Source organism: Bacteroides caecimuris, assembly GCF_001688725.2.
Lineage (GTDB): Bacteria > Bacteroidota > Bacteroidia > Bacteroidales > Bacteroidaceae > Bacteroides > Bacteroides caecimuris.
Window position 1 is genome coordinate 4,133,728 of sequence record NZ_CP015401.2, and the last position, 57,671, is coordinate 4,191,398.

Annotated in this window: 41 protein-coding genes, 1 tRNA gene and 4 pseudogenes (2 of these 46 only partly in view); 28 read left to right on the forward strand and 18 right to left on the reverse strand. The window is 43.4% G+C overall.

Going from position 1 to position 57,671, the window contains the following annotated elements; genetic code table 11:
• The 8 genes from A4V03_RS18010 to A4V03_RS18040 all read right to left on the reverse strand — a co-directional run.
• Positions 1-1,131 carry the 5' portion of a Gfo/Idh/MocA family oxidoreductase gene (locus A4V03_RS18010; protein ID WP_065539809.1) on the reverse strand. The gene continues 165 nt to the left of window position 1, outside the view, so 1,131 of the gene's 1,296 nt are visible here — the first part of the coding sequence; it begins with the start codon at positions 1,129-1,131; the stop codon falls past the left edge of the window.
• Between the two features lie 40 nt (positions 1,132-1,171).
• Positions 1,172-2,179 (reverse strand): family 43 glycosylhydrolase, encoded by a 1,008-nt coding sequence (locus A4V03_RS18015; RefSeq protein ID WP_065539810.1) that lies wholly within the window; start codon positions 2,177-2,179, stop codon positions 1,172-1,174.
• A 56-nt stretch (positions 2,180-2,235) separates the two neighbouring features.
• Positions 2,236-6,252 carry a hybrid sensor histidine kinase/response regulator transcription factor gene (locus A4V03_RS18020; protein WP_065540497.1) on the reverse strand — a complete coding sequence of 1,339 codons (4,017 nt, stop codon included), beginning with the start codon at positions 6,250-6,252 and terminating at the stop codon, positions 2,236-2,238.
• Between the two features lie 99 nt (positions 6,253-6,351).
• Positions 6,352-8,412 carry an acetate--CoA ligase family protein gene (locus tag A4V03_RS18025; protein WP_065539811.1) on the reverse strand — a complete coding sequence of 687 codons (2,061 nt, stop codon included), beginning with the start codon at positions 8,410-8,412 and terminating at the stop codon, positions 6,352-6,354.
• Positions 8,413-8,687: 275 nt separating this feature from the next.
• A complete protein-coding gene (locus tag A4V03_RS18030) occupies positions 8,688-8,915 on the reverse strand; it encodes a hypothetical protein (protein WP_135999309.1) in 228 nt (75 codons plus the stop codon).
• A gap of 7 nt (positions 8,916-8,922) precedes the next feature.
• Positions 8,923-10,956, reverse strand: a complete 2,034-nt coding sequence (locus A4V03_RS21585) for an RHS repeat domain-containing protein (protein WP_065539813.1) — start codon at positions 10,954-10,956, stop codon at positions 8,923-8,925.
• Between the two features lie 174 nt (positions 10,957-11,130).
• Positions 11,131-11,481 (reverse strand): DUF6443 domain-containing protein, encoded by a 351-nt coding sequence (locus A4V03_RS21590; RefSeq protein ID WP_306821706.1) that lies wholly within the window; start codon positions 11,479-11,481, stop codon positions 11,131-11,133.
• 18 nt (positions 11,482-11,499) lie between these two features.
• Positions 11,500-11,766, reverse strand: a complete 267-nt coding sequence (locus tag A4V03_RS18040; protein WP_065539816.1) for a hypothetical protein — start codon at positions 11,764-11,766, stop codon at positions 11,500-11,502.
• Between the two features lie 1,180 nt (positions 11,767-12,946).
• Between A4V03_RS18040 and metG the strand changes: the two genes are divergently transcribed.
• From metG to A4V03_RS18085, 9 genes and pseudogenes are all read left to right on the forward strand, one after another.
• Complete coding sequence (metG, locus tag A4V03_RS18045) at positions 12,947-14,986, forward strand: methionine--tRNA ligase (RefSeq protein ID WP_065539817.1); 2,040 nt, start codon at positions 12,947-12,949, stop codon at positions 14,984-14,986.
• 173 nt (positions 14,987-15,159) lie between these two features.
• Complete coding sequence (locus A4V03_RS18050) at positions 15,160-16,614, forward strand: lipopolysaccharide biosynthesis protein (RefSeq protein WP_065539818.1); 1,455 nt, start codon at positions 15,160-15,162, stop codon at positions 16,612-16,614.
• Positions 16,604-17,656: a hypothetical protein gene (locus A4V03_RS18055; protein ID WP_065539819.1), complete on the forward strand. Its 1,053-nt coding sequence runs from the start codon at positions 16,604-16,606 to the stop codon at positions 17,654-17,656. Before A4V03_RS18050 ends, A4V03_RS18055 begins: the two co-directional genes overlap by 11 nt.
• A 55-nt stretch (positions 17,657-17,711) precedes the next feature.
• Complete coding sequence (locus A4V03_RS18060) at positions 17,712-18,575, forward strand: LicD family protein (protein ID WP_065539820.1); 864 nt, start codon at positions 17,712-17,714, stop codon at positions 18,573-18,575.
• Positions 18,572-19,594, forward strand: a complete 1,023-nt coding sequence (locus tag A4V03_RS18065; RefSeq protein WP_180323284.1) for a hemolysin activation protein — start codon at positions 18,572-18,574, stop codon at positions 19,592-19,594. Before A4V03_RS18060 ends, A4V03_RS18065 begins: the two co-directional genes overlap by 4 nt.
• Entirely contained in the window at positions 19,567-20,685 is a 1,119-nt protein-coding gene (locus A4V03_RS18070) for a glycosyltransferase family 4 protein (protein WP_065539821.1), read from the forward strand. Before A4V03_RS18065 ends, A4V03_RS18070 begins: the two co-directional genes overlap by 28 nt.
• Positions 20,686-20,695: 10 nt before the next feature.
• On the forward strand, positions 20,696-21,961 hold the full coding sequence (locus A4V03_RS18075) for a glycosyltransferase family 4 protein (protein ID WP_065539822.1): 1,266 nt from the start codon (positions 20,696-20,698) through the stop codon (positions 21,959-21,961).
• On the forward strand, positions 21,954-22,703 hold the full coding sequence (locus A4V03_RS18080; RefSeq protein ID WP_065539823.1) for a glycosyltransferase family 2 protein: 750 nt from the start codon (positions 21,954-21,956) through the stop codon (positions 22,701-22,703). The genes A4V03_RS18075 and A4V03_RS18080 overlap by 8 nt, the downstream gene beginning before the upstream one ends.
• Positions 22,704-22,759: 56 nt before the next feature.
• Positions 22,760-22,996, forward strand: a pseudogene (locus tag A4V03_RS18085) (SAM-dependent methyltransferase); the annotation flags it as partial.
• A 26-nt stretch (positions 22,997-23,022) separates the two neighbouring features.
• On the opposite strand, the gene A4V03_RS18090 reads toward A4V03_RS18085, so the two are convergent.
• Entirely contained in the window at positions 23,023-23,721 is a 699-nt protein-coding gene (locus A4V03_RS18090) for an SIR2 family NAD-dependent protein deacylase (protein WP_065540499.1), read from the reverse strand.
• Positions 23,722-23,973: 252 nt separating this feature from the next.
• Here A4V03_RS18090 and A4V03_RS18095 point away from each other — a divergent pair, with 252 nt between their 5' ends.
• The 5 genes from A4V03_RS18095 to A4V03_RS18115 all read left to right on the forward strand — a co-directional run bounded on the left by A4V03_RS18095 (position 23,974) and on the right by A4V03_RS18115 (position 26,563).
• On the forward strand, positions 23,974-24,558 hold the full coding sequence (locus tag A4V03_RS18095) for an FKBP-type peptidyl-prolyl cis-trans isomerase (RefSeq protein WP_065539825.1): 585 nt from the start codon (positions 23,974-23,976) through the stop codon (positions 24,556-24,558).
• 20 nt (positions 24,559-24,578) lie between these two features.
• A complete protein-coding gene (locus tag A4V03_RS18100; RefSeq protein ID WP_065539826.1) occupies positions 24,579-25,457 on the forward strand; it encodes an FKBP-type peptidyl-prolyl cis-trans isomerase in 879 nt (292 codons plus the stop codon).
• A gap of 159 nt (positions 25,458-25,616) precedes the next feature.
• Complete coding sequence (locus A4V03_RS18105; protein WP_004302580.1) at positions 25,617-26,081, forward strand: Lrp/AsnC family transcriptional regulator; 465 nt, start codon at positions 25,617-25,619, stop codon at positions 26,079-26,081.
• Between the two features lie 5 nt (positions 26,082-26,086).
• Entirely contained in the window at positions 26,087-26,398 is a 312-nt protein-coding gene (locus A4V03_RS18110; protein WP_004296605.1) for a DUF4491 family protein, read from the forward strand.
• A gap of 91 nt (positions 26,399-26,489) precedes the next feature.
• Positions 26,490-26,563, forward strand: a tRNA-Ile gene (locus A4V03_RS18115).
• A 112-nt stretch (positions 26,564-26,675) separates the two neighbouring features.
• Here the strand turns inward: A4V03_RS18115 and A4V03_RS18120 are convergent.
• Together A4V03_RS18120 and A4V03_RS18125 are read right to left on the reverse strand one after the other, a co-directional pair.
• A complete protein-coding gene (locus A4V03_RS18120) occupies positions 26,676-27,452 on the reverse strand; it encodes a Cof-type HAD-IIB family hydrolase (RefSeq protein WP_065539827.1) in 777 nt (258 codons plus the stop codon).
• Positions 27,453-27,616: 164 nt separating this feature from the next.
• Entirely contained in the window at positions 27,617-28,120 is a 504-nt protein-coding gene (locus tag A4V03_RS18125; protein WP_065539828.1) for an RNA polymerase sigma factor, read from the reverse strand.
• Positions 28,121-28,791: 671 nt separating this feature from the next.
• Between A4V03_RS18125 and A4V03_RS18130 the strand changes: the two are divergent.
• The 5 genes and pseudogenes from A4V03_RS18130 to A4V03_RS18145 form a co-directional block, all read left to right on the forward strand.
• Positions 28,792-29,658: pseudogene (locus tag A4V03_RS18130) on the forward strand (SWIM zinc finger family protein); the annotation flags it as partial.
• Between the two features lie 49 nt (positions 29,659-29,707).
• Positions 29,708-29,941, forward strand: coding sequence for a hypothetical protein (locus A4V03_RS20895; RefSeq protein WP_136000349.1), 234 nt, complete (start codon positions 29,708-29,710; stop codon positions 29,939-29,941).
• A pseudogene (locus A4V03_RS18135) lies at positions 29,898-30,494 on the forward strand (DUF7825 domain-containing protein); the annotation flags it as partial. The gene A4V03_RS20895 and the pseudogene A4V03_RS18135, both read left to right, overlap by 44 nt.
• Positions 30,495-30,704: 210 nt before the next feature.
• Positions 30,705-31,490 carry a M15 family metallopeptidase gene (locus tag A4V03_RS18140; protein ID WP_065539830.1) on the forward strand — a complete coding sequence of 262 codons (786 nt, stop codon included), beginning with the start codon at positions 30,705-30,707 and terminating at the stop codon, positions 31,488-31,490.
• Positions 31,491-31,559: 69 nt separating this feature from the next.
• Complete coding sequence (locus A4V03_RS18145; RefSeq protein ID WP_065539831.1) at positions 31,560-32,768, forward strand: class I SAM-dependent methyltransferase; 1,209 nt, start codon at positions 31,560-31,562, stop codon at positions 32,766-32,768.
• Here A4V03_RS18145 and A4V03_RS21780 read toward each other — a convergent pair.
• Positions 32,746-32,880, reverse strand: a pseudogene (locus tag A4V03_RS21780) (ISAon1 family transposase); the annotation flags it as partial. The gene A4V03_RS18145 and the pseudogene A4V03_RS21780 overlap by 23 nt on opposite strands.
• Before the next feature lie 885 nt (positions 32,881-33,765).
• Between A4V03_RS21780 and A4V03_RS18155 the strand changes: the two are divergent.
• From A4V03_RS18155 to A4V03_RS18180, 6 genes are all read left to right on the forward strand, one after another.
• Positions 33,766-34,758 carry a calcium/sodium antiporter gene (locus A4V03_RS18155; protein ID WP_065539833.1) on the forward strand — a complete coding sequence of 331 codons (993 nt, stop codon included), beginning with the start codon at positions 33,766-33,768 and terminating at the stop codon, positions 34,756-34,758.
• A 358-nt stretch (positions 34,759-35,116) separates the two neighbouring features.
• Complete coding sequence (locus A4V03_RS18160; RefSeq protein ID WP_065539834.1) at positions 35,117-36,253, forward strand: GNAT family N-acetyltransferase; 1,137 nt, start codon at positions 35,117-35,119, stop codon at positions 36,251-36,253.
• A 10-nt stretch (positions 36,254-36,263) separates the two neighbouring features.
• The gene (locus tag A4V03_RS18165; RefSeq protein WP_065539835.1) at positions 36,264-38,141 is read left to right on the forward strand and encodes a DNA topoisomerase IV subunit B; all 1,878 of its coding nucleotides are present in this window, start codon (positions 36,264-36,266) and stop codon (positions 38,139-38,141) included.
• Complete coding sequence (gene coaD / locus A4V03_RS18170; protein ID WP_065539836.1) at positions 38,138-38,593, forward strand: pantetheine-phosphate adenylyltransferase; 456 nt, start codon at positions 38,138-38,140, stop codon at positions 38,591-38,593. Before A4V03_RS18165 ends, coaD begins: the two co-directional genes overlap by 4 nt.
• A 229-nt stretch (positions 38,594-38,822) precedes the next feature.
• Positions 38,823-40,406: a S41 family peptidase gene (locus tag A4V03_RS18175; RefSeq protein WP_065539837.1), complete on the forward strand. Its 1,584-nt coding sequence runs from the start codon at positions 38,823-38,825 to the stop codon at positions 40,404-40,406.
• A 690-nt stretch (positions 40,407-41,096) separates the two neighbouring features.
• Complete coding sequence (locus A4V03_RS18180) at positions 41,097-41,735, forward strand: HU family DNA-binding protein (RefSeq protein ID WP_009038861.1); 639 nt, start codon at positions 41,097-41,099, stop codon at positions 41,733-41,735.
• A 171-nt stretch (positions 41,736-41,906) separates the two neighbouring features.
• Here A4V03_RS18180 and A4V03_RS18185 read toward each other — a convergent pair whose 3' ends face one another.
• The 5 genes from A4V03_RS18185 to A4V03_RS18205 form a co-directional block, all read right to left on the reverse strand.
• Positions 41,907-43,493: a glycoside hydrolase gene (locus A4V03_RS18185; protein ID WP_009038860.1), complete on the reverse strand. Its 1,587-nt coding sequence runs from the start codon at positions 43,491-43,493 to the stop codon at positions 41,907-41,909.
• Between the two features lie 89 nt (positions 43,494-43,582).
• Complete coding sequence (locus A4V03_RS18190; RefSeq protein ID WP_008646688.1) at positions 43,583-44,590, reverse strand: family 43 glycosylhydrolase; 1,008 nt, start codon at positions 44,588-44,590, stop codon at positions 43,583-43,585.
• Positions 44,591-44,658: 68 nt separating this feature from the next.
• Positions 44,659-45,333, reverse strand: coding sequence for a DUF3823 domain-containing protein (locus tag A4V03_RS18195; protein WP_008642297.1), 675 nt, complete (start codon positions 45,331-45,333; stop codon positions 44,659-44,661).
• Between the two features lie 13 nt (positions 45,334-45,346).
• Positions 45,347-47,197 carry a RagB/SusD family nutrient uptake outer membrane protein gene (locus tag A4V03_RS18200; protein WP_065539838.1) on the reverse strand — a complete coding sequence of 617 codons (1,851 nt, stop codon included), beginning with the start codon at positions 47,195-47,197 and terminating at the stop codon, positions 45,347-45,349.
• A gap of 14 nt (positions 47,198-47,211) precedes the next feature.
• On the reverse strand, positions 47,212-50,343 hold the full coding sequence (locus tag A4V03_RS18205) for a SusC/RagA family TonB-linked outer membrane protein (RefSeq protein ID WP_008775264.1): 3,132 nt from the start codon (positions 50,341-50,343) through the stop codon (positions 47,212-47,214).
• Positions 50,344-50,533: 190 nt separating this feature from the next.
• On the opposite strand from A4V03_RS18205, the gene A4V03_RS18210 reads away from it, so the two are divergent.
• Entirely contained in the window at positions 50,534-54,652 is a 4,119-nt protein-coding gene (locus A4V03_RS18210; protein ID WP_065539839.1) for a hybrid sensor histidine kinase/response regulator transcription factor, read from the forward strand.
• Positions 54,653-54,737: 85 nt separating this feature from the next.
• Here the strand turns inward: A4V03_RS18210 and A4V03_RS18215 are convergent, their stop codons facing one another.
• Positions 54,738-55,703 carry a glycoside hydrolase family 18 protein gene (locus tag A4V03_RS18215; RefSeq protein WP_065539840.1) on the reverse strand — a complete coding sequence of 322 codons (966 nt, stop codon included), beginning with the start codon at positions 55,701-55,703 and terminating at the stop codon, positions 54,738-54,740.
• A gap of 273 nt (positions 55,704-55,976) precedes the next feature.
• Between A4V03_RS18215 and A4V03_RS18225 the strand changes: the two genes are divergently transcribed.
• Both A4V03_RS18225 and A4V03_RS18230 read left to right on the forward strand, forming a co-directional pair.
• A complete protein-coding gene (locus A4V03_RS18225) occupies positions 55,977-56,846 on the forward strand; it encodes a helix-turn-helix domain-containing protein (RefSeq protein ID WP_065539841.1) in 870 nt (289 codons plus the stop codon).
• Between the two features lie 211 nt (positions 56,847-57,057).
• Positions 57,058-57,671, forward strand: partial view of a succinate dehydrogenase/fumarate reductase cytochrome b subunit gene (locus A4V03_RS18230; protein ID WP_004311073.1) — the 5' portion only. 91 nt of this gene lie beyond the right edge of the window; 614 of the gene's 705 nt are visible here — the first part of the coding sequence; its start codon is at positions 57,058-57,060; its stop codon lies off the right edge, out of view.

Consider the following 57,671-nt stretch of genomic DNA (forward strand, 5'->3'; position numbering starts at 1 on the left):
TATGACGGCTTCAACGAAAGCTTCCAACAACAATGACGTACCGTCGCTCTTGGGACGTTCTCCGATAATAAATTCTCCTTTGTTTTCGTTTGCAGTTTCCGGTGCCCAGCTTGTTCCGGCAAAAGGCAGAGAGTCAAACACCTTGTTTTCCCAGTCATTCACCATTTGCAGGAAGGCCGGTGCAGGAGCTACACTTTCAAAGTAATATTTTCCCTTTTCCGGTTCTACCGTTCCGAGATTACCCATGATCTGTTCTTCCAGTCCATAGAATTTATTGGAAATGACAGAGTCAAATGTCATTTTCACACCATCATCAAACACATATACACAGCTCACATTGTCATACACCTCTCTGCCGTCTTTCCAATAAGTGATGGCACCGTGTCCCATCACCTTTTCGGGTATCTTACGCAAAGCCCAGCTTCCGATCTGAAGCTGATGGCAAGCAAGTTCCGTCATCAGTCCTTTTGAGAATTCCTTGTAGAGACGCCAATTTATCAGGCGTTCCAAATTGGGTGAAGGTACCGAACGTCTCCAGTCCCCGTTCCGGTTCCAGAAAGTACGGATGGCATTTATTTCGCCAAAGGTACCGGCATGAATCATCTCCATTGCTTTGATGTAACGAGGATCGAACAGGCGCTGTTGCCCTGTAAAGAAGATCTTTCCCGTACTACGATGCTTCTGATACATACGGTAACACTCTTCCATCGTGAAACCTATTGACTTTTCACAGAACACATGCTTTCCTGCGTCGAAGGCATCCAATACAATTTTACAATGCGAGCTAAGAGGGGTAGCTACGAGTATAGCATCTATCGACTTATCCTCCAGCACTTCCCGGTAGTCACCATACACTTTGGCATTAGGTGCAAGTTTCAATGCGCTCTCGATAGACGGTTTATAAATGTCGCACAATGCTACAATATCGACTTTGGGGTTCTTAGCCAAAAATCCCATTAAAAACTGTCCCCGGGAACCGGGTCCGATAATTGCCAGACGACACTTCTCGTTTGAGGTGTTCATCACCTCCGAAAAAGCAGAAAGCCAAGGGCTTGCTGCAAGAAGGGTACCTGCCCCGGCTATGCCTAAATTCTTTAGAAAATCCCGCCTGCTAATAGGGGTATGTTTCATGCTTGTGGTATTTAAGATTATAATTAGTTTATTTGAAAAATCAGTTATTAAATACAGGTGCTTTTTGTGTTTCGTAAGAAGGAGATCCTCCTTCTACATAAGGCCATCCTTCTTTATCCCATTTGATTTGGTCCAGCAACAGAATACGTCCGTTCTCCGGGGCCGATCTTGAAAAACCATGATACAGAAGCCAGTCTTGTCCGGCATCATCCCGGATAATCTGCGAGCCGTGCCCATTGCCTACAAAATGATCATTCGCACCTATCACCAAAGAATAACCATTTTTCAACATCGGTTTGCCAGTCTTGTCTTTGTACGGTCCCCACACTTTTTTAGAGCGTCCCACTACGACTTTATATGTACTCTTGACTCCTTCGCAACAAGTTCCTACGGAGGCGAACATATAATAATAACCGTCGTGCTTATGAACATAGGCAGCCTCAAAAGCAGTTCCTGCTATTTTCTTCTTTTTCGCTCCAGGCATGATCGACAGTCCATCCGCAGTCAGTTCAATAACATATATTCCCCGGAAGCTGCCCCATACCAAATAGTTTCTCCCCTTATACTGCAGGAGGCTGGGATCGATCGAATTCTGCACACCAATCTCATTGCTACGGAACATCTTACCATGATCCGTAAAAGGTCCCTGCGGAGAGTCGGCAGTAGCCACCCCAATGCCGCACGTTTGTTCTCCTCCCCACACTGACATTGCATAATAAAGCACATATTTACCGTTCATATAATGAATATCAGGTGCCCAAATTCCAGCTTTAGGTTCAAACCTGGGACGAGTTTTATTCGTGAATGCTGTGTTGCAATACGTCCATTCCACCAAATCTTTCGACTTCATGATCGGAACGTTTCTGGTAGACTCGGTAGCATACACATAAAAATACCCATCTGCCGCCTTAATCACCGTAGGGTCGGGCATATCAATATCTACAACCGGATTCTTATAACTGACTGCAGACTTTGTCTGTGCTTTCACCTGCGAAAAGCAAACACCTATCATAAAAACGAAGACAAACAAATTTACATACTTTTTCATTCCATCATTCTTTTAAAAGATACTTTTTACCTAATCTTTATAGCTATAAATTAATATTAACTCATGAAATTCTTTGGCAATACTCCAAATTGTTTTTGGAAACACTTAGCAAAATAAGATGGAGAACTAAAACCTACCATATAACAAATCTCATTTACCTGTTTTTCTCCCTCTTTCAATAATTGAGCAGCTTTCTTCAAACGCTCCAGACGAAGATACTCATTCGGACTCAAATCCAAGACGCCCTTCATCTTCCGATAGAAATTGGAACGACTCATATTCAAACTATCCGCCATATCATCCATGCTAAACTCCGGATTGCTATAATTCGTCAGAATTACCTCATTCAGTTTCTTTATAAAATCTTCGTCAGCTTTTGTCAGCGCCATCGTATTGGCGGCCACAAAAGGAGACTGCGCAAAAGCCTTACGTAGTTTCTCTCTATTCTGAATAAGGTTGGAAACACAAGCCTGCAAATATTCCACAGAGAAAGGTTTCTCCAGATAAGCATCTGCTCCCAATTCCATTCCCTCTATCTTAGACTGGATATTCGTCTTCGCAGTCAACAGTATAACAGGAATATGGCTATAATTCAAATCAGACTTGATCGTCTTACACAATTCAAAACCATCCATCACAGGCATCACGACATCACTAACCACCAAGTTCACATAATTACCATCCAACACTTGCAACGCTTCCGCACCATTAGTGGCAGTCAATACAGTATATTCTCTCGACAGCTGACGCACCACAAAGGCAAGCATATCCGGATTATCTTCTACAATCAGCACTGTAGACCGATTGTCCTTATTTTCCGTCTCTCCAACAGGAACTTCATTCATCGTGTCTATTTCAACTACCGGTTCCGGTGTTAAGGTTATTGTCATATCCTGAACGATCGGCAAAGTCAGACAGAAGGTGTTATTCTCTTCTCCTTTTCCCATGGCCAGAGTCCCCTGATGCAGTTCGGCCAATGAACGGGAAAGAGCTAAGCCAATCCCTGTTCCGGTAGTCACTTTTCCGTCTTCTTTCTCATTAAAACGAACGAAAGGTTTGAAAATTTCCTCTTTCATCTCATTAGGGATAATCACTCCATCATTCTCTGTACGAATACGGAATGAATTATTATTATCCGCTTCCGGCACCTCCAAAGATATATGTACGTAGCTTTCAGCATACTTCACCCCATTGTTCAACAGATTACTGATAATCTTCGTAAACGCCTCCCGGTTCACATGTGCATAGAAGTCCTTTTCAGGCACTTGCAAGGTGAACTCCAAACCTTTTTGTTTGGCAAGGGAAGTGAAACGTACATGAGTCTCCTTCAAGACCTCCGTTACATTACATTTCGCAAAATTCAAACGGAATCCCTGACTTTCCGTTTTACGGAAGTCAAGCAACTGATTAGTCAGGTTCAACAATCGTTCCGTATTCTGTTTCATTACATTCAGGTCTTCCCGCGTTTCCGCATCGACCCGTTTCTTTAATATAATGTTCTCCAACGGACCTTTAATCAATGTTAGCGGTGTACGTATCTCATGGGCCACATTCGTAAAGAAATCAATCTTTGCATAGTAAACTTCACGCTCCTTCTCCTGCTCGAATTTCTCCATCTGCCGGCGATGTTTCCTATTACTGCGTCTCTTGAAATACACAACAATTTGTAAAGAACAGCCGATAATCAGCAAAGCATACGCACAGTACGCCCACATAGAAAGATAGAAAGGAGGAAGAATATGTACTTCCAATACCACCTCATCGTCACTCCATACTCCATCACTATTGGAAACCTTCACCCGGAAGGTATAATCACCATATCGAAGATTAGAATAGGTAACAATAGGACTTTCTCCAATGGTCAGCCAGTCCGTATCAAAGCCTTCCAGCTTATACATAATCCGACTTGTCTTAGGAGCCTGAAAATCCAATGCTGCCACCCGGAAAGAAAAAGAGTTCTGATTAGACTGGAGAACAAGCTGATCAGAGAAAGTAATACTCTTTTCTAGCGGGGAACCCGGTTCACCGGCATATACTTCCTTTCCAAACAAGAAGAAATCAGTAATTACAATAGACGGAAGAGACTTGTTCTCGGAGAAATTCTTGGGATTAAAGGCTATAAAACCATCGATGCTACCCAAATAAATCGTACCATCCTCGGTTTCCAAGCTTGAACGATAATTAAACTGGTCGCCCAACAAGCCATTGGAGGTGGTATATACCTTCTTCATTCCGGTAGTAGGTTGAAAGCAGACCAAACCGTTGTTAGTTGTCAACCACAAAAAACCTTCTTTGTCCTCCACAATCTGGTATACAACATCGTTCGGCAGTCCCTCCGACAAAGTATAATTGGCAAATGTGTCCGTATCCGGCTGAAAACGACAAAAGCCTCCTCCTTGAGTGGTCAGCCAAATTTGCCGGTGAGAGTCTTCAAAGATACTTAATACCTTATCATACGGGAGACTCTTCGGATTATTTTCATCATGCAAATAGTTTTTCCATTTCTTTTCGCTCACATTGTAACAATAAGCCCCATTTGCATAGGTTGCCAGCCATAGATTGCCTCCGGAATCTTCCTTTATATCATATACAAACTTGCCGTTCAGTTCCGATATCCGGTCAAAATCATCAGACTGTTTATTATATCTTAGCAAACCGAACAAAGTTCCCAAGTAAATATCACCGGTCGTTGTACAGTAAATAGAGAAAACACTATTATCCATCAATGAACGGGGAGAATCTGTTTTCTGATAGGTTTTCACAATAGCTCCCGTACGTGTATCCACTACTTTCACTCCTTTTGAGAAGGTTCCCACCCAAAGATAATCGCCAACCAAGCACAAACCATGCACATTGGTAAAAGCACTGCTGGGCGTAAAGAAGGAGAAAGTTTTGGTCTTAGGGTTGAAACGGTTCAAGCCACCATCTTCCGTACCAATCCACAGAATACCCTGATTATCCTGGCAAAACTCACGTACTCGTTTGCCATGCAAACCATTATCAGTTCCTTTGGGATAATATTTCTCGAAATACGTATAAAAACGAGGATAGTAGTTCACACCTCCAAAATAAGAACCGATCCAAATGCCACCCTCGCGATCCTTACATAAGGAATAAATAGCATTGTCGGACAAGGAATAAGGATCATTGATCGAACTGCGCAAATGAACGTATTTACCCGTTCGGAGATTATAAATATAAAGTCCCGATTCTGTGCCAATCCACAATTCGTTATCAGAAGCGACCAACAACTCACGACAAAAAACAGACTCTCCATTTTCATCTTCTGAAAGCAAGTCATGCAATTTGTTAGAAGTCAGGTTCAGTTCTTTTACTCCTCCCTTTAAAGAGCCTATATATAAACAATTATATGCTCCTTTCACCAAGCCTATCACAACATCATTTTCATAAGTTTTTTGATTGTCTACAGGTGAAACATAAGGATGAAGGGTTTTCAGACGGTCTTTCGAATAGAAAAGCCCGTCACCATAGCATGCAATCCAAAGGGTTCCGCTATTATCGAAAACAAAAGACTGCACATTGGTGGAGATAAAAGAAAAGTTCTTCAATGTATGGTTCCGGAGTTTTCCTTCCTCCAGATCATAACAAAATAGTCCCTGCGACTCTACCGCTACCCAAATACACCCTTTGTTGTCTCCGGAGATTGCAGTTACAGTACGTTCTATTTTCGTGTTTTCTGCGCTCAAATCAGCAAAATACCGAAAAGAATCTTTTTCCGGGTTATAAATATAAAGTCCTACGTCCGTACCTACCCAGATATTTCCTTTCGCATCCTCATATAGAGCTGTAATAAAATTATTACCAATGCTCCGCTGTGTACGGTCATCATGTTTGAATTTGCGGAATGACAAACCGTCATATCTATTCAAACCATCTTTTGTGCCGAACCACATAAAGCCTTGCCTATCCTGCAAAATCGCATTGACCGTATTTTGAGATAATCCGTTCTGTACACTAAGATTTTTGAAATAATAATGCTCGTCCGCCATTTGCGCATGGCAGCCGATCTGATAGCCGATTAAACAGATTAAAAATATGAGAACTTTCTTCATAAATATACGTATTTTCCATCCTTCCGTTAGCGCTACCAAATGTAGGCAAAATCACATCGGAAAGATAATAAATATGTCTCAATGAATGAAAAAATAGTCCTATTTTTCTATTCGAATACGCGCGTCAACTGCTACAACGGTCTTTTGCGTTGCCAGAAGCGGATTTATATCCATTTCTTTGATCTCTGTAGCGAAACGTAGCAAAGTGGACAAACGGACAATAATTTCGGCAAATTTGTCTTCATTGACTCCCTTTTGTCCACGTGTTCCCTGAATGATTTTATAAGCACGCAAAGAATGAATCATTGAATAAGCTTCTTCGTAAGAAAGCGGAGCGAGACCGGAAGATACGTCTTTCAGCACCTCTACAAAAATACCTCCCAAACCACAAAGTACCACATGTCCGAATTTCTCTTCATATTTTGCACCAATAAACAGTTCCGTACCTTTCAGCATCGGCTGTACCATAATTGCTCTTGCATCAGGTATCTGCATCATACGATCAAATTCCAGTGCCAGATGTTGCTCACTTTTAATGTTCAGAACGACACCGCCGACATCCGATTTGTGCACAGGACCAACCACTTTGGCAACTACCGGAAATCCGCACCGACGGGCAAAAGCTACTATCTCCTCTTTATTATCGGAAACAAATTCATCTACCAACGGAATACCGGCAGCGTGCAACAATGCTTGTACATAATTAGGAGCGATATAACCATCTTCCTGAATGGAATCAATAATACGACGAATCCTCGGAACGTCCACTCCGAACAGTTCTATCTCAGGAGCTGCCGGCTTAGGAGCATTGACGATACGTGAAAGGGCAGTACCCAAGGTCACTTCGTCTGCAAAGTTCACATGTCCTTTTGCCAGAAAGGCGGAAACCTCCGCTCCGGCTGTATTAATGGAAGGAAGAATGGGGAAAATCGGCTTCTTGCAAGTCTGCATCTTTTCGTGAAGCACGTCGTACATTTCAAACATAGTAACCAATCCCGGAGTTCCGAAGATGGCCATCATGGCGTCTATATTGTCAAGTTTCTCTTCACAATAGTCGATGCAAAGGCGCAGATGCTCCGGTGTTCCGGTAGCCAGAATATCAATAGGATTCCCGACGGCAGCACCGGGGAATAGTTGGGCTTTTAATTCCTCGGTCACTTTTCCTTCCAGTTTAGGCACATTCAGTCCGCCTTTACTCAAGGCATCTGTCAGCATCACTCCCGGTCCTCCGGCATGAGTGATAATGGCAAAATTCTTTCCTTTCAATTCGGGTAAAGTAAACACGCAACCTACAGTAGTCAATTCTTCACGAGAGAAGCAACGCACAATCCCCGCCTTACGGAACAACGCCTCCACTGCCGAATCGGAACTGGCAATTGCACCTGTATGGGAAGATGCCGCCCGGCTTCCGCTCTCAGAGCTTCCGGCTTTGATTGCCGCAATCTTACAGCCTTTTCTTATTAATGAAGAGGCATGGAAGAGCAATCTGTCCGGGTTCTGAATACTTTCAATATAGAGTAGTTTCAGATGAGAATCTTTTTCGGGATCGAAGTTCTCATCCATAAATTGCAGCACATCTTCTACGCCGATCTGCTTGGCGTTTCCCACCGACCAGACTGAGTTGAACTGCAAACCTTTTGTTACGGCACTTTCGAGAATAAATACCGCCGTAGCACCGGAACTGGAAATCAAGTCCACCCCTTTGGGGTTTAAGTTAGGAATCGGTTGGCTGAACACGCTATGATGCCATGTATTCATCAATCCGATGCAGTTCGGACCAATCAACGAAGCCCCGTATTTATTGACTGTTTCCAAAATACGTTCTTCCAACAGTGCTCCTTCGTGAGTTTCTTCACCAAAACCAGCCGAAAGTATGATAAATGCCCTGGTTTGTTTCTTGCTGGCCAATGTTTCCACCATATCAGGACACATCGAGGCAGGCACAGCCAACACCGCCAGATCTGTGTCCGGCAGATCATCCACATCCGCAAAGGCGGGAACTCCTTGCACTTCTGTCTCCTTCGGGTTCACCGCCCGAAGTTCTCCCTGATAACCTCCGTTTATCAAATTCTTTAATATTGCGCCACCCGGCTTATGCACATTATTCGATGCCCCTACTACGACAATGCTTTCAGGACGAAGCAACTGGGTTGTTATCATATCATGCTTTGGTTTTCGTTTAAACTAGGATACAAATATATTCTTTCTTATGAGAAAAAAGAAAGAAAAAGGGGAGAAATATAAGAGAAAACATAGGATAATGGGAAGAAAGATGAAGAAATCAGGTGGATGATGCTGACTTATTGATTAGTTTAAAAGATTATCCTGATATAAACTGTTTTTAGCCAACTTATGTCAGGGAAATACAGATTCAAGACATTACCTTAATACAAGAAAGACTCTGGCATAAGTTGAAATCTTATGCCAGAGAAAAGTTACTTTAACAAGGAATGTACCCATTCACGAGGAATACCGATATAATGATCATAGCCAACAATATGATTGTTCAAGGCAATAGATAATATAACAATTATTGCTGTAGCCACACCTATAATTGCTAAAATTATTGTGTATGGCGTATTTTTATATTCAATAATCTCTTTTTTCCTTTTTCTTTCTATATGGGTATTCTTAGTTGTCCACTTCTTTCTTCTCTTTTTCATAAACATATTAGTGTTGAATCAATTCAGGCAGGATTCTTCTTGTTGATGTTCCAAATCGGAACCTTTCAGGGTGAAGAAACAATTCTGTCTGTATAACCTCTTTCGGAGATATACCTATTTTGTCTTGTATAACTTTTTTGCGTTCTGCAAGCATTTCAAGACTTTCTACCAATGATTTTCCAGTAAAGTCGACTTCTCCCAATCCCTTTTCTATCTCCCTTGCTTTCATTTCGTAATCAAGTTGTTGCATAGCCAATTGAGGATCATCTATCACTATTTCCGTGCTATTTTGAACATTGCCATCTTCTCCATAACGCACAGTGCTAACAAGACTTATCAATTTTTCTCTGAATTCAATATGATTGCTTGTCAAATCACCAAAACCTGACAGCCACATTCCGAGTTCATTATTATTACTCATCTGCACCTCATTACCACCCGGAGTATTAACCGTATTTAAAATAGTCTGAGGTCCCATTCCTACCATCTGCCTTGTGCCATTCCCCCGATAAGTCATAGAAGTTTTTTGTACATAAGACTGCGGTCTCATACCTCTTGGATAGAAAGCATAAGGATTGGGTCTTCCTCCATTCCGATATCCTCTTCTTACAGGTGGGCGTGTGGGTCTACCTTGTTTTCCATCAGGGTCTATATATTTAACAGGATTATCGAAACAATAGTTATATGGACTGAACGGATAGAATTTCTCCGCCAACGGATCCACTGAATGCCAACGTCCTAACGCTGCATCATACTGTCTCGCCCCATAATCATACCAATCCAGTCCGCCTTTCCGATCCAATTCCTTGCCGTTATATTTATAAGGCTGAACAGAACCGACAGAAGAAGCCATCAACCCGCCGAACGGATAATAATCATTCACCTCCTCCACGATACCGTCCTCATCGGCAACCACACGGTTGTTGCCCTGATAATCCTGAATGAAGTAATGATACTTATCATCGTTCAAAGAAACATAGCCAGTCTCAGTCAACAACAATCTGAGAACACCATTTTCATAGACCACATTGCCGCAATAGTCCGTAACAGTTGTATCATCTCCTATCACATGTGTGGCGCGAAGTTTCGTTCCGTTTGCATCATACAAGTAAACAATACTATCTCCGTTTTCAAATTCTATACGACTTGGCAAATTTAAATAATTATATTGGATATCAACAATCTTCTTATTCAAATCTTTTATCAGATTACCACTGGCGTCGTAAAAATATTCGGTCGCTTCATCTGCACCGTCTACAAATTCAAAGGCATTGGAATACACCGACTGTCCGGCTTTATCCTTTACTGCAAGCAAACGATTACCATCATAAGCCATCAACAGATTATCTATCAGACCATAACTATGCTCAGACAACTTGCCTGAACGCTTTATTCCCAACATATTTCCATTCTTATCGTAGCCGGCCACTTGCTCATTGAAATAACCAGGATTGACATCAAGGGAACTCCCTTCGCCATACATTGCATCCTTCATCCGGTTCAAACCGTCATAGCTGAACTTATATCCCGACAGTTTGCCCGACAGAGCCGATTGCCACGTAACACTACTGATATTCCCATTGTAACAAGGAATACCTGCACCATCCACATAATACATCTTTTGTTTGAAAAGCGGGCTTTCAATACTTGTCAGCCAATTACGAATATTGTAATCATAGCCCAATGTCATTGTCCCATTGTTCAGCTTCACTTTTTTCAACCGGCACAAATCATCATATTCATTCTCCGACAATACACTTTCCTGCCCACCATTCAAGGTATGTTTTACTTGTTTCAAACGTTCGCCATTGTCATATATAAAATTACAATACTCTGCAATTACCACATTCCGTCCAGAATCGAGCTGTAAATGAACGCATCCTTTGGTCAACCCCGTAAACGTGTACGAATAAAAATAGATATCATATCCTCCCAAATGGTTCGTGCCCCGTTGCTGGATGATACGCCCTTTATTGTCATAATAAAACACCGTCAACAGGGATGTATTATCATCCAAATAAGAACGTTTTCCCGATTTCAATCCGACAGGAGTTTGGCATATACCCTTACATCCGAAACAGACGGAACATTGACAGAAAAACCTATGCCCGTTCCTTTTATAGCCTCTCTTCCTTTTTCGTCAGCAATGGAGAAAACCCATTCCTGCTTTTGCCGTTGAAGACTATTTTGAACATATATCAGCCTATCGGTCTTGTCATATACATAACGGCAGGACAGAAGCGCCATTGTTACCCACAACGTGGAGTGGCAACCATTGTTGCGACAGCCTTCCTATGGAATCGTATGTAAAAGTAGATATCAAATCCCCTTTGGCTGGAGATATTTCATGCCATACTGTTTGTACAGGTTTTCCTAATCCGTCAAAATACCGGTATTCCTCAAGCATGGAATCCCCTTTGTCAGAAAGCATCGTTTGCTTATGGATAAAGCTTCTGTTAAAACTTGCCGAATTCCTTTCCATTGTTGTTGCGGCAGAAAAATGTTCGCTTCCCGATAAGACTATGCAAATTGACGATAATAATATAAATGCAAATATCTTTCTCATATACTACAAGCTATGTTTTTAATTGTTTATACCCGAATCATAATGATAATCATATCTGGTGACTACATTCCTGTCATCATCCTTCACACACTGAAGTCTTCCTTCATTATCATATTCATAATAAGTCTTCACTCCCCTGGGATCTGTCATCGAAATTATCCCAATCAACGGTTTGTACTCGTAACTATACCTTAATCCGTTCTTTTCTATAATGACCGGATAACGTCCGTTGTATCCCCACACATAAGAAATGACACTTCCGTCTTTAAGCGTTCGTCGCGTCAAATGTCTAGTTAAAAGCCAAATGTTCAGTTAAGCCTACGAAGTCTGTCGTTTACATTTTGTGTATTCCTCACTGCCGTGACGTCATTTATGCAGCCGGATCGGGCGCTTTTCTGGTCTTCCAGAGTTGACTGGAAGGGTTTGTACAATACTGGCATAATTGTAATAGTTTTTTAGTTGTTAATAATTCTAGTTCGTCTGTGTCTTTAAGCTTATCGACAATGCAAATATAAGGCCTTATTTCCGCCTGTACAAGAGATTTTGAAAATGTGCGTTAATAAATTCGTTAATATAAATATTTGTCTATATATGTCTTATTTACAATGTATTACGTGACAAAAACGGCATCATAGCCCTTATCCATTCAGTTATTCAGGGTACTCAACAGAAAATCTCCTCCCTTTTCTTCCTCATCCCCTCCTTTGGGCAAAGGAGGGTTAGGGAGGATGTTTTCTTTCCTTTCTTTTTCTTTTCTTTTTAGGAGGGTGCTTTTTGTTACAGTATCCGGGGATTCTGTTACAGTATCGGGGGGTTGCGTTACAATATCCGCGGTTTCTGCAACAGCATCCGGGAGGATCGAGTGTACGGTTTCAAGGGCAGGCTGACAGTTTTACGGCATTCCTTACAGTAGTTGCCGGGAAATGTTAGTTTTTATCAGTCAGGCCTGTAATCAGCCAAATACGGAGTATTCGTATACAATATGTTGTCCTTCTGTTATCCTATCGGCAAGTATTAACATCCGGCATTTCAGGTATTAATAGTTAGAGAAATGACTGTTAACACTTGAGGGAACAGCTGTTAACAGCTATCAAACGCGATGGCAATTGTGAAATTCTCCATCAGGAGGCACATGATGATGTAAGTTTCAAGGTTTCACCACAGAGGACACAGTGGACACGGAGGAGATAAAGGGGACGGAGGAGACAGAGGAATACTGATCTTTCATATTCATCCTCAAAGCCCCCCCGCAGGATGTGTTGCATAAGCGCAGTTGCCACATACCGTACAGGCAATCACAACTACAAAGCAACCACGACCACAAGGCAGCCGCAACCACAAGACAATCACAAAACCACCACAACTAATGAGAATGAAAAATCTGTGTTAATCCGTGTAATCTGTGGTGAAAAATCATTATCTTTGCACATTGCAAAGCTGAAAACAACAAAAATCACACTATATAATGGAAAAGAAATTCAAAAGAACCACCGTCACATCGGCACTGCCGTATGCGAACGGTCCTGTCCATATCGGTCACTTGGCTGGTGTATACGTACCGGCAGATATTTATGTGCGTTATCTGCGTTTGAAAAAAGAAGATGTATTATTCATCGGAGGTTCGGACGAACACGGGGTGCCTATCACGATTCGCGCCAAGAAAGAAGGAATTACTCCGCAGGATGTAGTAGACCGTTATCATTCGCTGATAAAAAAATCATTCGAAGAATTCGGTATCTCATTCGACGTGTATAGCCGCACCACTTCGCCGACGCATCACCAATTGGCTTCGGATTTCTTCAAAACATTGTACGATAAAGGCGAATTCATCGAGAAAACGTCTGAACAATATTACGACGAGGAAGCAAAAACATTCCTTGCCGACCGTTATATCACCGGAGAATGTCCCCACTGCCATTCCGAAGGCGCTTACGGCGACCAATGCGAAAAGTGCGGAACCTCACTTTCTCCTACGGATCTTATCAACCCGAAAAGCGCCATCAGCGGCAGCAAACCGGTGATGAAAGAAACCAAACACTGGTATCTTCCTCTCGACAAGCACGAAGGATGGCTGCGCAAATGGATTCTGGAAGACCACAAAGAATGGCGTCCGAACGTGTACGGTCAGTGTAAGAGCTGGCTCGACATGGGACTGCAACCACGTGCCGTGAGCCGTGACCTCGACTGGGGTATCCCCGTCCCCGTAGAAGGAGCAGAAGGAAAAGTGCTTTATGTATGGTTTGACGCACCTATCGGCTACATCTCCAACACCAAAGAACTGCTCCCCGACAGCTGGGAAACATGGTGGAAAGATCCTGAAACCCGCCTGATCCATTTCATCGGGAAAGACAACATCGTGTTCCACTGCATCGTATTCCCCGCCATGCTGAAAGCAGAAGGCAGCTATATCCTGCCGGAAAACGTGCCGAGCAACGAATTCCTCAACCTCGAAGGAGACAAAATCTCCACTTCCCGCAACTGGGCTGTATGGTTGCACGAATACCTGGCGGACTTCCCCGGCAAACAGGACGTACTCCGCTACGTACTGACCGCCAACGCACCGGAAACGAAAGACAACGACTTCACCTGGAAAGACTTCCAGGCACGCAATAACAACGAACTGGTAGCCGTATACGGTAACTTCGTGAACCGTGCAATGGTATTGACTCAGAAATACTTCGACGGGCGCGTACCTGCACAAGGCGAATTGACCGACTACGACAAAGAAACGCTGAAAGAATTTGCAGACGTAAAAGCAGAAGTGGAAAAACTGCTCGACGTATTCAAATTCCGCGACGCACAGAAAGAAGCCATGAACCTGGCACGTATCGGCAACAAATACCTCGCCGACACCGAACCGTGGAAACTGGCAAAAACAGACATGGAGCGTGTAGGTACCATCCTCAACATCTCCCTGCAACTGGTTGCCAATCTTGCCATCGCCTTCGACCCGTTCTTGCCGTTCAGCTCGGAGAAACTCCGCAAAATGCTGAACATGGAAAGCTTCGAATGGTCGGAACTGGGACGTGACAACCTTCTGCCTGTAGGTCACCAGCTGAACAAACCGGAATTATTGTTCGAAAAGATTGAAGATGCTACGATCGAAGCACAAGTACAAAAATTGCTCGATACAAAGAAAGCAAACGAAGAAGCCAACTACAAGGCTAATCCTATCCGTCCGAACATCGAATTCGAGGATTTCACGAAACTGGATATCCGTGTAGGTACCATTCTTGAATGTCAGAAAGTGCCGAAAGCGGATAAATTGCTGCAATTCAAGATTGACGACGGACTGGAAACACGTACCATCGTATCGGGCATTGCCAAGCATTACCAACCGGAAGAGCTGGTAGGCAAACAGGTTTGCTTCATCGCCAACCTTGCTCCGCGCAAACTGAAAGGCATCGTCAGCGAAGGCATGATTCTAAGTGCCGAAAACAACGACGGTAGTCTGGCAGTCATCATGCCGGGACGTGAGGTGAAGCCGGGTAGCGAAGTAAAATAATAAAACTTAAATAGGGAATGAGGCTGTCTACAAAGTCGGTTCTATCATCTACAATAAGATAGGAGGAATCTCGTTTATCCTACCACCCCGTCCTTCGGACACCCCTCCTTCCCGAAGGAGGGGAGTTAGAGTGACTGACGACTTTTTAGACAGCCTTATTTTTTGCAAATAACATGAGCGAGAATCAGTCACTAAAAGAAAAAACAGCCAAAGGACTATTTTGGGGAGGATTCAGCAACGGCATACAGCAGTTGTTAAACCTGCTTTTCGGAATATTCCTCGCACGGTTGCTCACTCCGGCAGACTATGGAATGGTGGGAATGTTGGCTATCTTCTCCCTCATTGCCAGTTCGATACAGGAGAGCGGTTTCACAGCCGCCCTTGTCAACAAGAAGGAGGTGACACACAATGATTACAATGCTGTCTTCTGGTTCAATGCCGCCATCAGCTTATCCTTGTATCTACTGTTATTCCTGTGCGCACCGCTCATTGCCGATTTTTACAAGACTCCCGAACTGATACCGCTGGCACGTTATTCCTTCATCGGATTCTTCATAGCCAGCCTGGGAATATCCCACAGCGCCTATCTTCTGCGAAACCTGATGGTGAAACAGCGTGCCCTGTCTTCCGTCATCGGGCTTACCGTATCCGGAATCACCGGAGTCACTCTTGCCTACTTCGGTTTCTCTTATTGGGGTATTGCCACGCAAAGCATCGTTTATGTAGCCGTCAACACAGCCTGTTACTGGCATTTCACCCGTTGGCGACCGAGCTTGCAGTTCAGCTTCACCCCGATTAAGGAAATGTTCGGATTCAGCGGGAAGCTACTGGTTACTAATGTATTCAATCACATCAACAACAACCTGTTCTCTGTGATACTGGGCAAGTTCTACACCGAAAAGGAAGTAGGATATTACAACCAAGCCAATAAATGGTGCGGCATGGGACAGCTCTTTATATCCGGCATGATAAACGGAGTGGCGCAACCGGTACTCACCAAAGTGTCGGACGACCTTGAACGGCAAAAACGGGTATTCCGCAAAATGCTGCGTTTCACCGCCTTCGTCTCGTTTCCTGCCATGCTCGGACTGGGCATCGTATCAGAAGAGCTGATTACCATCACCATCACCGACAAATGGTATTCCAGCATATCCATCATGCAGATTCTGTGTATCAGCGGAGCCTTCACTCCCATCGCATACCTCTATCAGCAACTCATCATCAGCAAAGGAAAATCCCGCATCTATATGTGGAACACCATAGCGCTCGGCATTATTCTACTGTCAGGCGTTCTGTTAGTCCACGCACACGGGATCTATGCCATGCTCGCCGTCTATGTATCCACCAATATACTGTGGCTACTGACGTGGCACTACTTCGTATGGCAGGAAATCGGACTAAAGCTGCGCCATGCGCTGATAGACATACTTCCATACGCTGTCATTGCCGCCACCGTCATGGTAATCACCTATTACTCCACCCGTTCCATCGAGAATATTTATCTCCGCCTGGCAAGCAAGATAGTGCTCGCAGCAGCACTCTACGTAGCCGCCATGTGGGGCAGCCGTTCGGTCACCTTTAAAGAAAGCATCCAGTATTTCATCAAAAAGAAGCCACATGAACCCTAATGATCTTGCCACCAAATACCGCCTTCTGAACAGTTCTTTCAAAAAGACGATGATCTATCACATAGGTATAGACGCCGGATTCTTTACCGAATATACCTATATGCTCCATGCAATGCTCTATTGCCTGCAACACAAAATACAGTTCAAGCTTTACTCCGACGACGCCAACTTCGGATGGGAAAAAGGCTGGGAAGACTGTTTCGCACCTTTCTGCGAGCAAGTGCACGAACCGTTTCACCACACCTACAACACCCATCGCCTGCCTTCATGGCAAGCATTGATGCAAGACAAAAAACTATCTAAAACGAAGTTACTGAAATGGAAACTGAAAGTAACGTGCAAGAACATCATCGGAAAAACCCTTGCTTTCTTCACATATGGCAAACCGGTGTTGCTCAACTTCCAGGTGACGTTCAACCCCAACCAGCACTTCCATATCCCCGAACTGGGAATAGACGGTGACTACCTCCACACCTTCCAAAAGCTGACGGAAATCACTTGGAAACTCAACGACACCACCGCACAGGAATGTCGCCAATTTGCCGCCACCCTGCAACTTCCGCCTCAATACGCCGGATGCCAGATACGCGGAGGAGACAAGATAACCGAAACCAACCTGCTGCCGCCGGAACACTACATACGCCTCATCAAAGAAAAAACAGCCATCCGCGACGTCTTTGTACTGACCGACGACTACCGCCTCTTCGAGCAAGTGCAAACCCTTGCCCCGGACATACATTGGTACACCCTTTGCAGCCCCAACGAGCAAGGATACGTCAACAGCGCTTTCACGCAGACCGCCAAAGAGCTGAAACAGAAACAAATGGCACGTTTCCTCTGCTCGATACAGCTATTGATGGATGCTTCCGTCTTTATAGGAAGTATCACCACCGGTCCCAGCCTGTTCCTGTTGAAGAAGTTCTATCCGGAGATCCATCCGGCAGACTGTCTGCTCAAGGATTTCCCACAGGCATCCGTCCTCCCCATTCCGAGACGCGGGCGAGTGGCGACCGAATTTATGCAAGGAAACTTAAAGTTATAGTAACTTAGCAATATAATTACTACATTTGCAAGACAACGTGCATTAACCATTTCCGATGAACAAGAAATATACAGCCGAAGAGCTTGATTTATTACATGCCGAACTTTACGACATATTGGGAGAAACCATCCGGGTGTGTCAGAAGCACGATATCCCCTATTTTGTGATAGGCGGCACAGCCATCGGCGCACTCTACGATCAGGGAATTCTCCCCTGGGATGACGATATAGACATCGGCATGACGCGGGAGAATTACAACAAATTCTTAAAAGTAGCCCCCGGGGAACTGGGTCCCTCCTACTTCCTTTCATGGATAGAGACAGACCCTCACACCCCCTATTACTACGCGAAGGTTAAGAAAAACAACACCCTCTTTGTAGAAGAAATGTTCAAGAACGTCCCGATGCATCCGGGCATCTTTGTAGATATCTTCCCGTTCGACAGGATTCCCGACAACAAACTGCTGCGGCAAATGCAATCCGGCATACTCGGCTTCCTCAAATGCTGCCTGATGGGAAAAGAGATATGGATGTGGAAACACTTCGGCAAGTGCGAAATAGAGAACCCTACCAACCGGGGAGCCTTCTCCTGTCTCCTGAACAGAATAGTCGACTTTCTTTTCTCTAAAAAAGCAATTTACCGGATGCTGGTATCCGTGCAAAGCTGTTTCAACTCGCGAAACACCCGCTACTACAACAACGTCATGGCAACCGCCGACCACGTGACCGTAGAGAGCCTCCGCCACCTGCAACCGGTGAAGTTCGGTCCCCTCACCGTGACCGCTCCCGATGATCTGGAAGGGTTCCTGCGATACAACTACCCGACCTTGCATCGATTTACCAAGGAGGAACAGGAGAAAGTGAACAACCACTATCCTGCCGCCCTGTCATTCAGTACAACCCCAAAACAAGAACGATGAATATGAAATCCGCTTTAGTAGACGTCCCGGTACTTATCCTGTTCTTCAACCGCCCGCAACAGTTGTCGCAAGTGTTCGAGCAAGTGAAGAAAGCACGTCCGTCCCGGCTCTTCCTCTATCAGGACGGAGCACGAAACGAACGCGATTTGCCCGGAATAGAAGCCTGCCGTGAAATCGTATCACAGATAGACTGGGAATGCGAAGTAGAACGCCTTTATCAGGAAAAGAACTTCGGCTGCGACCCTTCAGAATACATTTCGCAGAAATGGGCCTTCTCCAAAGTCGACAAGTGCATCGTATTGGAAGACGACGATGTGCCCTCCGTCTCCTTTTTCCAATTCTGCAAGGAGATGCTGGATAAATACGAACACGACACCCGCATCAGCATGATTGCCGGATTCAACCCCGAAGAAATCACCCAGGATATGCCATCCGACTATTTCTTCGCAACCACCTTTTCCATCTGGGGATGGGCGAGCTGGAAACGGGTAGTCGACCAATGGGACGAGTTTTACAGTTTCCTGGACGACTCCTTCAACATGCAACAACTAAAGCAGCTCATCAAGGAGCGCAAATACCGGAGCGACTTTATCTATATGTGCCAGCGTCACCGGGAACAACAGAAAGCCTTTTATGAAACCATCTTCCACGCCTCTATCCTGTTCAACTCCGGACTAAGCATCGTGCCTACCCGCAACATGATAAACAACCTCGGAGCAACGGCAGATTCCACCCATTTCGCCGGCTCGGTCCACACCCTGCCCAAGGGCTATCGCCGCATCTTCACCATGAAGCGTTACGAGGTGGACTTTCCGCTGCGGCATCCCCGCTACGTCATTGAAAACGTAGCCTACAAAGAGAAGGTTTACCGCATCATGGGCTGGGACCATCCATGGATCAAGATAGGGCGTTCGTTCGAAGAACTGTTCCTCAACCTGAAATACGGTAATTTCTCCATCATTATGAAAGCTGTCAAAAACCGAATAAACAAATGGCTGAAAAGAAACAAGCACCACTAAATAAGTTGCTTACTATTTATTTTTACCATACCCGCCTCACACGGGAAAGTTACGAGGAATGGAAAGAATATAAATTCCCCGGGCATATTTTATACGGACTTCCTCTGCTGGAAAATTACGGAATACATTCCGTAATGCACAAATGCAAATATTTCTCCAGTCGCCTGAAGCTCATGTTTTACGCCACCAAAGAGATTCTCTTCTGCAAGGAAAAATACGACATGATCTATGCCACCTCTTTCCGGGGGATAGAACCTGTCATCTTCCTCCGTGCGCTGGGGCTGTACCGCAAACCTATTGTCATCTGGCATCACACAGCAGTCGTCACCAATCCCAAACCGTGGCGCGAACAAATCTCCCGCCTTTTCTACAAAGGCATCGATCAAATGTTCCTGTTCAGCCGGAAACTGATTCAGGACTCGCAGAAAACCCGGAAAGCTCCATCCCACAAACTGAAACTGATACATTGGGGACCCGATCTTCCTTTCTACGACCATCTGTTGGCAGAAATGCCCGACCGGAAGCCCGAAGGATTTATCTCCACCGGCAAAGAGAACCGGGACGTGGACACCTTACTCCAAGCATTCGCGGCAACCAACGAGGAATTGGATCTGTACATTGCTGTCTCATGCGGCAACATCAACTATAAAAAGATACTCGACCGCTATTCAGTGCCCGACTCCATCCGTATCCACTATACCGACGGAGTGATTCCCTACGAACTGGGAAAACTGGTAGCCCGCAAAAGCTGCATCGTCATCTGCTGCCTGGACTTCCCCTACACCGTAGGACTGACCACTCTTGTAGAAGCATTTGCCCTCGGCATCCCCGTCATCTGCTCACGCAACCCCAACTTCGAAATCGACATCGACAAGGAAGAAATTGGCATCACCGTAGAATATAACGATGTACAAGGCTGGATAGACGCTATCCGCTACATCGCCAGCCATCCCGAAGAGGCACGACGCATGGGAAAGAATGCACGCAAACTGGCAGAAAAACGCTTCAACCTCGAGATCTTTTCGCGCGAAATAGCAGAAAGCTTGTTGGAAATATCAAACATTTCCTCTAAAAACCGTACATTTGCATAAACTTTTGCCCATGAGAGTCCTGATAATAAATACATCTGAACGAATAGGAGGAGCAGCCATTGCAGCAAGCCGGTTGATGGAGTCACTGAAAAACAATGGTATCAAAGCCAAAATGCTGGTGCGCGACAAGCAGACCGACCAAATTAGCGTGGTCCGTTTAAAAAGCAACTGGTTGCAAGTATGGAAGTTCATGTGGGAACGGATCGTTATCTGGAGTGCCAATCGTTTCCGCCGATACCATCTGTTCGACGTTGACATCGCCAACACAGGTACAGCCATCACCTCACTCCCGGAATTCCGCCAAGCCGACGTGATCCATCTGCATTGGGTCAACCAGGGAATGCTCTCGCTGAAAGATATACGGAAAATACTCACCTCCGGCAAACCTGTGGTATGGACCATGCACGATATGTGGCCATGTACCGGTATCTGCCACTACGCACGGGAATGCAAGAACTATCAGCAGGAGTGTCACGACTGCCCTTACATCTACAAAGGCGGCAGTCGGAAAGATTTATCTTACCGCACTTTCCGTAAGAAACAAAAGTTATACAGCTACGCTCCCATCCATTTCGTCACGTGCAGTCACTGGCTGAAGGAGCAAGCACAAACCAGCGCATTGTTTGAAGGAAAAAGCGTCACCAATATTCCGAACGCTATTAATACCAACCTGTTCAAACCCATGAACAAAAAAGAAGCACGTGCCAAGTTCATGTTGCCGGAGGGTAAGAAACTGGTTTTGTTCGGCTCGCTAAAGATCACCGACAAACGGAAAGGAGTCGACTATCTCATTGAAGCCTGCAAACTGCTGGCAGAAAAGCATCCGGAATGGAAAGAGTCACTGGGGGTAGTCGTATTCGGCAACCAGTCGCAGCAATTGCAGGAGCAGCTTCCTTTCCATGTCTACCCGCTCCCTTATATCAAGAATGAGCATGAGATAGTAAATATCTACAATGCCGTAGACCTCTTCGCCATCCCGTCCCTGGAAGAAAATCTTCCTAACATGATTATGGAAGCAATGGCGTGCGGAGTACCCTGTGTCGGCTTTAACGTAGGAGGTATCCCCGAAATGATCGACCACCTGCACAACGGTTACGTGGCACAATACAAATCTTCGGAAGATTTTGCCAACGGCATCCATTGGATATTGACGGAACCGGAATACGATGAACTCTCCGCACAAGCTTGCCGCAAGGTCTTGGGCAATTATTCGGAGAGCATCATCGCAAAGAAATATACAGATGTCTACAATAAAATAACGGGGAAATATGCATAGTGTCCATCCTACTCCCAAGTTCTCTATCATTACGGTGACGTACAATGCTGAAAAGGTATTGGAAGACACGATTCAGAGTGTCATTTCACAGACCTATCATCATATAGAATACATCATCGTAGATGGAGCTTCCAAGGATGGAACCCTCTCTATTATCAACCGCTACCGCCCGCACATACACACCGTTGTCAGCGAACCGGACAAAGGGCTGTATGACGCCATGAATAAGGGCATCGCCCTTGCCAGCGGCGATTATCTCTGTTTCCTGAACGCGGGCGACTGTTTTCACGAAGACGACACACTGCAACAAATGGTGCATACCATCAACGGCAATGAACTGCCCGATGTGCTGTATGGAGAAACTGCTATCGTAGACCAGGACAGGCACTTCCTGCGGATGCGCAGATTGTCCGCCCCCGAAACGCTCACCTGGAAAAGTTTCAAACAGGGTATGTTAGTCTGCCATCAGGCATTCTTTCCTCGTCATACGCTGGTGGAGCCTTACAACCTGAAATATCGTTTTTCAGCCGATTTCGACTGGTGCATCCGTCTTATGAAGAAAGCGCGCACCTTACACAATACCCATCTGACGATTATCGATTATCTGGATGAAGGAATGACTACCCGCAATCAGAAAGCCTCCCTGAAAGAGAGATTTCGCATCATGGCAAAGCACTACGGATTGATTGGCACCGTAGCACATCATATATGGTTTGTGATCCGTGCGGTGATTCACCGGTAAAGCTGGTTCTCTTTAAAATGTTGCAGGCAACGCAAGCAACTGGTACATCAGCGTACGTGCCACAAATGGAAAAAGCCGGATATATCCCGACAGCCCATTTCATCTTACCGGAAAATTGCTGGACCGAGCATTTCTATGCTCCCCAATTCCCGGTTCAGGAAGCCTTTCTGAAAGAATATGCAGGAAATAAAGCTGCCGCAGACTTCATCGCCGGTCAACGGCATGAAGAGAGCCTATATAATAAGTATAAGGAATACTACGGCTATGTATTCTATATAGGACAAAAAAGATAATTGACTATCTGCCGGAGAAGAAAGTCTCAAACTCCCAACAATTGTTTCAATTCGCCCATTCCTTCAGAAGCCCCCTTCTGAATTACATGTATCGAACGGGAAGTATGTGTATCTACCGGTTTCGGATCAATCAGATACACCTCTGCTCCTCTCGGTACATAATGAAGCAGTCCCGCCGCAGGATATACATTAAGCGACGTACCGATAATGACGAAAATATCTGCTTTCTCCACATAGCGGATAGCTGTTTCAATTTCCGGCACGGCTTCTCCAAACCATACAATGAAAGGGCGTAATTGAGTGCCGTCACCGGCCTTGTCTCCCATCTTCACTTCATATTCTTCCGGTTTCAGCTCTTTTACAAATTGAGGATTATATGGATCTCTGCTGGAACATACCTTTGTCAGTTCGCCATGCAGGTGAATGATGTGGCTGCTGCCGGCGCGTTCATGCAGATTATCCACATTCTGCGTCACTACCGTTACATGGAAGTTTTTCTCCAGTTCCGCCAACAATTCATGTCCACGGTTCGGATTCACTTCCAACAACTGTTTACGGCGTTCATTATAGAAATTAATCACCAGAGCCGGGTCGCGCTGATAACCTTCAGGAGTAGCCACCTGCTCCACAGGATATTTATCCCACAAACCGCCCGCATCCCGGAATGTACTAATCCCGCTCTCGGTACTCATACCGGCACCCGTCAAAACTACCAGATTCTTCATTATTGTTCCTTCTTTTTTTAATAGCCACACAAATGTAATCAGAATCATCGAATAAAAGAAGACTTTCTTACGCTTAATCTAATACGAAACTTTAAAGAAAAGCGATCAACTTTCACAGATATAAGAATTTTTAAATAGCAAATGCTAAATCATTCAAATAAAACACGTACTTTTGCGTTTCATAAATTTGCAATTGATTGAAAGCTAAAACCATGAAGGTGATACATTTCAATCGCCAACAAAAAACATTATATGGATAAATTCAGTTACGCTATTGGCCTCGGAATTGGTCAAAACTTATCAAGCATGGGAATCGGAAACCTTGCGGTAGATGATTTCGCACAAGCAATCAAAGATGTATTAGAAGGCAATCAGACGGCTATCAGCCACAATGAAGCCCGCGAAATAGTAAACAAATATTTCGAAGAATTGGAATCCAAGATGGGTGCCGCTGCCATTGAGCAGGGACAGGCATTCCTCGAAGAAAACAAAAAAAGACCGGGTGTAGTGGTCCTTCCCAGCGGATTACAATATGAAATCATCAAAGAAGGAACAGGTAAAAAGCCGCAGGCTACCGATCAGGTAAGATGCCACTATGAAGGTACATTGATCGACGGTACACTGTTCGACAGCTCTATCCAACGCGGAGAACCGGCTGTATTCGGCGTCAACCAAGTAATCCCGGGATGGGTGGAAGCTTTGCAGCTGATGCCGGAAGGCTCTAAATGGAAACTGTATATTCCATCAGAACTCGCTTATGGCGCAAGAGGTGCCGGAGAAATGATTCCTCCTCACAGCACACTCATTTTTGAAGTAGAATTACTCGAAGTATTATAAATAAAAAAATTCAAAGCAAAATGAAAAAAGTTAGTATTTTTATGGCAATCGCCGCTGCAGCAAGCCTTGCTTCTTGCACAGCTCAAGCTCCTAAAGCAAATCTGAAAACAGACATCGACTCACTGTCGTATTCTATCGGTATGGCTCAGACTCAAGGTCTGAAAGGCTATCTGACAGGCCGTCTGGATGTTGATACTACTTACATGGCAGAATTCATCAAAGGTTTGAACGAAGGCGCAAACAAGACTAGCAAAAAAGACATCGCTTACATGGCAGGTCTGCAAATCGGCCAGCAAATCAGCAACCAGATGATGAAAGGTATCAATCAGGAATTGTTTGGCACAGACTCTACTAAAACGATCAGCAAAGAAAACTTCATGGCAGGTTTCATCGCAGGTACTTTGGAAAAAGGCGGCGTAATGACTATGGAAGCAGCTCAAGAATATACTCGTACAGCTATGGAAACAATCAAAGCAAAAGCTTTGGAAGAAAAATATGCTGACTATAAAGCTGAAAACGAAAAATTCCTTGCTGAAAACAAGACTAAAGAAGGCGTAAAAACTACTGCAAGCGGTCTGCAATACAAAGTAATCACTGAAGGTAAAGGTGAAATTCCGGCTGACACTTGCAAAGTGAAAGTGAACTACAAAGGTACTTTGATCGACGGAACAGAATTCGACAGCTCTTACAAACGTAACGAACCGTCTACTTTCCGTGCTAACCAAGTAATCAAAGGTTGGACAGAAGCATTGACTATGATGCCTGTAGGTTCTAAATGGGAACTTTACATCCCGCAAGAACTTGCTTACGGTGCAAGAGAATCTGGCAACCAAATCAAACCGTTCTCTACTTTGATTTTCGAAGTTGAACTGTTGAGCATCGAAAAAGATAAGAAATAAGAAAGTTCTTTTCTAAATAGAAAAAGGAAAGAGGCACAAAACGTTTGTGCCTCTTTTTTTGCTTTTTCCTATTTTTTCTCTCGGAAAAGAAGAATAATTAAAATAAATCTCTATATTTGCTTACTATTTGATAACAACAGGAAATTACAATTTATTATTATGGAAAGAATAGACAACCTCGACAGGCAGATCTTAGAGATTATCTCCCAGAATGCCCGCATCCCTTTTAAAGACGTAGCAGCCGAATGTGGAGTATCACGCGCAGCTATTCATCAGCGTGTGCAAAGACTGATTGACCTAGGTGTCATTGTAGGCTCTGGTTACCATGTGAACCCGAAATCATTGGGCTACAGAACTTGTACATACGTGGGTATCAAGCTGGAAAAAGGCTCTATGTACAAATCTGTCGTAGCGGAATTACAAAAGATTCCCGAAATAGTGGAATGTCATTTCACTACAGGCCCGTACACAATGCTGACAAAACTTTATGCATGCGACAACGAACATCTGATGGATTTGCTGAATAACAAAATGCAAGAAATACCAGGTGTAGTAGCTACCGAGACTTTGATTTCTCTGGAACAGAGTATCAAGAAAGAGATTCCCATCCGCGTTGAAAAATAATTGTGATGGAGTTTCTAAATGAATATCACCTTGCAGGGTTATTCATCGGAATCTGTACCTTTTTGATTATCGGCCTTTTTCACCCCGTCGTGGTAAAGGCCGAATATTACTGGGGCACAAAATGCTGGTGGATATTTCTGGTACTCGGTATTGCCGGTGTGATTGCCTCCTTAAGTATCGATAATGTGATCTTATCTTCTTTATTAGGCGTGTTTGCGTTTTCTTCCTTCTGGACGATCAAAGAGGTTTTCGAACAGGAAGAACGGGTACAAAAAGGATGGTTCCCCAAGAATCCGAAGCGCAAATATAAGTTCTAGAAGCAGAGGATGATAGTTTTTTCTCGAAAGAATTTGCATAATTCGACGAAAAATACTACTTTTGTCACCGCATCCAGTTAATGGATACATCGGGCTTTTAGCTCAGTTGGTTAGAGCAACAGACTCATAATCTGGAGGTCCTAGGTTCAAGCCCTAGATGGCCCACGAAAAATTCCTGTAAGTGAAATACTTACAGGAATTTTTCTTTTATACAGTCAGAATAATGAAATTTACAAAATTAGGAACAGTGCTCCATATTGAAATAAGAATATCAATACTAAATGATTCCAAAGTGTTTCAAAGCCTTACGCAAACCGTCATTCTCAACGGTATCAGTAACAAAATCGGCTGAAGCCTTGACAAGCTCCGATGCATTTCCCATAGCAACTCCGATACCGGCAGCTTTCAACATAGGAATATCATTACCGCCATCGCCGCAAGCCATTATTTCCGTCATTTCAATCCCATAATAATCGGCAAAAGCTGAAAGTCCGGTTGCCTTACTGATTCCTGCAAGGTTCACATCAGCAAATAAAGGATGCCAGCGTGATAAGGAAAGGTTAGACAGAAGCGGCATTACTTGCTGTTCCATTTCATCATCGATATAAAAACAAAGCTGGCAACACTCTTTTCTGTCAAATAGTTCTTCAATGTCTACAACGGTGGGGATGGGATGCTCTACGATTTTGGCAATCCGTTCGACAGTCGGAGTCAGCCGATTGACAAACACGCCTTCATCCAATTCAATAGCAACTGCGAAATCAAAAGCCTTTGCTATTTCCATGGCTTTCTTAAAATCGTCCTTTGGAATAAGGTGTCTCCTTATCACAGTGCCATCCGGTAAAACACAGTCAGCTCCATTCAATGCAATAATTCCATCATACGGAACAGCAGCTATTTCATGAAGGTCGCCTGCCGCTCTACCGGTAGCAATGACTATTCGAATCCCACGGTCATGAATCTCCTTAAGAGCTTCAACAGAAGATTGCAGTACTTTATGAGTCTCAAAACTCACTAATGTTCCATCTACATCGAGCATGATTGCTTTTATCATAACATCTATATTTTTTATTTACAGTCTATTACCCAGCGACAAAGTTACTGAAAAAAATCCCCATAGCAGGTATACCTCCAATACATAAAACAAAAAAGGCAAAAGGAAACGAGATCCTTTTGCCTTATACCTATTGATACCTACTGAAAAATGATAGTGAACGTTTAGCGGAAGTCCTTCAACTCTTCTTGTAATTTCTGACGGGTAAAAAATATGCGGCTTTTTACAGTACCTAACGGAAGATTCAACTTCTCTGCAATCTCACGGTACTTGAATCCTGAAACGTGCATAGCAAACGGAACTCTGTATTCTTTAGGCAGAGCATTGACTACGCGGTGCATTTCCTTTAAATCGTAAGCACTTTCTGTGCTTTCAAAACCTGACTCTTGTGGCAGATTCAGATGATAGAGGTTTTCAGTCTGATCGACAAATGTCTGATCGCGCACTACTTTGCGGTAATTATTAATAAAGATGTTCCGCATTATAGTATACATCCATCCTTTAAAATTTGTGTCGGGGGTATATTTGTCTTCGTTATCCAATGCTTTTAATGAAGTCTCCTGTAACAAATCGTTTGCTTCTTCACGATCGGTTGTCAATTTGTATGCGAAGCGGAGTAATTCATCCTGTACTCCTATCAGATCTTTCCTGAAGCTTACACTTTTCATATACGTTATTTTTAAATTGTGAGTATTCGTTGTTATAATTTTGATGCTGCAAGTTTACGGCTTTTCAACAAATGCGGCAGGTGAAGAACAGACATTGTTGAGGGGAAAATCTATCGGTTGATAGAATTTAGGTCATTTTTGATAGGATTCAGGTGGTTTTAATCTGCCGGTATAGCAAAAAAATCCCATTTTGAAGTCACACCTGACTCAAAATGGGATAACACAAACAAAACAAACAATATTAGCGATTTTCACAAACAGCTTTCTTTTTATAAGAAAAAATTCACAAGACTTAATTTTAGAATATGTCGCTTAAACATTCTATTTATGGGAACAAAAATATTACTTTCCGGTAAAAAGGAATGCATAATTTAAGAATAGTTATGAAAAATAATTGTTTTATGCATAAAGAACTGTGTCTGACTATAACGAATTATATTTCATGACTTAATATAAAAGACTCATAAATTAGTCTTTCGGAGGCTGTCTAAAAAGTCGGCTCTATCCTCGTTCTCCTCCTTCAGGAAGGTTGCTCTCCCCCGATAACGGGGAAGTCGGAGGGGATGAGTACCCGTAGGGAGGGGGGGATGTAAATTCTCCGACTTCTTTTTTCACGTAAGAATTAATTTCTATATTTGGGCAATGTACAACCAAATACCTATTTATTATCTATGACTGATACTATTTCTTATCAATATGCAACTCCTTCCACATTGCAACGATCGGCCGATCGGGACGAACTGTTTCTTGCCAAATATAGCGAAATAGAAAAGAAAGAAGCCCCCTGTTTCTTTTGGGGAAAGCTGACGCAACCTTATATGACGGCACGTTGCCTTATTGCATTATCCAACGTTGTGCAGTCCAGTTTCAATCTGACGCCGGCACAACTTGAGATGCTGAAAGATCCGATTGTAACGGCCGGAAATAATCGTCTGCGCTTTGAAGGATTTTCTAATTGTGCAGGTGTATACGCCAGGGTGGATGTACTTCCTGACGGACACGACGGAGAATTCCTGGAAAACGGAACAACGAATGTAGATTTTAATCCCGGAATGATTTCCGCTTTAGGAGGAATAGGCAGACAAGAAAATGTAGTAATGTCGGTCGGTCCCAAAGAAGTGGGACTCTATAATAAAGGTGAGAAGGTGATAGAGCGAAAAGTGCCTCTTCCCGTAAAATGGATAAAGGGGCTGACTACGGTACAGCTTTATCAGTCCGTTGCCGAAAAGGTCTATTCCTTCAATCGCATACAAGCCTTGCAACTCTTCCAGACACTGCCGAAAACTAGTGTGAAATGTGACTATTATTTAGTGATGCGTGGTCAAAAACCTGCCTTTTCACCGGTGAAAAGTATGAATGCCATCTGTATTGGAGGAGTCCATCGTTTACGCTTGCTCGAACCCTTGCTTCCGTTTGCTGATGAACTGAAAGTATTTGCACATCCTACTATGCAATCTACTATCTGGCAACTCTATTTCGGTCCGGTCCGCTTCAGCCTTTCCCTTTCCCGCGAATGTTGGAGAGGATTCTCCGGAGAATGAAGAGAAGATACTAATCCCTTTTATCAAGAGATTATTGGAGTTGCCCATGAAGGACAGGCGGAAGTTGCTGCCGCTTATCCGGGAATTGCAATGGATAAAAGGCAGGTTCGCTGGTTTCAGCAGTGAGACAACCTGTAGTGCGGCGCAGGCACATTTTCTATCGGCTGTACAGTTTGTATGTGCCAACAAACGGGAGATGAATATGGCATATCATATAAAGTCTGATATGCTTTGCAAACGACTCCCGCTACATGGAGCCTCTATTGTGTTGCTACCCTAACCGCCCGGAACCGTTGATAGCCCAGATTATCTCCAATTACATGGCTTTCGGCAGTCCGCAGGAAGACAGCAAACGTACCCTTGCCTGTGCCTTGCGCATGCTGTTGTCCTTCCATTGCCCGCTCAAAGAAATGAGTCTGCTCCTATTAAGCGGCTCGCTGCTTTTTGTAGACAAAACAGTCCGTTCCTATGCAGCGGAGTTATGGGTAGAAGGGCTCACTGCCGGAAGAATAAACAACCGCCGGGTAGGAGAAATCCTCGCCCGGCTTATCAACATGGAACTTGCGCCGCTGAAACGCTTCACCACACAAGTGTACGAAAGCATGTACAAACGAAGCGATTTCCACAACCGTCAACTGGAAGAATTGCTCACTGTATTGATTGGCGGACTGCCCGACAAACCCGTCGCCGGACTCAGACAACTGCTCGAACTCTATGCGGAACTATTGACCATCAACCACAGCAAAGCCAAAGACGAACAGGTTTTGCACCTGTTGAATGTTTGGAAAGGGGTCGCTAATCTGAAGAAAGCAGTGGCTAATATCCAACGTTAAGAAGAGTGTTGCAACTACTTAATCTCTTACTTTGTGCCAACGTATTGGCACGGCTGTGCCGACGAAGTGGCAAGGTTGTGCCAACGTAGAGGCATAACTGTGCCAATATATTGGCACGACCTGACCACTTAAACAACAGGATTTAAAGGCAGCTTATTGGAGCAAAAGCCAAAAAGAAGTATCTTTGGCACACTAAATACGAAAGGTTGAATGATTATTCTAAAATATAGTTTAGCTATCCTCTGTTTGCTGCTGGCAGGATGCTCCTTCTTTTCCGGTTCCAGCCAAAAGGAAAAGGAGAGCCCCGCCCTGACGGAATATGAATATACGACGGACGATATGCAATCCGGCGAAGAAAGTGCCACCGTCCCACCGCCACCGCCAAAGCGAAGCGCAATGGCTCTCTACATGGATTCGCTGGGACTCGTCAATGTAACCGATCTGGATAGCACCCTCGTTGTTAAGCTAATGTATACGCAAGCTGACAATTTCACTGGCGAAGTGCTTTACGACAACTTAACGGAAGCCTATCTGCATCCGGATGCGGCATACGCTCTTATAAAGGCACAAAAAGCCTTGAAAGAGCTACACCCGTCTTATAGTCTGATCATTTACGATGCAGCCCGCCCCATGTCGGTACAAAAGAAGATGTGGAACGTTGTGAAAGGAACGTCCAAATACAAATATGTCTCCAACCCGAGCCGCGGAGGCGGACTACACAACTACGGGCTGGCAGTAGACATCAGTATTCAAGACTCTTTAGGGCAGCCTTTACCGATGGGAACCCAAGTAGACCATCTGGGTGTGGAAGCCCACATTACAAACGAAAACGAACTGGTACATAACGGAAAAATGAGTGAAACAGAACGTCAGAACCGGATACTGCTGCGAAAAGTAATGAAAGAAGCCGGGTTCCGTGCATTACCCAGCGAGTGGTGGCATTTCAATTTTTGCAGCCGGGATGTAGCCAGACAGAAATATCAGTTAATACCATAAATCGGCGCCCGGAAAAACCATGACCGATGCCCAACGATTCATTGCCATATCCTATAACACCATAACGCCATGATACAAATCTCCCCCGAAACTCAGCTTTTTATCCGCGAACACTCATCGGACGATGTACGTGCACTGGCTTTACAAGCTAAAAAGTATCCGGATATAGATATGCCGACTGCCATCACCCAGATTGCAGGAAGACAGGTTGCCGCCGAAAAGATTCCTTCATGGCGGGAAATGGAGGAGATATGGTATCCGAAACATCTGTCGCTGGAGCAATGTTCTTCTGAAACCACTGCCCGCTACAAAGCCCGCCTTTTTCAGGGAGATTCGCTGACCGACCTCACCGGAGGCTTCGGCATAGACTGTTCTTTTCTTGCTGCCGGATTCAAGTCCGCCACTTATGTAGAACGTCAGGAAGAGCTCTGCGAAATAGCGGCACACAACTTTCCCATCCTGAATCTAAACCATATAAACGTAAGAAATGAGGATGGAGTAGCCTATCTGCAAACAATGTCTCCCGTAGATTGCATCTTCCTCGACCCTGCCCGCCGCAACGAACACGGCGGAAAAACGGTCGCCATCTCCGACTGCGAACCGGACGTAGCCGGACTGGAGGAACTTTTACTAAGCAAAGCCAAGCGGATAATGGTAAAACTCTCCCCCATGCTCGACCTTTCATTGGCATTGAAAGAACTGAAACATACACAAGAAGTTCACATCCTGTCCGTCAATAACGAATGCAAGGAACTGCTGTTACTACTCGGACAAGAAGCGCCGACAGAACAGGCCCCACCGGAAGAAATCCCTATTCGCTGTGCAAATCTCTTCACAAAAGGAGCTCAAGAAGAGCAACACTTCGCATTCACCCGCGAACAGGAGCAGCATAGCCAATGTACTTATACCGACTCTTTAGGAGATTACCTTTACGAGCCGAATGCATCTCTTCTGAAAGCCGGTGCCTTCCGCAGCGTTGCCGCAGCCTACTCCGTCCGGAAACTGCACCCCAACAGTCATCTTTATACCTCCGATACTTTCATTGGAAACTTCCCCGGAAGAATCTTCCGGATTGTCAACCAGTGCAGTTTCAATAGAAAAGAAGCAAAGGAGAGTCTGGCAGACCTGAAAAAAGCAAATGTGACTGTCCGCAACTTTCCCGCCACAGTAGCCGAACTCCGCAAACGGCTCCATCTGACAGAAGGAGGAGATACTTACTTGTTTGCCAGCACATTAAATGATGGGCGAAAAGTGATCATCCGCTGTGAGAAAGTCTGACCAGAAAGAACCTGATATCCGTCACCCCTCTCAGAGACGTCCTGAACGCTTTGATTTTTGCGTTGGACGATTCTGCGAAGACGTTTGTGGCTCTGTCAACAAAGGAATTCAAGCCGGCAGAAGGGGGCAGTCCGAAAATCCTGTGGGCGGTTCATGCTTCAATGCAGTCAACAATCACCGGCGGGAGAAAGTTTTCCGACAGGCGCCCCGTTCTGTTAACGGATGCAAACGCAATAGAAGAGAGTTTGTCCGCATTTTGGAAAACGCAACAAGCCATCCATTGGTTCACATCATTTAACAATTAAGCATCAAAATCCGCTTCATCCCCGCTTTATGAAGCATTCATTTTCGTTTCTTCACGGATATTAAGTAAATATTTATTCAATTTTAGAACGAAGAGGGAACGAAGGGGGAACGAAGAGGAAACGAAGGGGATACGAAGAAGTGACGAAAAAGCAGCGGACAAGCGAGGAAAAGACAAAAAATCGGAATCTTCGGGAAGGCTCCGGAAGGAGTTTGTTTTTTCGTTTTTTTATCAGTCCGTTAACCAAGATTAATCGTCCGGAGTGAACCGCCGAATGGAAAACTTTGGGTACGGATGTTGCAGAATCATCCGATGCAAAAATTAAAGCATTCAGAACACAGTCCAGGGGAGTAGGAAATATACCTCTCTTTATGTTTGGATTATGCAAACTGACAGTGTAAATTCGGGCTATACCCACAGGGTTTTCAGACTGCCCCGTGAAGAGTTTTTTGAGGGTAAAGATACGATTTTTTGAGGAATCCACAGGATTTTACAGGTGAGCCCCGATTGCCAGGAAAGAAAAGAACAACACCAGTAACGGCCGTTTTATTTTAACTATTTCCATACCTTATATTCCTTAAATTATAAGTAAGGTTAATTTAACATTCCATCAAAAACAGAGCAAACATACGGATTGTTTTTGACATTATCATTTCCAGATTGATTATCTTTGCACACTAAAAGAGAAAAAGCATGAATATATTATTACTTATCGGGGGATTAATCCTCATTCTTCTGGGAGCTAACGGATTAACAGACGGTGCCGCCTCAGTAGCCAAGCGTTTTCACATCCCCCCCATCGTGATCGGACTTACCATCGTTGCATTCGGCACTTCTGCCCCGGAACTGACGGTCAGTGTATCTTCTGCCCTCAAAGGAAGCGCGGATATTGCCATAGGCAACGTGGTGGGAAGCAACATTTTCAATACGTTGATGATTGTGGGCTGCACGGCCCTATTCGCCCCGATTGTCATCACCCGCAATACGCTTAGAAAAGAAATACCGCTCTGCATACTTTCGTCCGTTGCCCTGCTGATTTGTGCCAATGATGTATTCCTGAATAAAGCTCCGGAGAATATTCTGAACAGAGCAGACGGCTTATTATTGCTTTGTTTCTTTGTCATCTTCATGGGGTACACGTTTGCCATAGCCTTCAAGCCCGCCACAGCAACACAAACGGAACAGATAAAACCTCCAACAACAGAAGAAGAAGAAACAGAAGTCAAATCACTCCCCTGGTGGAAATCCATTCTTTATATCATCGGAGGTTTGGCTGCCCTAATTTTTGGAGGTCAGTTGTTTGTTGACGGTGCCACGGGCATTGCCCGCAACCTGGGTGTCAGCGAATCGATTATCGGACTGACACTGGTTGCCGGAGGGACTTCTCTTCCTGAACTGGCCACGTCTATCGTTGCCGCATTAAAGAAAAATCCGGAAATTGCCATTGGAAACGCGATCGGCAGTAACCTCTTCAATATTTTCTTTGTACTGGGATGTAGCGCCAGCATCACTCCCCTCCATCTGAACGGAATTACCAACTTCGACCTGTTTACGTTAGTAAGTTCCGGTATCCTGCTCTGGCTATTCGGCCTGTTCTTTGCCAAAAGGACCATCACAAGAATCGAAGGAGGCATTATGGTACTTTGTTATGTGGCGTACATGGTGGTATTGATTCATCATATTTAATTATTATAACGGAACACCTGATATTCAGCCTCATTCCAAGTATTTTTTCCCTCTTTAGACATAGAAACCGGTACGATACGAATATTTAAAGACTGGAGAAGCAGATGGAAAACACCAATGGGCACAGGCTAAAATCGAAAACAATAAAGTAATAGTTCCGAAGGACACATCAGCCAATAAACGGCCTACAAAAACAGAAAAAGAATACCGGCAATGAATGTATGATCGTCATTTCCGGTATTTTTTCATATTTACAGTCCACCCCCTAATCGTCCAGAGACGATATTTTCTCTTTCCGGCGCGTTGCAATTTAAAGATTATCACGTATCTTTGCTTCCTCAAATCATAAATACGAGATATGGCTATTACAATCAAGAAAGTCTCCACAAAGAGAGAACTTAAGAAATTTATCCGTTTCAATTACAGAATGTACAAGGGCAACCCCTACTCTGTGCCCGACCTCTATGACGACATGCTCAACACCTTCAACAAGAAGAAAAACGCAGCATTCGAGTTCTGTGAAGCAGATTATTTCCTGGCATATCGGGACGATAAAATCGTAGGGCGCGTAGCCGCTATCATCAACAACCGTGCCAATGAGAAATGGGACTGCAAGAACGTTCGTTTCGGATGGATAGACTTCATCGACGATCCCGAAGTATCATCCGCACTCATCAAAACAGTGGAAGATTGGGGAAAAGAACGAGGCATGACTCACATTGCCGGTCCTCTCGGATTTACTGATTTCGATGCGGAAGGAATGTTAGTTGAAGGATTCGACCAACTTAGCACCATGGCTACTATCTACAACTACCCATACTATCCTGTACACATGGAAAAGTTAGGCTTCGAGAAAGATGCCGACTGGGTGGAATACAAAATCTACATACCGGATGCCATTCCCGACAAACATAAACGTATCTCCGAACTGATCCAACGAAAATATAACCTCAAGATAAAGAAATATACTTCCGCAAAAAAAATAGCCAAAGACTACGGACAGAAGATTTTCGAGCTGATGAATGAAGCATATAGCCCGCTCTACGGCTACTCTCCGTTGACACAGCGGCAAATCGACCAATACGTGAAAATGTATCTGCCGATCCTTGACTTACGGATGGTTACACTGATTACTGATGCCAATGACGAACTGGTCTGCGTAGGCATCTCCATGCCATCTCTCGCCGAGGCTTTACAGAAATCACACGGGCGCCTGTTACCATTCGGATGGTTCTATCTGTTAAAGGCACTATTCATGAAACGCCGTGCCAAAATGCTTGATCTGCTACTCGTTGCAGTGAAACCGGAATATCAAAACAAAGGTGTTAACGCTTTGTTATTTTCCGATTTAATTCCGGTTTATCAAAAATTAGGTTTTATCTTTGCGGAAAGCAACCCCGAACTGGAACTGAACGGAAAAGTTCAGGCACAATGGGATTACTTTGAGACTCAACAACATAAGCGCCGCCGTGCGTTCATCAAAGAGATAAAATAAAGAAACAGCTATGGAAGAGAACGAATTGATACCTGTAGACAACAACAATGCAGTAGAGTACACTGACGACAACATCCGTCACCTAAGTGACATGGAACATGTACGCACACGCCCCGGTATGTATATCGGAAGGCTGGGCGACGGTGCACATGCCGAAGACGGAATCTATGTCCTCCTGAAAGAAGTAATTGACAACAGTATTGATGAGTTCAAAATGCAAGCCGGTAAGAAAATCGAGATTACCGTTGAAGAAAACCTTCGTATCAGCGTACGCGACTACGGACGAGGCATCCCGCAGGGAAAACTCATCGAAGCCGTCAGCATGTTGAACACCGGTGGTAAGTACGACAGCAAGGCATTTAAGAAAAGTGTCGGGTTGAACGGCGTGGGTGTGAAAGCCGTCAATGCCTTGAGCTCCCGTTTCGAGGTGCGCAGTTACCGCGACGGTAAAGTACGTACCGCCACTTTCTCCAAAGGAACCCTGCTGAGTGACAATACGCAAGATACCGAAGAGGAAAACGGAACTTACATCTTCTTCGAACCGGACAATACATTATTCCTGAATTACTGTTTCAAGCCTGAATTTATTGAGACAATGCTACGTAATTACACGTACCTCAATACAGGGCTTGCCATTATCTATAACGGACACCGTATCCTGTCGCGCAATGGTCTGGTAGACCTTTTGAACGACAACATGACGGCAACCGGACTTTACCCGATTATCCACCTGAAAGAGGAAGACATCGAAATAGCCTTCACTCATACCGGACAATACGGAGAAGAATATTACTCCTTTGTCAACGGCCAGCACACCACGCAGGGAGGTACGCATCAGAGTGCTTTCAAAGAACACATCGCCCGTACTATCAAGGAATTCTTCAACAAAAACATGGATTATACCGATATCCGTAACGGACTGGTTGCTGCCATTGCCGTCAATGTGGAAGAACCGATCTTTGAGAGTCAGACAAAAACGAAGCTGGGTTCTACCAATATGGTCCCCGGCGGAGTGACAGTCAACAAGTATGTAGGTGATTTCATCAAACAGGAAGTGGATAACTTTCTGCACAAGAACGCGGATATAGCCGAAGTAATACAACAAAAAATTCAAGAATCGGAAAAAGAACGCAAAGCCATCGCAGGGGTTACCAAATTGGCCCGTGAGCGTGCAAAGAAAGCGAACCTGCACAACCGTAAATTACGCGACTGCCGTATTCACCTCAACGACCCGAAAGGGAAAGGATTGGAAGAAGACTCCTGCATCTTTATCACCGAGGGAGACTCCGCAAGTGGTTCCATCACCAAAAGCCGTGATGTGAACACGCAGGCAGTGTTCAGTCTTCGTGGTAAGCCGCTGAACTCTTTCGGACTAACCAAGAAAGTGGTTTACGAAAACGAAGAATTTAATCTGCTTCAGGCAGCCTTGAATATTGAAGACGGGTTAGACGGTCTGCGCTACAACAAGGTTATCGTAGCAACCGATGCCGATGTGGACGGCATGCATATCCGCCTGCTACTGATTACCTTCTTCCTGCAATTCTTCCCCGACCTTATAAAAAAAGGCCACGTATATATCCTGCAAACGCCTTTGTTCCGTGTACGCAATAAGAAGAAAACAATCTACTGCTACAGTGAAGAAGAGCGCGTTAACGCAATAAACGAACTAAGCCCGAATCCGGAAATCACGCGATTTAAAGGTTTAGGAGAAATTTCACCGGACGAGTTCAAGCATTTCATCGGTAAAGACATGCGTCTGGAGCAAGTTTCTTTGCGAAAAACAGACGCAGTGAAAGAACTACTTGAGTTCTACATGGGTAAAAACACCATGGAACGACAGAACTTTATTATAGACAATCTAGTTATAGAAGAAGACTTGGCATCATGAGAAAAGCAATATTCCCGGGCACCTTTGACCCATTCACCATCGGACATTATTCGGTAGTGGAACGTGCACTTACCTTTATGGACGAAATCGTGATAGGAATCGGTATCAACGAGAACAAGAATACATACTTTCCCATCGAGAAAAGGGAAGAAATGATTCGAGAACTTTATAAAGATGAACCTCGTATTCAAGTGATGTCTTACAACTGTCTGACCATTGATTTTGCGCAGGAAATAGGTGCCAAGTTCATTATACGCGGTATCCGTACGGTGAAAGATTTCGAGTATGAAGAAACGATTGCGGACATCAACCGCAAACTGGCAGGCATTGAAACCATCCTGCTCTTCACAGAACCGGAACTGACTTGCGTCAGCTCGACGATTGTACGCGAATTATTGACTTATAATAAAGACATCAGCCAGTTTATTCCCAAAGGGATGAAGATGGGTTGAGAAAAAATATACCGCACAGCTTCTCCTCCTTCGGGAAGGTTGCTCTCCCCCGATAACGGGGGAGTCGGAGGGGGTGAGTACCCGTAGGGGGAGGTGGTAGGTAAAAGTATAAACTTATATATCACTGAATAACAGAATAATATGTATACCTACCACCCCGCCCTACGGGCACCCCTCCTTCCCGAAGGAGGGGAAAGCATGCGGATAAGATTTCCAATAAAGTAAGATTATGAATAAGATTAAAATATATGTCCTTTTGGCTTGCCTGTGGGCAGTATCAACCACACAAGCCCAGAACTTCGGTTCTGAAGCCATGCGGAAGCTACAGATGGCAGAGTTCGCAATCTCTCATTTCTATGTAGACAAAGTAGATGAAAACAAATTGGTGGAAGAAGCCATCATCAAGATGTTGGCACAACTCGACCCGCACTCCACCTACTCGGATGCAGAGGAAGTGAAGAAAATGAACGAGCCTCTTCAAGGTAACTTCGAAGGTATTGGAGTTCAGTTTCAGATGATTGAGGATACTCTGTTGGTAGTGCAACCTGTCAGCAACGGACCTTCCGAGAAAGTCGGCATCCTTGCCGGTGACCGTATCATCGCGGTCAATGACAGCGCCATTGCCGGAGTAAAGATGAGTACGGAAGATATAATGAAACGTCTTCGCGGCCCGAAAGGCTCCAAAGTCAACCTGACGATTGTTCGTCGTGGCGTACAGGATCCTTTATTGTTCACTGTGAAAAGAGATAAAATACCTATCCTTAGCCTCGATGCTTCTTATATGATCCAGCCAAAGACAGGTTATATCCGCATCAACCGTTTTGGAGCAACCACTGCCGAAGAATTCAAGAAAGCAATGACAAGCCTTCAGAAACAAGGCATGAAGGACCTGATTCTCGACCTGCAAGGAAACGGTGGAGGTTACCTGAACGCGGCTATCGATCTTGCCAACGAATTCCTGGGACAAAAGGAACTGATTGTCTACACGGAAGGACGGACTGCCAAACGCAGTGATTTCTACGCCAAAGGAAATGGGGATTTCCGCAATGGACGTCTTATCATCCTGGTAGACGAATATACAGCCTCTGCCAGCGAAATTGTCAGCGGCGCAGTACAGGACTGGGATCGAGGAATTATCGTAGGACGCCGCTCTTTCGGCAAAGGACTGGTACAACGTCCTATCGACCTGCCGGACGGTTCCATGATTCGTTTGACTATTGCACGCTATTACACTCCTGCAGGTCGCTGCATCCAAAAGCCTTACGACAGTTCGACAGATTACAACAAAGATCTGATAGAACGTTTCAATCACGGTGAGCTGATGAATGCTGACAGCATCCACTTCCCGGATTCGCTGAAAGTACAAACCAAGAAACTAGGACGTACCGTTTATGGCGGAGGGGGTATCATGCCGGATTATTTCGTACCTATCGACACTACTCTTTATACGGATTATCACCGTAATCTGGTAGCTAAAGGAGCTGTGATTAAATTCACCATGCAGTTTATCGAAGGGCACCGGAAGGAGTTGAAAAACAAATACAAGAAATTCGAATCGTTTGATGAGAAGTTCGTCGTTGATGATGATATGCTCGCCACTTTAAAAGAAATAGGAGAGAAAGAAGGAGTGAAATTTAATGAAGAACAATATCAGAAGTCGCTCCCTCTCATCAAAACACAGCTTAAAGCACTGATAGCCCGTGACCTTTGGGATATGAACGAATATTTCCGGGTAATGAATACCACCAATGAGAGTATACAAAAGGCGCTGGAGATACTGAATTCGGATGAGTATCAGAAGAAGCTGAAATAAGGTATTCAGTAAACAATCATAAGACACCATTTTTCAGTTTGGTGGACATATATACTCACTATAGTGAAAAAATATCTATCATAAGTATCATTCATTTTGATAGTTTACTCATTATCAAAGAAATAAGTATGATAGATAGCTTTTAAAAAAGGTATCTATCATACTTTTACCAGCAAAAACAGGTTATCTATCATCTACAAAATAGCCGAATAAAGGCCCTATATGCATAAGATAGCTTGTTTTTGTTGAATAGTTTAATTCTCCCCTGCCCTATATCTATCAGATAGAACAAGGCGTATAAATACCTCAAACAAGCAGAGATAGTTTGCTTTTCTCCCTGATATAGTTTATCTTTGTTACCGATATAGTTCATTCTTCATGGCCGTGGCGAATTCCTACCACGGCCGTGAAAAGATACTACCACAGCCATGAAGAGATCTCTCCACGGCCGTGGGAAACTAATGATAAAGGCACCGGAAGACAACTATCCCTATGCCTTAGTCTAAGAATAAAGGCAGGATAACTTATAAAAGCCGCTTGATAGCAAACAAACAACAGCTATATAACACCCTCCCCCTAAGTCCGAAGATGATCGATTAGCTTCGCAACAACAAAAAACAATGCCCTTATAGGCTTGCAACGGTAAATTAAAAAGGCGTAGCAATGTATAAGGCAAAAAACAAATAAATAATGGCAATACAATTTGAATTGTACAAGACTCCCCGTCCCAAGGATGAGGAAGACAAAGAAGTGTATCACGCACGTGTAGTCAACTTCCAACACATTGACACAGACTATTTGGCAAAAGAAATCCAGATAGCAACTTCTCTAACTGAAGGGGATGTAAAGTCAGTTCTCGAATCCCTAAGTCATTTTATGGGAGATCGTCTTCGGGAAGGACAAAGCGTCCATCTGGATGGCATCGGTTATTTCCAGATAAAGCTGAATAGTCAAGAACCTATCACTTCGCCCAAACTAAAAGCGAATCAGATAAAACTCAAAGCCAATATCAGCTTTAAAGCGGATGCCAAACTAAAAAGGTCAGTCAGTGTTGTTCATGTGGAGCGAAGTAAACTGAAACCCCATTCGGCTGTCCTTTCAAATGACGAGATAGACAAATTGCTGACAAACTACTTCAAGAGCAACCCTGTATTAACCCGTCGCGACTTTCAAGGATTGTGCGGCTTTACCCCTACCACTGCCGCACGGCAAATCAAACGGCTGAAAGAGGAGGAGAAGAAGTTGAAGAATATCAATACTTATTATAATCCGATTTATGTGCCGATGCCGGGATATTATGGCAAGGCGGAGATAAAGACAGATGAATAAAAGGAAATCAAAAGAAATAAAAAAGGGAAATTCAGTTGTCGCAAATTTTGCAACAACTGAATTTCCCTCTATTTTCGTCTAACTTGTGCAAAAATTACACAAGTTAATTACTATCTTAATTAGCAATGGGCAGGCGTACAAATATACCACTCAAAAATATGAGACAGTTTTTTATTTGCCCTGAAGCGTTATAATAGAACGCGCCGGAATCTGAACAATCTTTCCACTTTTCACTGTCCCCACCGGAAGCAAATTTTCCCCTTCTTTATCCGAAGTACGATAAATCTGCCATTGCGTATTTCCTACTTTTCCTTTATGAATAGAAAACTCTTTTTCTTCATTGGCATAATTAATAACTACCATCACATACGTTCCGTCTACATTCTTATAAGCAGAACACATCAATCCTTGCTGGTCGGTGTCGCCATCAGGAATCAAAGCGTCTGTTTGATCGAAAGCCGAAACGGATAACCGGATTGCCCCCGGACGGATAAAACGACTATAATTACCTAAAGCCCACATCAGTTTGGAGTCTTCTACTCTGCCATCTAAGAAATTATTGTCCGTAGTACATTCGCGAATCAATCCATCTTTGTAATCACCGCCAATGGCACGCCACCATTGCCAACTTTTTGCTCCCGCATATACAATATCGTGATGAATGATGCGTGCTACATAAAGTGCCGTTTTCATGGTACGGTCGAAACCACCTCCGCCACCGATCTCTTCATCATTGCCCATAATACAAGTTTCCGTCTGCCAGAAGTCAACATTGTATTTATCTAGTGTATCCCGTAGTTGAAGACGGATATTGCGCAGATCGCTTAAAGGTGTATTTGTCCAATAGCTATGCCCGAGCATCAGACGAGGAACATTCGGAGTATCTCCCAAATACGTATCCACACTATCCGGGCAGAAGAAAGCTTGAATCTGATACCCCCGTTGCCAATCCGTTTCGTGAGTGCGGAACATACAACGATAATCGGAAGACTCATTGACCAGAATCTGTGTATCCATGTCCCGGTCTACAAACTCTTTGCTCAACAGACGAACCGTGCGGGCTACTTCCCTATTCGTTGCCGGACAGCCTTCCTGCTTCGGACCGACCCAGTTCCAGTGTCCGTCCGGTTCATTGAAAGGACAGATATAGTTGAACTTGATGCCATCGTGTTGTTCTACTCCCTGCACTACATCTGCCAGAAAACGAGCGTACTTTTCATAACAATCCGGTTTCAGGTTCGCCGTACCTCCACGTCCGGTGTTGGTAGCCAATCCGTTCTGTGTGTAATATATGGGAGGCGAATTCAAGAAAGCCAGAAATTTGTTGACTCCCCGTTCTTTAGCCAGTTTCAGGAAGTTGCGTTGACCTTGTTGTTTGTTCCAGTCGTATGTTCCGTCGGGATTCAGGAAACATTCGGCACGCATCCAGGGAGAAGCAATCTGACTGTTCTCTCCTTGCTCCTTGCTACCTGCTCCGACATTGAAACGCCAGAGTGACAGGCCGATACCTTTCGGTTGTCCGTTGGCGTCATTCTCCGTGCTGAACAACCAGTCGGCTATTTGGTTTTGTTTCTCCTGCGGCCAAAGCCCGATGAATTGCATACTCCAGGCATCGGAAGCACTGAAGTATGCCATCGTCTGACAGAGTTGGTCTGTTTCTATCTGATAACGTATTTCGGGGGCAGGTTGGGAACATCCACCTGCCACACTGGCTATTGAGAAGAAGCCTAAAGCGGCTAAAATCTTTTTACCTTTCATCCTATCCATCTAAAATTTTTAATTATTCAAATCACACAATACAGTTCTAAAAACATACAAACAATCTATTGAAATCCGAAAAGATATAACTAACGGGTGGGTATTACTTGTTTAATGCTCCCATCTTCATTAAATTCCATACGATCTATGCATACTTCACGATGAACACCGGGATCACTCTTCAGATAATTCTTATTAATGCGATGATAAACAATATACCACTTATCAGTACCGGGAACCTGTAATATGGAATTATGAGCAGGGCCATATATTTCCTTCTCCGGGTTTTGAATCAATACGACAGGGCTCTTGGCCACTTTAATCGGCCCCAAAGGTGATGTCGAAGTGCCATAAGCTACATGATAATTAGGAGAGCCGGTATCGTCTACCGACCACATGAAATAGTAAAGCCCGTTACGATAAAACACATAAGCAGCCTCACGATACGCATAATCCTGTAGCGTTCCTCCTTCGGGAGTCATCACTGTGATAGTCTCTTTCTTAATTGAAATCATATCATCATTAAGCTCTGCACCTGCCATATAACCGTTTCCCCAATACAAATATGACTTCCCCGAAGCCGGATCGGTGAATACATCCACATCAATCTGTTGCCCGTGTCCTGTAGGCGAATCCGTTATAATAGGATGTCCCAAGTCAACAAACGGTCCTGCAGGCGAATCACTTGTAGCCACTCCAATCTGCTTTCCTCCTCCTGTCTTAGGATTTCCACTGTAATAAAAGAAATATTTATATTGATCTCCTACTAACTTTTCCTCTATACATGGTGCCCACGCATTACCATCCGCCCAAGGCACTTGGTCTGACTTTAAATCCAGCATGACTCCTTCATCCTTCCAATTCTTCAAGTCGACGGACGAAAAAACAGTAAAATACCAACCACCCCATCCAGGCTGACCGTCTGTAGTAGAATAAATGTAGTATTTCTTTGTCTTATTAGAATACAAGATTTCAGGATCGGCATGAAAACCCGGCAAGACAGGATTCCCTGATTGTGCGAAAGCAGGAAATGTCACCGCTAACAGCAGGCCGAACGCAATTAGAGTTTGTTTAATCGTTACTATCATTATTTTCATTCATTAGATAAAGGGGGAAATATCAGGTTGCGATACTTCCCCCTCAAGTATTATATTCTTGATACTATTTATTTCAATGCTACCTTAATAGACTGACTATAGCAATATTCTGATGATTTGTCCGATTTGACTCCCACACGGGCGTAAAGATACGATTCGTTTACCAAACCACTCGGGATTTCAATTTCAGCTGTGTTTTCCTGATCGAGTGAAACAGCATTACCCAACTTCAACTCTGCTTCTTTCTGCTTCTCATCCGTCAAAATACCTGTACCTAGATAGATACCTACGTTTTCCATATTGGCATTGGCAACCACTTTGTTAATGGTGAAACGTGCTGTAATCTTGTTACCGTTTTTAGCAAAAGACACGTTTCTGACAAAGAAATACGGCGTCACAGGAATATCCTGCACAGTGTTTCCTTTTACGCTAATATAGATCGTATCATTAGAAGGCCTTTCCCAAGGTGCATTACCCATACGCACCAATTTGTAATCACCATTGAAAAGCGACACGGAATAACTTCCATCTTGGGCAATATACACCGGAATAGAACCTTTCAGAGCATAACCATCCTGAAACAAAGCAAATTCGGAACTTCCGCTTCTAACCCCTACTGCCTCACCATCATAAATAGCTTTTCCGGTTAATGTGGCTTTAGGTTCCTCAAAGTTGTCGTAGCTGCAACTGCTTACTGCCAACAAACAACATATCATAATAAAGAAAGGTATAATCTTTTTCATAATCTCTTATTTTTTATTGGAATGGATTCTTAACAATCGTCGGATTGTTATTAATTACATCATCAGCAATGAATGAATAATAGTTGGACTGCTGGAAGGTTCTTGCCACCTTGAAACGTTCGGATCTGGTCTTTACGAAAATGTACTTGTCCTGATCCTGTGTTCCCGGTTTTGCCACTGCAATACGATAAGGATATAAACCATATACGATAGCTTTATCATTATCAATATTTCCGTTCCAGGTAATATCAGCTATTCTCCATCGTTTCATATCAAAATAACGGTGATCTTCGAAAGCCAGTTCCACACGACGTTCGTTCTGAATCTTTTCTATTGTCAAGCTTGTCAAGCTGTTGGCCGGGAAACCGGCACGCTGACGCAAGCGGTTGATGTAGGGTAAAGCTGTCGGCTCGTCATTCAATTCGAAAGCAGCTTCGGCGGCATTCAAATAGATTTCACCCAAACGGAACCAAGGCCACCAGTTTTCAGCGTAGTTACGGAGAGTGTAACCGGAAGCCTCACTGATAAACTTACGGATATAGAATCCGGTGTTGCTCACATTAGGACTGTTGGTTTGAGGTCCGTCCTGGCCGACAAAAGTTTTATTATCTTCATAAAAACTTCCCAATTTCGGGTCTGTCAGCAAGTCATAAGAACCGGTCTTATCGTTCCAAACTGCTACTCCTGCCTGAATATCCACATCTTGATTTCTGAACTTGGAACCCGGATAGATAATCGTACCATACAAACGTTCATCCTTATTGGCAAAAATATCGCTTGGAGTGTCATATACTACATAATCATCACCATTCTTATAATGTAACGTTCCCGGAGTTCCATCCAGATAATCGAAAGCCTCTACCAATCCTAGTGACGGGCCGATGCAAGAAGAGTTGTCGTTATCCTCTCTTAAATGATGAACTACATTATCATAACCGAAGCTATGCACCTTCAGAGGATTCTTATAATCTTTCACCCAAATTGCTTCCTTATTCAGGGTCTTGTCCATAAGCATCTTATAGAAGTTCACCCCTTTATCTGACTCCTTCTCATAAAGTTCATATCCACCTTTTGTGATAATCTCTTGCGAAGCTGTCAATGATTTGCGATAGTAATCATCTGCCATATCGGACGGAATACCCACTTCTCCACCGGAAGTCACAATATTAGGAGTTTTCAGCGCGTTGTACTTAGCGATAGAACCGGCATACAACATAGCGCGACTTTCTAACGCTAACGCTGTGTAATAGTTGGCACGAGTCTGACTGCCTTTATTACCCAATTGCGACTTAATCGCTTCACATTCACTATATACAAAATCATATATTTCGTGTTCCTTTGCACGTGGATTGCGTAAATAAGAAGGATCTCCGCTAAAGTCATACTCCAAAGTCGTTGTAATCAATGGTACACCACCCATACGTCTTACAAGCTCAAAATAAACGTAGGCGCGGATAAAACGGAACTCTGCCTTGAACTGAAGTTTCTCATCTGCCGAAATATCGGTTCCATACTTATCGATATTCTCAATAGACATATTGATGTCACGTATCAGTCCGTAATCCCACCAGCGTCCGTAATCGTTTCCATAACGCAGTTCGTTACGATAATTCTGATCTAATGTACCACAATACATCGCATCGTCTGTTTCACACATACCACCGGTATTGAAATCACCGTGCAACTGTGGAATACGATTATAAAGATTGGCCAACTGCGATTTAATCATGTTCGGATCATTCCATACCAACTCATTAGTAAGAATGTTTTTGGGTTCTCTTTCGAACCAACTGTCACCACAACTCGACAACATGGAAGTGATGGCAGCTCCCATCAGAAGTATTTTTATAGATTTGCTTTTCATGATCACTTTCGTTTTTAGTATGTAATATTAAATCCAAGGAGGAATGTACGTTGTTGCGGATATACCACTGCAGCTGCGGCGGTAATTTCAGGATCGACTCCAAACTTACCCACATTGTCGAACGAACACAAGTTAGAAACATTCGCATAAACACGTACCTTCTGTGCACGGATCGGTCTCAACAGTTGAGCCGGCAGGCTGTAACCCACTTCCAGGTTCTTGATACGCAGATAGCGTACGTTGTGCAACCAAAAGTCACTATTCTTATTGTTATAGCTGAATTCACCTTTACGGATGGCCGGATAACGTCCCGGTATCCATTCACTATCCGGATCATACAAGTCGGCACGATGCCAACGGTCTTCCAACAAATAAACCGGAGAGTTTCCGTTGCCATGATATGCATTGGCCAACTCATAGTTCTGTCTCCATCCTTGCATAGCACCACCGGAAAGGTCGATATTCAAGTCAATGCCCTTCCACTGCAAACCAATATTACCACCAAATGACATGATAGGTGCCCAGCCTTCAGGATAACCGATAGGGCGCTCATCCATACCATTGATGATGCCATCACCATTCACATCTTTATAGATAAAGTCACCGGGAAGCAGGGTGCGGTTATTATTTCCATCCAGGTTTACCGGATAATTACGAATTTCTTCTTCCGACTGGAATTGTCCGATAACCTGATACCCCCAATAAATACCTCCCCAACGGCCTTCTGCAGAATTGCGATATTCATCCCAGGAGTTATTAAAACGCGGTTTGTAAGTCTCAATACTTTTGTAACGTGAGAAAGTAAAGTTACCGCTTACAGTATAGTTCAAATCACCGATATGGTCGGTCCATGTAACCATACCCTCCGCACCGATATAAGCTTGTTTGTTCAAATTTTCGTTAGGTAACGAATAGCCTACTTCGCTCGGAAGCAATACATCATAGCGAGCAGCCGGCACACCGGTAATATCCTTACGGAAAGCATCGGCTGTGATCTTCAAACGATTATTGAACATAGTCAAATCAAAACCGATATTCGATGTCGTATTCTTAGTCCAGGACAAATTTGTAATAGGCAATCCTCTTTGATTCAGTCCGGTAACCAGTTCACCATCCAATACAGCGTTACCATTATTCCAGGTATAACCACTCAAGTAATCGAACAACTTTACATCTTTTTCTGTACCTGTCTGACCGATAGAAGCACGAATCTTCAAATCATCTACAACTGGTCTCAACTTTTCAAAGAATTTCTCTTCCGAGATTCTCCAACCGATAGATACACCCGGGAAGAATCCCCAACGATTATTCGCTGCATAAAGATAAGAACCATCATAACGAGCCAGTAATTCGACCAGATATTTATGAGCAAAATCGTAATTGATACGACCAATCCATCCGGCACGTGCCTCGTAGCTCCATTCATCACCGAAACTGTTAAGTTCATCGAACTGCAATAGCGGCAAATAGTCGGTAGAAGGTTCTGTTCCATAAGTCTTCTTAGTCCAATCGTAATCGGAGGCTTCATAACCCAAAACAGCCGAAATATTGTGATTCTTAATCTGTTTGGCATAATTCAATTGTAACTGCATATAACGCGCAGGAACGCTACGATCAATTTGACTTCTCCAACGTCCTACGGCAGGAGTTCCATTATAAGTATCTTTCTCTTTATCGTAGGTATAAATCTGATAAGCATATTGATAACCGTCAAAACGACTGTTAGTATAATTGTACGAGAAAGTAGCCTTTGCAGTCAAACCAAATGAGAAATCATACTGCGCATAAGCATTGATATTGGCATTACGAGTCAGATTATCTTTATAGCCGGCAATATCACGGCTAAAAGCTGCCGGATTGTAACCATTCTCATGTACATTATTGATATACTCCGGATTATCATTAGCATAAGGACTTTCAATCGGTTGCATTTTGAACATAGACAAAATAGCCGAATAATATCCATCACCGCCAGGCAAACCTACATCTTCGGTCTTTTCGTATTTACCGCTGATCTGTGCACCGATCGTAAAACGGTCTGTAATCTTTGTATCAATATTCAACTGAAGGTTAGTACGTTCATATTTGAAGTCACGCATCATAGCATCCTGTCCGGTATGAGCAACAGAAAGGTAGTAGTTAGTCTTTTCAGAGCCACCCGTCACATTAGCATTGATGTGATACTGCGGCACATTTTTTCTCATCACCATATCATAATAGTCATAACTCTTATATCCCGGTTCCGTACCAGCTTCCCATTTCGCCAGTTCTTCGGGGCTATATAGCTTGCTTGGATCTTCGCCTCTGTTCTGCGCTGCTTCAGCCAGCCCTCTTACATATTGTCCCGCATTTGCCAATTTCGGGAAACGGGTCAGGTTTTGCCAGCCATAATATCCATTTACATTGATACTTACCTTATCATTCTTTTTACCTTTCTTGGTAGTTACCAAAACCACACCATTTGATGCACGCAAACCGTAAATAGCAGCAGAAGCATCCTTCAAGACTGTGATACTTTCAATATCTTCAATGTTTAGAGCATTAAAGACATCACTACCGGAAACATCCGATGCCTGCAACCAGTCACGACTATTCATACCTCCATAAGGAATACCATCAATTACAAACAGCGGACTACCCATATTACGAATTTCGAGATTAATTCCCCTACCCGGACGCGCATCCACAGCACGTGTAGACACACCTGCTATTTTACCGGACAACGCTCCGGCAGTAGTAGTAGAAACAGAACGTGTCAACGCATCAGACTTGACATCACTGATTGCTCCGGTCAAACTTTTCTTGGTTTGTGTACCATAACCTACCACTACAACTTCATCCAAAGTTTCGGTATCTTCTTCAAGAACAATCTGAAGACGTGCCTTTTCGCCAATCTTCACTTCTTTTGTCTTATAACCAATAAACGAGACTGCCAATGTTCCATTCTTATCATCTACATTGATTGTAAAATTACCATCGATGTCTGTAATTGTCCCATTAGAAGTTCCCTTTACAGTTACATTGGCACCAATGATATCCTCTCCCCTTACATCAGCTACATGTCCTGTAACTTGTGTTTGTGCAAATGCAACAGCAGACAGAAACAGCTGTATGACACATATGCATAAGATTCTTAAATACCTCATAAATTAGAATTTAAAGATTAAACATTTTTTGTTGTTTTTTCGAACACAAATATACGTCATTGATATAGACTGAATAAACAAAAATCATGCAGAAGAGCTACACAAATCATGCAATGAACGATTTACATACTCTAAATAAAATATTTATTCCTATTTTTGGATTTGTAATTGAAACAAATAAGCACGAGTTATGAAAAAACACATTGCTTCTATTCTATTTTTATTCTTGTTATCAACTTTTCAGTTGATAGCCCAGTCTCATTCCGTAAAAAGATTGGGGATAGAGCAAGGATTATCAAATAATTATGTAGTCAGCATTACACAAGATAAACAAGGGTTCTTATGGTTTGCCACAGAAGAAGGACTTAATAAGTTTGACGGTACCCGTTTTATTACTTACTATAAAAATGATTTGGCACATAACAATCAGGGAATCACCGGCAACGAGCTTAACCGGGTGTATGCTGACACGAAACGTCCTATTATTTGGATAGCCACTCAACGAGACGGACTAAATGCATATAATTATAATAAGCAAACATTTACCGCTTATCAGCATAACCCGAAGAATCCACATAGTTTGATTACGAATGACGTAACAGACATTTCTCCTTCCACTCAACATGATGATGGTTTATGGATTAGTACCTATTATAGAGGTATAGAATATCTTGATATCACCAGCGGACAATTCACTCATTATAATAAAAATACAGTTCCCGGTCTACCCTGTGAGCAAACATGGACAGTATTGGACGGAGGTGATGGGAATTTGTATATCGGACATGTCGGAAGCGGGTTCAGTATTCTTTCTCTTAAAGATAAAAGTGTAAAAAACTTCCGGAACGAAGCCGGAAACCCAATGAGTTTACCCGGTAATGATGTGTTTTGTATTATAAAAGATACGAACGGAAATATCTGGTTAGGTACAAATAAAGGATTGGCCCTATATAATGCTGCTAATGAAAACTTCATTACGTTCAAAAAAAACAAGAATGACAAGTATGACACTTTATGCAGTCGTATATTATCTATCCGCCAACTAAAAGATAATAAGCTTTGGATTGCCTCCGAGCTGAATGGCATTGCTATATTGAACCTAAAACAAAGTATGTTTCTCTCACCAGAGGAGATTTCTCTTGAATACATACAGGAAGGTGACGATAGCCGAAGCCTCTCTAACGCAAGTGCCCGATGCATATTTCAGGATTCTTTTGATAACATTTGGATAGGAACATGGGGAGGAGGAATCAATTTTATCAGTAGTAAATCACCTTTGTTCACCACATTGAGCTATTCTCCTATTCCAAACAATGAGAACAGTCTGAACAACAAAGTAGCCAGCAGCCTCTGTATGGACAGACAAGGGCGGGTTTGGATCGGAACAGACGGCGGAGGAATCAATGTATTTGAAGGAGAGAAACGTACCGCCATCTATAAAAAAGAGAGTGGAGATATTCCTTCTAATTTTATATTAGCCTCTTTGCAGGATTCAAAAGGCAATTTATGGTTTGGATCCTATGAAGGGGGAATCAGCCATTATGATAGCCGGAATAAAAAATTCCGTTCCATCTCTCTTATGGGACAATCTAATCTGGATGTCCGTACGATCTATGAAGATGCCCAACACAACATTTGGGTAGGATACAGTGGAGGAATTGTTGTATTGAACCCTCTTACAATGGAGATTATCCGACATTACAATACAGAAAACAGCGAACTGCAAAGTGACTTTATACGCTCCATAGCTCAAGATGAGAAAGGGCGTTTCTGGATTGGGACTTTCGGAGACGGACTTGGGATATACACCCCGGACTTACAGAAAATCAAAACGTTCACTCAAAGGGATGGTTTCTGCTCCAATACTGTCAACCAGATCATACAAGATAAACAAAAAAGAATGTGGATAGGAACAGGAGAGGGATTGGTTTGTTTCCTGTCAACCGACGAACTGAATTATATGACTTATCAACGGAAAGACGGCCTGATTAATACGAATATCTGCGCTATAGCAGAAGACAAAAAAGGAAATATCTGGTTTAGTAACAACAAAGGTATCAGCTGTTATGTTACAAGCAAAGACTGTTTTTACAACTATGGTCACTCTGATGATGTACCGGCGGGAAGTTTCTCAAGCAGTTGCGTAACACAAAACAAGAACGGATGGATTTATTTCGGTTCTATCAATGGAGTATGTTGTTTCAATCCCGATATCACCATGAACGAACAACCAGCTCCGGCAGCAGTTATCACAGAAATGAAAATACTCGGACGATTGAGCAACCTGGAAAATAATGACATGATTATCAATTTATCCAAAGGACAGAATGTAGAATTAAGTCATGCGCAAAATAGCTTTGGACTTACATTTAACGTACAAAACTATTCACTAGTCAACCAAGTGGAATATGTTTATATGCTGAAAGGGCTTGAAAACTCATGGTACACCGTCAATGAGAACAACAGCGTCACTTTCCGAAACATTCCTCCGGGAAAATATGAATTCCTCATCAAAGCAAGGGTACATAATCAGGAATGGCCGGAAGAAGCTACTTCACTTACCATCCGTGTCAATCCCCCTCTTTGGCTGACATGGTGGGCAAAGCTTATCTATATTTTGGCATCTATCAGCATCATTTATCTTATCCTGCATGCATATAAAAAGAAGCTGGATTTGGAAAGCCTCTATACGCTGGAAAAGAAAAACCATGAGCAAGAACAGGAATTAAACCAGGAACGTTTGCGGTTCTATACTAATATCACCCATGAGCTGCGTACGCCGTTGACCTTAATCCTCGGTCCTTTGGAAGATATGCAAAAAGAGACCTCACTTCCGGCAAAACAAGCCCAGAAGTTATCTGTCATCCATCAGAGTGCACTACGGTTGCTCAACTTGATTAATCAAATACTGGAATTCCGGAAGACAGAGACACAAAACAAGAAATTGTGTGTCAGCAAAGGCAATATCGCTCCTCTGATCTATGAGATAGGGCTTAAATACAAAGAACTAAATCAAAAGACCAAGATTGATTTCCAAATTCAGATAGAGAAAGAAGAAATGCTCCTTTTCTTTGATAAGGAAATCATTACCATCGTTTTGGACAACCTGATTTCCAACGCGATCAAATATACGGAACAGGGACGCGTCACTCTAAGTTTGTATCAGACAATGCGCAATGAGGTTGCTTATACAGAGATAAAAGTCAGTGACACGGGATATGGAATTTCTGCTGAAGCCCTGCCACATATTTTTGACCGTTATTATCAGGAAAGCGGCAAGCATCAGGCATCCGGGACAGGCATTGGCTTGGCCCTAGTGAAGAATCTGGTCACCCTGCATGAAGGAGAAATCCGGGCAGAAAGCATACAAAACGAAGGAAGTACTTTCTATATCAGCCTATTGACGGATAATATCTATCCCAATGCTTTACACGCAGATTCTACAGAACCGATTCAAGAAGATACGAATCAGGAAGCAAGCCTTGAATATCCACAAGAAACCACACTGGATACCGGCAAACCGATCCTGTTGATTGTAGAAGACAATGAAGAGATACAGAAATATATCGCCGAGTCCTTCGCAGATTCGTTCGAAGTACTCACAGCTTACAACGGAGAAGAAGGGAAGCAACAAGCTCTTAGCCGCATCCCGGATATTGTAGTCAGCGATATTATGATGCCTGTCATGGACGGTATCACTCTCTGCCGGCAATTGAAAGAGGACGTACGGACCAGTCATATCCCTATCATCTTATTGACAGCTAAAGACTCTCTGCAAGATAAAGAAGAAGGATATAAGGTAGGAGCCGATTCTTATCTGACAAAGCCTTTCAGTGCTTCTCTGCTGCGTAGCCGTATCAATAATCTGCTGGAATCAAGAAAGAAACTGATAGCTCAATTCCAGACACAATCCGTTCCGGGCAATCAGGCAGATTTAAAAGAAAAACGTATCGTAATCGCCGAAGCTCTAAGCAAGCTGGATAATGAATTTATTGAAAAAATCACCCTTTTAATCGAAGAAAACCTCTCTTCGGAGAAGATTGATATTACCTATCTTTCAGACAAGATGTGTATGAGCGGTTCCACCCTCTACCGGAAAATGAAAGCACTGACAGGATTATCGACCAACGAATATATCCGGAAAGTGAAAATGCAAAATGCAGAACGTTTATTGCTTGAAGGGAAGTTCAACATCTCTGAAATCGCCTATAAAGTAGGAATGAACAGTACGGGGTATTTCCGTCAATGCTTTAAAGAGGAATTTGGCGTCTCGCCTTCGGATTACCTGAAGCAGATCATACAATCATAAAAAGGGAGAGGGAAACTTGTTAAAACAGAACCTGTTAAACAGCATCTACAAAAAGGATTTACAAGTAGCAGTCGTGCGAACTAAGTCATTCCCTCAATTCTTCAGTCATTGTCTTTAGTAATGACCTGCTGTCACTTAACGGCAAATCCGTAGCTAAATCCCAACTCATCATACCTTTCAGCTTCTGTTCTTTTGCATAACGGGTTTTGATACGAATGTTATCCTGACCGTCAAACACATAAGTATCTCCCTGATAGATCACTTCATTCTGTGCAGGACTCGTAACCAATCCATTCTGTACAAAATTGAAATAAGCCTCTGTCTTCTTTGAATTATCTTTGGTCACCCCATAAAAAGGAACTCCTGCCACCAGTTTTTCCTTCGGAATACCATACTCCAATACCATCTGTATATCCGAACAATATTTTTCTATTGGAAAGCGAACCGGTGAAGGACCATAGCACTGAAGTGAAATAAAATCAACAGCTTCAATAGCTTCCTTACTAATCTTATAACAAACAGGATGCAGAGATACACTGAAAAGATACTTGTCTCCCAACACTTCACGCATCTTCAGGATAGCCAAACTATAATCTTCATATTCTTTCTCATTTTCTGCCCACTCAAAATCAAGATCAATGCCATCCAGTTTATTCTTTTCCAGTACAGTCTTTATGTTCTTTGCAAACGTCGTACGAGCGGCCTCATCGGCCACCATCGCTTTCCATTCGCCACTGGAAGCACCCAAACGTATTTTCACTTTTGTACCTTTTACTTTTGCACGAACCGATTTAATCAAACCTTCCCAAGTGGTCACCCCTTTTCCCTGAAATGCACGTGGATTCTCAAATGACAATGATCCGTCTTTATTAGGATGAACATTCAAGAAAATAAGGTCGTCACTTGCCCGCAAGCTTTCTGTAGAGATACGACCACGGTTGTAAAAATTACCCCGCACATAAGAACTGACCATATAGTCTTGCTGTGCAAACAATGATAATCCAACAAACAAAAAAAAGAAGAAGAATACAATTTTTCTTAGCATTAGCATAATGATTGATAATTAAAACGTTTAGATTGCAAAAATACGCATATCAAAGGGAAACAGATGTTCAAAAACAACTATAATACTTCCAAAAATCAACATAAAGTTTTCTATTCAGAAATTTACAACAGATAAATATTGAATTCTCTAACATCATCCAAAGGGATAAGAATAATATTTGCAGGTTTCTACTAAAACATAAATAAAAGAAAGAGTTCCATTTTCCGCAAAAAAAGCCTATCTTTGTTCCGTTAAGATAATAAATCACGCATAAAACTCATGCCAAGAGATTCATTTTGCATACAATATACCAACTGTACGGGATGTCCAAAAAATGTTGAGAATATCCTTGTATATAGAAACTTACCTAAAGGAGAGCATATCCCCAAGGATAAGTGTACGCAGAATTGTATGCTTTTTATGATAAAGGGCGAATTACTTATCAATAGCGAAGAGCATCCCGGAATAACGTTACGCGAGAGACAAATTGTTTTGCAAGCTATTGGCTCCAAGGTCGAAATACTGGCACTGACAGATGTTGAATACGTTGTCTACTGGTTCAACGAACTGCCTTTGCTTTGCGAAGACCGATATAAGGAAATGATGGAACAGGCGGAAGCTCCTTTGACCTACACTCCACTGATTATGAGCGAAAGGCTTTACCACCTTGTCACCAGTATGCCCGAATTCCTCGCTGAAGAAAACCCTTGCAGCAAGTATATCGACTTAAAATGCAAAGAACTGGTTTTCTTGATTACCAACTTCTATCCGCTGCCCCAACTGGGTTCATTCTTCTATCCGATCAGCACTTATACGGAAAGTTTCCACTATTTCGTCATGCAGAATTACAGTAACGTGAAGAACGTGGAAGAATTTGCGCATCTGGGAGGATATACGACCACTACTTTCCGCCGACTTTTCAAAAACCTCTACGGTGTGCCCGTATACGAATGGATACTGGAAAAGAAACGGGAAGGAATCCTGGAAGACCTGCAGCACACCAAAATGCGAATTACTGAAATCTGTAACAGATACGGATTCGACTCCCTGTCGCATTTCGCACACTTCTGTAAAGACTCTTTTGGCGATACCCCACGCGCTTTACGCAAAAAAGCAGCCGGTGGTGAGAAAATCGGAAAGGTACAATAAACAGCCCCATCCTACTAATGTGCCAATCAGTTGCACCATGCGCGCATACTGGCTGGCATATTGACACATTGGCGTATTGATCCATTATTAAAGAATTATTTCTTTAATTCCTTGCTCAATCAATCTATTTCCCCTATTTTTGCAGTCCGTAAGAGGTGTAAAACGTCGAAATTTTAGTTCTAACAATTAAATAATTTAAATTCAATCATTTATGTGGTTAAGTAATTCATCTGTAGGAAGGAAAGTGGTGATGAGCGTTACCGGTATCGCCCTTGTCCTGTTTCTAACATTTCACATGGCGATGAACTTGGTTGCGATCATCTCGGCTGATGGTTACAACATGATTTGTGAGTTCCTGGGAGCAAACTGGTATGCATTAGTGGCTACCGCAGGACTGGCTGCTCTTTTCGTGATTCACATCATCTACGCATTCTGGCTGACCATGCAGAATCGCAAAGCGCGTGGTAGCGAACGCTATGCAGTGGTTGACAAACCGAAAACTGTAGAATGGGCATCTCAAAACATGTTGGTGCTGGGTCTGATCGTCATCGTAGGTCTTGGTTTGCACCTCTTCAACTTCTGGGCAAAAATGCAGTTGCCGGAACTGATGCACAACATGGGCATGCACGCTGATACACTGACGCTGGCTTATGCTGCCAATGGTGCTTATCACATCCAGCAGACTTTCTCTTGCCCGGTTTACGTAGTTCTTTACCTCGTTTGGCTGTTTGCGTTGTGGTTCCACCTGACTCACGGCTTCTGGAGCTCTATGCAATCACTGGGATGGAACAACAAAGTATGGATCAATCGTTGGAAATGCATTTC

Bases quoted from the DNA above. Each gene is read 5' to 3' on its own strand.
- A4V03_RS18025 (WP_065539811.1), bottom strand. From the start codon at position 8,412: ATGATAACAACCCAGTTGCTTCGTCCTGAAAGCATTGTCGTAGTAGGG.
- A4V03_RS18180 (WP_009038861.1), top strand. From the start codon at position 41,097: ATGGCAATACAATTTGAATTGTACAAGACTCCCCGTCCCAAGGATGAG.
- A4V03_RS18185 (WP_009038860.1), bottom strand. From the start codon at position 43,493: ATGAAAGGTAAAAAGATTTTAGCCGCTTTAGGCTTCTTCTCAATAGCC.
- A4V03_RS18125 (WP_065539828.1), bottom strand. From the start codon at position 28,120: ATGAAAAGTGTAAGCTTCAGGAAAGATCTGATAGGAGTACAGGATGAA.
- A4V03_RS18060 (WP_065539820.1), top strand. From the start codon at position 17,712: ATGAACAAGAAATATACAGCCGAAGAGCTTGATTTATTACATGCCGAA.
- A4V03_RS18175 (WP_065539837.1), top strand. From the start codon at position 38,823: ATGAATAAGATTAAAATATATGTCCTTTTGGCTTGCCTGTGGGCAGTA.
- A4V03_RS18120 (WP_065539827.1), bottom strand. From the start codon at position 27,452: ATGATAAAAGCAATCATGCTCGATGTAGATGGAACATTAGTGAGTTTT.
- A4V03_RS18205 (WP_008775264.1), bottom strand. From the start codon at position 50,343: ATGAGGTATTTAAGAATCTTATGCATATGTGTCATACAGCTGTTTCTG.
- A4V03_RS18100 (WP_065539826.1), top strand. From the start codon at position 24,579: ATGAAAAAAGTTAGTATTTTTATGGCAATCGCCGCTGCAGCAAGCCTT.
- coaD (WP_065539836.1), top strand. From the start codon at position 38,138: ATGAGAAAAGCAATATTCCCGGGCACCTTTGACCCATTCACCATCGGA.
- A4V03_RS18215 (WP_065539840.1), bottom strand. From the start codon at position 55,703: ATGCTAATGCTAAGAAAAATTGTATTCTTCTTCTTTTTTTTGTTTGTT.
- A4V03_RS18155 (WP_065539833.1), top strand. From the start codon at position 33,766: ATGAATATATTATTACTTATCGGGGGATTAATCCTCATTCTTCTGGGA.
- A4V03_RS18090 (WP_065540499.1), bottom strand. From the start codon at position 23,721: ATGAAGAATCTGGTAGTTTTGACGGGTGCCGGTATGAGTACCGAGAGC.
- A4V03_RS18145 (WP_065539831.1), top strand. From the start codon at position 31,560: ATGATACAAATCTCCCCCGAAACTCAGCTTTTTATCCGCGAACACTCA.
- A4V03_RS18225 (WP_065539841.1), top strand. From the start codon at position 55,977: ATGCCAAGAGATTCATTTTGCATACAATATACCAACTGTACGGGATGT.
- A4V03_RS18105 (WP_004302580.1), top strand. From the start codon at position 25,617: ATGGAAAGAATAGACAACCTCGACAGGCAGATCTTAGAGATTATCTCC.
- A4V03_RS18055 (WP_065539819.1), top strand. From the start codon at position 16,604: ATGAACCCTAATGATCTTGCCACCAAATACCGCCTTCTGAACAGTTCT.
- A4V03_RS18080 (WP_065539823.1), top strand. From the start codon at position 21,954: ATGCATAGTGTCCATCCTACTCCCAAGTTCTCTATCATTACGGTGACG.
- A4V03_RS18200 (WP_065539838.1), bottom strand. From the start codon at position 47,197: ATGAAAAGCAAATCTATAAAAATACTTCTGATGGGAGCTGCCATCACT.
- A4V03_RS18030 (WP_135999309.1), bottom strand. From the start codon at position 8,915: ATGAAAAAGAGAAGAAAGAAGTGGACAACTAAGAATACCCATATAGAA.
- A4V03_RS18190 (WP_008646688.1), bottom strand. From the start codon at position 44,590: ATGAAAATAATGATAGTAACGATTAAACAAACTCTAATTGCGTTCGGC.
- A4V03_RS18015 (WP_065539810.1), bottom strand. From the start codon at position 2,179: ATGAAAAAGTATGTAAATTTGTTTGTCTTCGTTTTTATGATAGGTGTT.
- A4V03_RS18095 (WP_065539825.1), top strand. From the start codon at position 23,974: ATGGATAAATTCAGTTACGCTATTGGCCTCGGAATTGGTCAAAACTTA.
- A4V03_RS18065 (WP_180323284.1), top strand. From the start codon at position 18,572: ATGAATATGAAATCCGCTTTAGTAGACGTCCCGGTACTTATCCTGTTC.
- A4V03_RS20895 (WP_136000349.1), top strand. From the start codon at position 29,708: ATGAAGGACAGGCGGAAGTTGCTGCCGCTTATCCGGGAATTGCAATGG.
- metG (WP_065539817.1), top strand. From the start codon at position 12,947: ATGGAAAAGAAATTCAAAAGAACCACCGTCACATCGGCACTGCCGTAT.
- A4V03_RS18070 (WP_065539821.1), top strand. From the start codon at position 19,567: ATGGCTGAAAAGAAACAAGCACCACTAAATAAGTTGCTTACTATTTAT.
- A4V03_RS18020 (WP_065540497.1), bottom strand. From the start codon at position 6,252: ATGAAGAAAGTTCTCATATTTTTAATCTGTTTAATCGGCTATCAGATC.
- A4V03_RS18050 (WP_065539818.1), top strand. From the start codon at position 15,160: ATGAGCGAGAATCAGTCACTAAAAGAAAAAACAGCCAAAGGACTATTT.
- A4V03_RS18160 (WP_065539834.1), top strand. From the start codon at position 35,117: ATGGCTATTACAATCAAGAAAGTCTCCACAAAGAGAGAACTTAAGAAA.
- A4V03_RS21590 (WP_306821706.1), bottom strand. From the start codon at position 11,481: ATGAGAAAGATATTTGCATTTATATTATTATCGTCAATTTGCATAGTC.
- A4V03_RS18195 (WP_008642297.1), bottom strand. From the start codon at position 45,333: ATGAAAAAGATTATACCTTTCTTTATTATGATATGTTGTTTGTTGGCA.
- A4V03_RS18210 (WP_065539839.1), top strand. From the start codon at position 50,534: ATGAAAAAACACATTGCTTCTATTCTATTTTTATTCTTGTTATCAACT.
- A4V03_RS18110 (WP_004296605.1), top strand. From the start codon at position 26,087: ATGGAGTTTCTAAATGAATATCACCTTGCAGGGTTATTCATCGGAATC.
- A4V03_RS18165 (WP_065539835.1), top strand. From the start codon at position 36,264: ATGGAAGAGAACGAATTGATACCTGTAGACAACAACAATGCAGTAGAG.
- A4V03_RS18075 (WP_065539822.1), top strand. From the start codon at position 20,696: ATGAGAGTCCTGATAATAAATACATCTGAACGAATAGGAGGAGCAGCC.
- A4V03_RS18140 (WP_065539830.1), top strand. From the start codon at position 30,705: ATGATTATTCTAAAATATAGTTTAGCTATCCTCTGTTTGCTGCTGGCA.